Origin of the sequence: Pseudomonas sp. LAM2023 (assembly GCF_016620375.1) — a bacterium.
GTDB classification, from domain to species: Bacteria; Pseudomonadota; Gammaproteobacteria; order Pseudomonadales; family Pseudomonadaceae; genus Aquipseudomonas; species Aquipseudomonas anuradhapurensis.
This window is the reverse complement of sequence record NZ_JAENHV010000036.1, coordinates 805,002-858,160: the sequence shown is the minus strand read 5'-3', so window position 1 is coordinate 858,160 and position 53,159 is coordinate 805,002. Positions and strand designations below refer to the sequence as shown.

Genomic DNA, 53,159 nt, shown 5'->3' with positions numbered 1-53,159 from the left:
AACTGCGAGGCCGCCATCATTTCGTGATGCTCGAAGGTGCAACCGTTGCCGGACTCGCACAGGTACCAGGCCTTGTCGACCTCGCCCAGTTCGTTCATGGACCACTTGAGCCCGTACGGCTCATCACGACCGCCCCACTTCAACGTCTGCTCGGTGTTGCAGTGCGGGCAGCGGATGTGGAAACGCAGCAGGTAAGACGACTCGCCGGCGGCCCGGGTTATCTGGCAGCTACCGGCAAGCTTGGGCGTTGAGCCTCGAATAGACTTCGGGAAGGTCGCGCCTTCTAGACGCTTGTCGCCCAGGAACGTGGGCGATCCCTCCCCCTGGATATCGGCATCGAAGCTCGACAGCTCGTCATAGCCGACTTCATCCGGGCTCTTTTCCCGGTAGTTGCCGGCCGCCTTACCACCCAGCCACCACAGAACCTTGCGGTTCTCGAAGGTCTTTTGATCCTCGGTGTTGTCCTTGTGCTTCTTTCCGAACCAGGGCGCCAGGGCTTTGATCACCGGCACATCGCGAATCATGGGGTCGACGTGCTTTTTCATGATGCCCTTGGCATCGTCGTCCGTCGGGCTCCACATGCAGATACTGCGTTTCTTGTGCTTGATCTTGTAGGCGATGTTCGCCATCAGCATCTTGGTGTAACCAATCCGCGCCGACTTCGGCAGGTTCAACTCATGGATTAGGTCGTTGCCCATCGCGTTCAGCAACGCGACTTGAAACCACTCGGTCTTCCATTTGCCCTCGCCATAGGAGGACTCAGAGGACATATAGAAATATTCGTCTGCCCATTCAACAGCTGTCATGGGCGGGTCAACTTCAAGGTTTTTCAGTCCGCGCCGGACAGCCTCAACTAGATCCGTTATCCAGGGAGGCGATGTATTCATTCAAAAGCTCCGGTATGCGATCAGCCAAACCAGCAGCCGCGTTACGCGTAACGGCAATCTCGGTTTCAACCGCTTCCAGGTGGCGCACGTTGATATCGGGGTGCTTGCGCTTGACGTTCTTGTGCACGGTGTTGAGGGTCGAAGCCAGTTGCGCTGACAGGCTTGCCAGCGCAAAGACCATGAACCCGACCGGCACAAGCTCCTTTTCGGCAACCTTGTTTTTGGTTTCCTGGGCGTCGGCTTGCCCCTTAGTCAGACGCAGTCGCTCCAGATCGATCTTGTAGCCAATGAGCGGGTCCACCCCGTCCATTCCAAGTTGTTGTTTCCCGCTCTGGTTTTTCAGCCGGTTATCAAGCACAGAACGGATGTCGTAGAACGCCTGATTGCCGATCCTGGCTACCGGCTCAACCCCCCATCTATCAAAGGCTTGGACGGAAATTTCTAGGGCGGCGGCCATTGACTTTTTGTTCAGCCAGTGAGGCTTGCGAGCAATCGTTGGAATGGTCATAAGAAGAACAACAACCAACCTCTGAAAAAGGGTCATACGTAGCGAAAGAGCGGGGCCCGAATTACCCCCATTCCCGGTGGGGCCAGGAGGACCCGTTACCGGGGGGGGGGTGGGTGGGGTGGCCTGGGGCCGCCCGGAGGGGGTGACGGGGGCCGGCCGCGCCTCGCGCGACCTCACTTCGCGGTCAGGATCGCCTCGCGTAAGGCGTTGGCCAGCTCGGCCTGGCCGTGCGCCTTGGCGATGTTCTCGCCGATCTTGAAGAACGGGAAAATGACGCGGTACTGCGGTGCGCCGTCGGTGTAGAGGAACACCGGCGCAACCTGCTTACGCGCCTTGCGCTCCCATACACCGGTGTCATCGCCCACTGTGCCGACGAAATAGCGCTCAGCGTTGCCCTTGCGCTTACTGCGCTTGCTGCCGGTAGCGTTGGCCTTATGGCCGCGCCTACTCTCGGCAGCGCCAAGGCCCGACAGGATACGAGTCATCACACCGCGCGAGACGTTGCCGTACTGGTTCAACAGGTCGGCATTGGGCACCGCGAACTGCCCAGCCTTCATCAAGCCATGGGCAATCAGTGACTTCTCGAAGCGCTTGTGCGGCCGCGCCCCGCCTTGCACCGCCTGCTGCAGGTAGGTGTCGGCAGGTATGCCCGTGGTCCACTGGTCCTTGAACCAGACTTTCGCGCCGCGACTCTTGGTCGCCGCCTGGGCAAACAGACTGCGCATGGTGGTCGGCGTTGGCCGATCCAGGCGCTTGCCCATCACCTCGGCAATGCCCGGCTTGATGCGCTTGGTGGCCAATCGCGTTTGCGCAAGCATCAGGGCAAAGGGGATTTGCTTTCGCTGAATGCCCGAGATCTCGCGGGCCAAGGGCACGCTGTCGATATCCAGTTTCAGGTCCAGCATGCGACCCCCTCGCTAGCGGAAGAACGCCACATAAGCCGACAGATACAGAATGCCGGCAGCTACCGCCAATCCCACCACCTGGAAGCAGCGGCGCAGCCACTCCAAACGCACACGGCGAGTGCGGCGCAACTCCAGCTCCACCAGTTCGTCAATTTCATCATCCGTGCAGATCATCGGCGGCATGAATTGCGGCAACGCCGGAAAAACAGGTAAGCAATCAGCCGTCGCGACCAGATCGACCGCTGGGACGATAGCCACCTGGCTCTCGCCCTTGAAGGGCGTAACGCCGTCCCCCTCAAAACCGCCGTACTTATACGAATCCGCCTCGATGCACAGCGGCTGCGCGCGGCCAGGAACCGAAACGATAAATTGCTGGGTCATTTCGCGCCCTCGTTACGCGTAACAGCGTCTTCCAGTTGTGCGGTTGCTCGACGCAGAGCGATCATTCCCCGCTCGACTGCGTGTTGATCGATATCAGCCACTCGGCCCATTGCTTTGCCCAGACGCTCGGCATCAGCCTTCAAGCGGCAAATGTTGTGCATCACCTCCCCGCTCAGATGGCTAAGCATCCGAGGCCCGTTCGATACTGTCATTGCCCTGCCTTATTGATCGCTCGAAGGAAGCCCTGCCCGCTTGGCAAGGAACTGGGTATACAGGCCGCCTGCGACATCCGCGCCGATAACGGCAATGACGATGCCGAGCCCTGCAGCCAGATAAAGGTTGCTCCACAGGGCCAAAGCCAGCAGTAGAGTTGCCATGCCAAGCAAGCCAGATGCGAGGAAGCGCAAGGCCACGCGCTGCAGAATCTGACGCAAGCTTAGGTCTGCCCCCGAGGCTCTAAGCATCTCTCCCGAGAGGCCGGCCATGCTCAACAGAACCAAAAGCCAAAGGGGCACATCAGCGAGCGCCTGATGCTCGTTGTTCATCTGCATTCCTCAGTTGGAGACGGCCCTAAGTCGCTGGCATCCGCTGGGAGCTAGGAGCAGGCATGGGCCGAAAACGAAAAAGCCCAGCACGATGGCTGGGCTCAAGAAAGCAAAAAGCCCGCCTAGAGAGACGGGCTTTGCACGCGGAAAAACCGCAAAGTAACGTGAAATCTATATATCAGGACCGGTCTTGTCAACACTCGATTGATTAAGGCTAGCCTAGCCCTTGCTCGCTGCAAGTTGAGCCGCCTGGATGCACTCGGTTGCGGCGGCGATGTACTTCTGGTGGTACTCAACAAACTGAGCACTATTGCTTGCGGTCAGACCTTGCCACGAAAGTGCAGCGTCTGACGAAGCGTCACCACAGCTCTTGAATGGCGCGAATATCACACGGAAGCGTGCCCCCTCGTCCTGAAGCTTGTTCAGTGCGATTGCCTGATTACGAATCGCCGTACCATCCATTGCCCCAGTTTTCGCCTGCGCATGTCCCTGGTCTACTGTGGCACTCAGGCGCTGCATGAACTGCATTGCCTCATCAGGGGTAATCTTAGCGGCGGCTTCTTGGGCCTCTATGTACTTGCGGCCCCGCTCTGCTGCTTCAGCACTTACAGGTGCGTCCGACCCCAAATCTATAACTTGTAGCTTTTCCCCGGCATTCGCAACCAGAGCCAAGCCAAGGCAGAAGGCTACTCCAAACATCCGTTTCATCAGTTCATCCTATGCGAGTGATGCCTCTATGATATCACTCGCATTTAGGCATTGCAGATCAAGCAGCTTCACGACGGCTCTCAAGGGCACCATCAATCCAGGCTACCCCTGCTTTCCATAGCTGCCTGGTTTTCTCAACCTTGAAGCCAAGCTTCTTTCCCACATCGGACAGCGATGTGTCGCGGGAGGTGTAGTACTTCATGATCACGTTTCCGCACTCCGGATACCGCTTAAGAAGTCGCCCTACAAGCCGATCAATCATCAGTGCATCATCGTCAGTAATCATTGGCTCCAAGAGGGTATTTTCTCTCGACGCGCAACAAGAGACGCCTGACCCCAGCACAACCCAGCGGCCCCAGTGTTCAAGCAGGTCCTCTGCAGTTCTCTCCAAATGGCTCATGCGATCCCCTCAATCCCCAGTGAAATTTGACCCACCCGCACCTCGTCGGTTGGGTTCGTTGTAGTACCGCTCTGGCCCAACCGTCCCGCTATGGCTTTTCAGCTGTCGTATCTCTCTTTCCGCCGCCTGCAATTTGAAACTCAGCTGCGTCACCAGCTCCTCAGCTGGAAGCACCAACCTAGAACCCTCAACAACCCAACCTGAACCGTTGCAATCCACACAAACCAGCTCATAGAACACGCCCGATACAACCGCCCTGCCCTTGCAAATCTGACATTGGACCAGGTCGAGACGTGGCCTCTTAAAGCCATCCTGAAGGCCCTTTTTCACGTTCTGCATTCTCCCCTGTAACTAATTCGTTGATTGGGCTGCGCCCCTTGCGTGGCTTAGCTTGCGGCCCTTGGTGAGGAATTGCGGATTGCACGCCCGTCAACCCGTGAATCGCCGCAAACCCGATCCCGTCTAACCACTCATGCCACTGCTCCAGTGCTTCGCGGCGCAAGCTGTTGCCCTTGGATTTGATGTAGGTATCAGCAACTTTCCCGAGCGAGTGGTTGAGCAGCATTTCGCCAATAAACCCGTCCACTCCCATGTCGAGCCAAGCGGTGCGCGCCACCTTCCGCAGGTCGTGGCTTGACCATTCGCGACTGGCCAAGCGACGGAATACCGACGAGGCCTTGCTGGCACTCATAGGCTGCCCTTTGCGGCCTGGGAACAGGTACTTACCGGCATACCCGCTTTCGAGTTGGATGGCACGGTACCGGCGCAATAGGGCACACACTTGCGGAGTCAGCGGCAATCGGTGCTCGGTGCGCGTCTTGGTGCGTTTGGCTGGAATGAACCACTCAGCGTGCCCTAGGGCGAAGTCAGCCCATTCTGCTTGTCGGCTCTCGCCCACCCGGGTGCCGTGACAGATCATCAGCAGTGCCAGCATGGCGTCGACGGGCGAGGAGCCGAATAGCGCCCCCAGCGCAGGCATAACCTCTCGTAGGTGGTCGGCACGGAGTCGGCCGTCCTTTGGTGAAATCTTGGTCTTGATGAAGTTCGTGAATTTCATCTCAGCCATGGGATTGCTGGGGATCAGCCCAAGCGCCCGCGCTGTGCTCACAGCCAGGCTCAACACCCTGAAAATCTGCCGAACGTAGGACGTGGAGCATTCAGCCTGGAGCGGCCACATCAGCGACTTATCCAGCACTGCTGGGGTCAGGGCGAGTATCGGCAACTCGCCAAGGCGGGGCTGCAAGTGCTTATCGACCACCGTGCGAACAGTGCTCTTCCACGAATTGGACAGCGAGGCGTCACTTGCAACTCGGTCCTTGAACCAGGCCAGCAGGTCGCTGAACGTCACCAGGCCAGCCAATGCAACCATCTCATCCGGGCGGCCAAGCAAGCGCTGCCGCAGGCCAGGCAACTCGGCGAGGATGGCCGCAGGACCATACTCAGGGAAGCGTGCGAGTCGATTCCACTTGCGGCGAACAACCAGGAACCACGTTCCAGCCTGTCGGCTCTGGTCAAATCGAAACCTCAAGCCCGGGTGGCGCGGGTCTCGTAGGTCGCGCACTCCGAGCACAGAGGACTGCCGTCGGATTTCGGCATCGGACAGCTTCACCGCCACAGTTGCACTCATGCCGAAACCAGCCCCTCACGCAGCAGCAGGGCCTGGGTGCGCATGACCCCCTCGGCGTGGTACTGGCGGGCGGTATCCCGGTCCGCGGCCTTGCTGCGTCCGTCACAGGCGTCATGGCAAGCGCTGCAGCACCACGCGCCCTGCAGGTCGTGTGGTTTCTTGCCGACGCCGCAGGTGCCGGCCAGCCGGTAGTGTGCCAGAACGGTGGTCTCGGGGTTACCGTTGCACACGCCCGGGATGCGCACCTGGCACTCCCTGCCGCGCGCGGCCTTGGTCAGCTTGGTTTGCCGCATGGTCAGAACTCCTCCTTGCCACGGTGCGATTCCCACTCGAAGGGCACCACCACCCCACCGCCCTCACGCAGGCGGTCATAACACCGCTCGCCCATGGCGTGGCGCAGCTGGGCTGGCTCCAAGTTGGAAATCACTACCGTGGGGCGCATCTGCTCGTAGCGCCCGTTGATGATCGAAAACAGGGTGGTCAGCTCGAATTCGCTCGGCTGCTCCTTGCTGACCCCGACCTCGTCCAGCACCAGCAGCGAAGGTTCGATCAGGCTGGACAGGATGTCGGCTTCGGACTGTTCGCTGTGGCGGTCGTACGTGGCTCGTATGGATTGCAGGACGGCGCCCACCGTCCGGTACACGGCCGTTGCCGAGGTGTTGCGCATCAGCTCGTTGGCCATCCCGGCGCCCAGGTGCGTCTTGCCGGTACCGACCTTGCCAAGCAGCATCAGGCAGCGGCCGGTGCGCTCTATTTCCTCGAACGCCGCCACGTAGCGAGTGCAGTAGGCCAAGGCCTTGCGCTGCCCTTCGTGCTCAACGCGGTAGTTCGCCAGCGTGCGGTCGGCAAAGCGTTTGGGGATCAGCGCCGAACCCAGCTTGCGGGTCATGGCCTCACGCTTCAGGCGGGTGTCCTCCGCCAGCTGCTTGGCTTCGCGCTCGGCAACGGCCGCTTTCTCGCACACAGGGCAGCGCCCAACGATTTCGCGGCCCATCAGCATGGTCACACGCTGCTCGAAGTCGCCGTGATGCTCGCAGTGCGCGGGCTGGACGCGGAAACCCGCGGCGTTTCGCACCTCGGACATGGTGATCACCGATTCAGATCGCATAGGTGCCGTCCTCTCGAGCGGCCAGGCCGGCGGTGTAGTCGCGGTCGTCGAAGCCGTGGTGACGGCTGTGCGGTTTGGCCTGGGCAGGCAACTGCGTGCTGATGCGCTTGGTTACCCAATCCACCTCGAAGCCGCGCCATCCGTTCTCGACGGCGACTTCCAGGGCTTGGGCTGGCTGGATGCCGAAGGCCTTGCACTGCTCCAGTTTGACGTTCAGCCCCGCCCAAATCCGGGCGGTCACTGGGGCCTTGGCAGCCTTGCGGACAGTCAGGTAGTCAGCGATCAGCGATTCATCCAGGCCGTGAGGGTTGTCAGCCAGCATGGCGGCCTTCCCGAACGGTGCTTTGCGATCAGCTTTGGCCGGAGCCGGCTGCTCATCGCTGGGGGGGCATGTATTTTCTTCCGAAGGAAGAAATACATAGGGGGTTAGATTCTTAGAATAAAGAAGGGAGTCGGTGGTTTTGGTCTGTTTCGACTCATCGCCGATTCGGACCACTTCAGCCGAATCGGCTGTTTTGGTCTGTTTCGGCTCAATGACGTAGACCCAGTCTTTCGGGTCATTCACGCCGATGTCACCCCGTGCGCCGCCCTCGCGGAACAGAACCCGACGACGCAGCAGGCTCGAAACCGCCTTGGATACAGTATCAGGGTGGGCGTGAATGGCTTTCGCGATGTCGGTCGCCGGGATGCGTTGAGCGCCCGCACCGTAGTTGATGGTGGCCTTGGCCACGTACAGCACAATCTTCATCTCCCGGGCCGGGAGATCGATAGCCAGCAGGCCATCCATGAGCTGGTTGTCCATCCGGGTAAACCCCCTGGACTTGTCAAGTGGGACGATGTTTGTCATGCTTCAACTCGTGTCAAGTTGTAGAGAAAGCCGCCCTGCCAGGCGGTTTTTTTTCGTCTGCGATTCCAATACTGGATGGATTCGCAGGTGTTTCAGCCATCTACTGGCGCAATGCCAGATCTCACATAATCACCACCATCAGATGGCGAACTTCTTCGTCAGGCAGCAGATCGCTGGGATGGAAAAGGCCTCCGCTCGACAGCTGAATAACCACCATCTGGAAGTTCGAAGACGCTGATATCTCGCTTTGCGAGAAGCGCTTTGTGAATGGCAGGAGCCGTGACGCGCAGAAGCCTGGCCGCTTCGGACTGCCCTTTTTCAGCAACGAATTTGTCGAGGGGGGTCTCGCTCATGATCAGGCCTCGGTTGTTCATACCCCGGATATTAACCATCGGTTGATTATCTGTCCATACCGATGGTTTCTCCCCTTTCTTTAACCATTGGTATATGTTCGCGCCATGACCAAGAAACGAATCCTCCCTCCCGACCGCCTGGCTGAATGCGAAGCGGCACACGCGCTTTTCCTCGCTCGCAAGAACGAGCTGAAGCTCAGTCAGAAGAAAATCGCGGACGAGGCCGGCATCACACCAGCTGCGGTAAATCTCTATTTCAAGGGTCTCAACCCACTGAATGCGAAGTTCGCGGCGGTGCTGGCCAGACTTTTGGAGGTTCCTGTCGAACAGTTCAGCCCGCGGCTGGCGGACGAGATTCGATCTCTGCGCTCGCTTCCGACCGGTGATCAGGAGCACAAGAAAGGCGCAGCAGAAAAGGTAATGGCGATGCTGAAAAAGCACGCGGGCAGGACGCTGGACGAGGACGCCCAGCAGAAGATCGCGGCCGCAGTTGCAGACTCCCTGGTCGAAGAACGCCCAAGCAATGTCGTATCTGCGGATTTCTCAGGTTTGAAAGTGAAGAAGGACGAGATCTTCATCCCACAGTACGACATTCGGGCCTCAATGGGCCACGGCCAGGTCCCGCCCGACTACACCGAGGTCATGCGGAATGTGATCGTCAAAGAGTCGGTGCTGCACGAGAAAGGCGTCACCTACACCTCCCAATCCGCGCTGGCCATGATTTTCGGCTGGGGCCAGAGCATGGAAGGTACGATCAACGACAAAGACCCACTGATCGTTGACCGCGGGGTCAATGAGTTCGTGGGCGATGGCATCTACGTGCTGACCTGGCACGGCCACCTCTACATCAAGCGCCTGCAGTTCTTCGACGAGGACCACTTCTGGCTGATCTCGGACAACCCGAAGCACAAGGACCAGCAGGCCAGGATCGAGGACGTCACAATCCACGCGAAGGTCCTGTTGATCTGGAATGCCAAGAAAGCCTGAATGAGCCCGCCAAGAGCGGGCTCTTTCTTTTCAGAATGGTGCTTCTACCTCTAGGGCCTCGAGCTCCTCAATAGGAGCCTCGCGGTCCTCATCGCTCTGCATTTCCCACTCGATTTTCACCCCACCCTCTTCCAGTTCGGTGACTTCCAGACCATCCGTCTCGCCCAGGATGCGCATAATCTCGTCCCACTCCGCGTCACCATCCGTGTCCAAGCGATGAATGGCCACCCAGCGCTGCTCCTTCGCTTTCGGGTGGTTAATCATGTTCGATACCCTCAGGCCCAGCCGCTCTAGAGCGGTCATTCCCTGGCGCTGCTGCGTTGGCGCCGTTTTGTTCTGCTTGGCCATGACACCTCCTTTTTAACTGTATATACATCCAGTAATGCGAATCATAGCGTACGGCCATACAAAATAAATTAACCATCGGTATTGACGAAAAATCTATACCGATGGTTAACTACATCCATCGCAGTCACTCACGGGGGACTGCAGAGGCCCTCACCGGCCGCCGCTCTTTACACAACTCGACACCCGTCACCCTCAGCGGCACATGAGGGCAGCAGCTGCCTCATGCAGTGAGCTGGGTTCAGGTAACCAAGTGGCGCGCATGCCAATGCGGGGAAGCGCGTAGCCCAGAGAGCGATGGGCGCCTGGATCATTTCGGTTTCACTGGCTGGCCTTGGTGACAGGGCCAGACGGGAAATCAACCGCCCTGGAGGGCAACACGATGAGCTGCACCTGCATCAGCGATGCCGTGAAGCTGGTTACGGACCAGCTTGCTGAGGAGGCGCCAGGGTCCGGGCCTTTCTACATGCGCGCAGAAGGTCACAACCTTTCACTGAACATCGAGACAGGAAAGGCCGAGCGACGATTCTGCGTCGAAGTGACCGGCCATTACATGGCGCCGAAGAAAACCAGCGGCATGAAGCGCGTGAACAAAACGGTGTCGGTGGTCGCGAACTACTGCCCGCTCTGTGGCAAGAAGTGCGCGACAGACGAAGAAGAGACAACCAGCGCTACGTCAGCCTGACGTTAACTGCCCGATCACCTGGTTCCCCATCACCAGGCTGCATCGGTCGTGGCGTTCGCCCTCCCCTGGTCCGGGAGGTAGCGGCAGCGAGCGTCACGACCAATGCAGCCCACCGAGGACTCTTCATGGAAACGATCACTTGCGGCTCATGGATTGGCCAGCTCGGCAAGGCGCTGGCTCCCCGTGAGCTCGAAGCACTGTTGTGGGTGGCCCAAGGCCTCACCACCAAAGAAATCGCCCGCCAGATGGCGGTAAGCCCTGGCACTGTGGCCAACCGCATTGAGGCCGCGCTGTTCAAGCTGGAGGCAGGCCGGCGCATTGAGGCGGTCACCAAGGCCATGCGGCAGCAAATCATCAGCCCGCTGTGCATTGCCCTCGCCGGCCTCATCGCCATGCACGCAGTCATCGACGACAGCGACCCCATGCGCCGCGATCGTCGCGCGCCGGAGCGCCGCACCGCCCAAGTTCGAATCGTTCGCAAGGCCGAAGCCTTCGAATACCACGCCTGACCCTACCGAGGATCATCCCATGCAGACAGCAATGCACCCTGCTTTCGAGCAGAAGCTTGCCGTGCTCGCGGCCCTGCTCGAGCGCAGCAAGTCAGCCAGGACAGAAGCACACGCAAAGGTTGGCCAGTCAGCTCCGCGTTACCAGGCGTCTGGCAAGGGAAAGACCTGGGATGTGGTGGAGATCGCCACCGGCGCCAAGCAGGGCTTCGCCTACAGCTACAAGGCGGCGATGCGCTTTGTCGATGCCTGCGAGGCGGGGGCGGCGAGCAAGACAGGCGCGCGGCAATGAGCAAGCGCAAGCCCCACAACATGCGGGCACGCCTGGAGCGCACCTGCAGGGCGCTGGTATCAGCCAACCACGCGGCCGTGGTGAACATCGACCCGAGCGGCCAGCAGGTGTTGATCAACTGGAAGAACCTCAGGCAAATCTGCGTGCGCCAGGTGGTTGACGCCGTGTGCGACATCCCGCACCGCTGGACGATCTACCTGAGCGTGCTGTGCCGGACGGAGCTGGGCGAGCGATACCACAAGTCGATCGAGGTCGCGCCGCAGGGCAACTACCGGGCCGACCACCTTACCGACGTGATCGAGGCTACCTACACCGAACTGCGGGCCACGGCCAACCCTAATCACCTGGTGGCGGCCGGCTGGATCGCCATCCCCACCGACACAACGCTCGACGAAGCAGAGGCCGCCAAGATCTTTGCCGCTGTCGGCGCCTGGAATCAGAAAGCAGCATGAAACGCATCACCGCGCGCGTCCGGCATGGCCGGCGCCAGCAGCACATCACTTTGCCGCCAAGCGGCATCCATCCCAAGGAGTCGAAGCAATGTCCACCCCAACCAATACTGCCGAGTTCCTCGAAGAGCTGAACGGCGGCGCTTTCGCCAGCCAGGTCGGACACGCCCTGTCTGAAGTCGCCGCCGGCGTGGTGGATCACGGCAAAGCCGGCAAGGTAACCATCACCCTGGACTTCAGCCGTGTCGGTGAATCCAGCCAGGTGAAGATCAAGCACAAGCTTGAGTACAAGGCCCCAACCAAACGCGGCACCCGCAGCGAGAACACCAGCCTGGATACCCCGATGCACGTTGGTTCCGGCGGAAAGCTCTCCCTGTTCCCCGAAAAACACGACCAGCTCTTCAGCCGTGACGAAGCACCTGTACACCCACGCTCGTAACTCACTGCACCTACAAGGAAAAGCGCATGTCCCTCAGCAAAGAAGCTCTCGAACTGATCCAAGAAAACGCCGTCGCTGCAGCTCGCATCACGCTGCCGGCCCTCGGCGAGGTTGCCGTTGTCCCGCAGAACTTCAACGTGGTTGACCTGGAACGCTACCAGGCCGGCCGCAACCGCTTCCGTGGCACCTACGCCACCCACTCGTTGGCTGACTACAGCGCCTACGTTGTCGAGCGGTCGGCGCCAGCAGCGCGCGGCTTCATCGATCAGGACAACATGAGCTGCATCGTGCTGTTCAACATCGGTACCGCCGAAGAGCCAGGCCATGCCGATGACCGTGCCGTGCTGCGCCTCAAGGCTTCCGCTGCATTCGCCGCCGTTCAGGCGGTGTGCGGCCAAAGCCTTGCGCAGAAGGCCATGAGCGACTGGATCGAAGACTGGAACCAGCACCTGTCGGCCACCGATGAGAATGGCCAGACCATGAGCATCGCTAAAGCGATCGCCGCTGTTCGCACCATCACTGTGAAGGCATTTTCCGAGAGCGACCATGCTGTCGGTGAGACCCGCGCCAGCCGCAGCACCATGGACCAGATCGAGGCCAGCAGCAAAGAGACCCTGCCAGCCTGGCTGGACTTCAAAGTCATACCGTTCGAGGGATTGGGCGAGCAGGTGATCCGCCTGCGCGTTTCTGTCATCACCGGCGGTGCGCAACCGGTGCTGAAACTGCGCTGGATCGGCGAGGAAGCCCAGCGCGAGGCCATCGCGCAGGAATTCAAGGCCGTTCTCGACACCAAGGTCGGCAGCGCCGCAAAGCTGTCCTTGGGCACCTTTGACGCCAAGTAACTTGTCGGGCGGCCCCGACACCGGGGCCGTTACCCTGGCATGGAGAAAGCCATGATCGAAGCCACCGAGAAGCAGCTCGGCCTGCTCTGGCACACCTTGGGTCTGTGCGCTGAGCGCTCTGACCGCCGCAGCATCACTCGCAACCACTTCCTCACCAGTCCCGGCTACGACGACTCGAACAACCTTGACGTGCTGGTGGCCGCCGGCCTGATGACCTGCGGCAGGCCACCGGCCTTCTGCTCTCAGGACGAGGTGGTGTATCGCGCCACTGATGAGGGCAAGCAGTTCGCCCTGGACAAGCTGCCACCGCCCCCACCGCCAGCAAAGCGCACCAAGTTCGATGCCTACCTTGACGAGTGCGAGTGTTACGACGGGTTCGCCCACTTCCTCGGAATCAACATGCCGCAGTACCAGCAGCGCGGCGAGTGGGGTGCGCGGGAGTACCGCATGGTTCGTTACCCACGCGGCAGCGTTTACCGGCAGTACCGCCGGCACTACGACTTCGCCCGGTGGTCACCCTACGAAACGCTCGAAGTAGTCGGCGAGTGGGCTCCGACCATGAAGGAAGCCAAGGCAACCTACAAGGCCGCACTCAAGCAGTTCCGCTTTGAAAAGAAGTGCCTCACCAACAGCGTCAGGCACGACTATGCAGGAAATTACCAACAGCGCCTGTCTTGAGATCTTATCTAAACCTGATCCCAATTCGACTATTCGAAACATTTACGCCAGTAAAGTTGCTCCAGTTAATGCCATCGCTGGAAGTCTTGAGTTCGGTGTCGCTAGCCTTGACATGAAAGCCCGCCAGACTCATATCCATTTTCTCTATCACTAAAGATGTAGGTGGCACCAATCGAATACGAAGTGCGATATCGCCTAGACTACGGCGGAAGGTGATTCTGGTCCCTGACACCTCAACATCCCAATTTTCCTCGTATACGCTGAATTCATTATCTTCGATCTTTAGGGTTATCTTCCCATTTTCGCTCGAGAATTGCCCAGACAGGCGAAACGGCTCGCCCTGATTGATAGGCGGGCGGATTGCTAACAGTTCCTTTCCTGATACTTCTACTAGGGTCTCACACCCGATAAAGTTAAGACCCCCAAGAATTACTGTTAACGGCTCAAGCCCGAAGTCAAAAGTTTCAGATGCATATCCCTGCTGCTTACACTTAGGAGAAGAATTAGCTCTTGCTACTGTGTCGGCGGAAAGAGTTCCTCGGGCTCGCTTTTGGTTGCACTGCATGCAAAGCAGAGTCATACCAGCCGGATTATGCTCTTTCGCGTCCGCGAAATTTGGATCGAAATGCTCGTAGTCATAATAAGCCAGACCGCAAATTACACATCCAAACCCACAGCGGGACCGTATTTCCCGACGTATATCCTGTGGTACATAGCGGTCTAGCCCAAACCGATTTTTGTCACCCATTTTCAAACCCATCCAGTCCATGCGGAGTCTTAATGTAGCCCGCGAGGTATCCCCATGCCCACAGAAAACCGATCCAGCAACACAGAGATGGTCAGCGAACTGCTTCCTTGCCCGTTCTGCGGTGAGCAGCCGCAGATCACGAAGCACCATCGCGAAGACATCTACAGCTTCATCCACCGCTGCCAGGTGCTCGGCCCGATCAGCTGGGGCTTCCGTGAAGACCAGCAAGCGCACGTTGAAAAGTGGAATGCCCGAGTCCATCCAACTCCGCAGCCCCGCCCAGAGCCTATAGCCTGGATGGTTGGTACTGCCTTCTGGTGGACCAGAGAAGAGGCAGAGCGGGATTCGGCAGAGGCTGGGCTACCGATTACCGGACTGGGCCCAATGACCGATACCGGCGAGGTTCAGAGGCTGCGAGAGGCCCTGAAGTTCTACGCCGACCGGGACCATTTCGCACAGGACATTGGCAGCGACTGGGGCAACGTAAGCGGCGAGCCAGCAAACGTGCTGTGGCATGACTCCGAGGCTTGGTTCGTTGAAGACGGCTCCATTGCCCGCGCAGCCTTGAGCGCAACACCTGACAGCCTTCAGCTGGCCTGAACAGGCTCCGGATCCACCAGAAACAACGCGCCCTCAATCTCAGCAATTGCGCCAGGTACATGCTCGGGGGCAACCCAGCGCCACGACGCATTGCCTATAAGGCCACCTATGGCCTGACGGCGAAGCTGAATTGGATCAAGCCCCTGTTGCTCTGCCGCAGCAAACACGGCCGCCAGCGCTTGCTCCAAATGCATAACCCTTTCTCTGGTCATGGCTGCTCTCCGGTTGGGACGCTAAGTCTAGTCCCTACCTGAGCAGTCGGAAGCGCAAAACACGAAAGAGTACATTTGTACTCCACCCGATTTTAACCCCTCTCCCCTCTATTCACTGCCGCGATATCGCGGCGAGGAGAAGTGTCGATAGCCATCGGCCAGTCAGTCGTCGTTAGGGCTTTCTGAAGCTGAATCTTTTCCTTCAGCGGCCCTTATATCGGCGAATTTGATCCACTCATCGAAGGCGATTCGGTGGGCTTTGCAGGTCTTTTCCCATTCGACCCCATTCATTCGCCCATAGGCGATCTGGTTCATCGTGGCAGCAATTTGAGCATCGAGCTCTCTGAGAAGCAGATAAGCCTGGTAATGGCTTTCCTTTTCGTTGGGCATATAGCTCACCTCACGGATGGATGACAGAGCTATCAGCTTCAACGGCTCTCCCGGTTGACCTCACCGCCTCCAAGAAATCCCATTTTTCTACCCCAGCGCCGAGAAGTCGGCAGGACAACTTCATGCCTGAAGAAATCAAGCCTCGCCTCGCCCTCTGCCTCCTGCTGCTGGCCACCTTGACCGGTTGCGAACCGGTGACGCCAGAGCAGGCTGCACAGCAGAAGATCAACCGGCCGTTCTACGGAGTAACCGTAGAGCACGACGACGCGCGCGGGGTTACCTGCTGGGTTCCTTCCGACGCGCGAGCCGGCCTCTCCTGCTTGCCTGATTGGATGCTGCGTAGCCCAGACCAGGCCGGCAACGAGCGCCAGCTCTCCCCGCACGAAACCCAACCCGAACCTACACCCGCTCTGGCGCCTAGGCGCTGGATTGTTGAGAGGTATGAGCTGTGAGAAAGATCGACTGGAGCAAGGCGCCAGAATGGGCAGACGGCCACGGCCTGGTCGCCCATCACGGCATTACCGAGGTTTGGATCAACATGGACCAGTACGCCGTGGTTGGCGCCGAGGATCGCGCTTATCCCTATGGCGGCGGCACCGGCGATCACCGACACAACTTCACACGCGGCCAGGTCCAGTACATCACGCCCCGCCCCGGGCAATGGGACGGCACAGGTCTTCCGCCAGTTGGCCAGAAGATCGAAATGAAGCACAAGCACTCCACAGAAGACTGGGCCCGGCCTGGATTCGAGGAAGTGACCATCACCGCAATGGGCGCGCAACTCTTCCTGGTCACCTACCGCGAGGACGGTGAAGAAAACTGCGGCCACCTCAGCGAGTACGAATTTCGGCCGCTCAGCTCTCCAGAGCAGAAAGCCGCTGAAGAGCGTCAGCGGGCTGCGCGACAAATGTGCCTGGATGCTGGGCATGAAGCCCCAACCCCCGGACAGATCAATATGGGCCTGAAGCTCTACGACGCGGGCTACCGCAAGCAGGTGGCGCCATGATCGCCCTCGCCTACATGGCCTACCTGATCTACAAAGGACCGCGACCATGAAGGCACGCATGACCTACTGGAACGGCTTCTGGTGGTGCCGGCGAATGGGCTGTACGGGCCAGGGCGCCACCATGAAAGAAGCGTGGGATGACATGTGGACGCTGTACTTCGAAGCCGTCCGCCCGGCGCGCCCGCAGACCTTCCATTCGCCGCGTGTCCGCTGCGGCTGATCCAAGCCTAATCCCTCCCCCAACTACTCAAGCCCGCCGACATGCGCGGGCGAGGATTTCCTATGTCCGCAATCAACCGATTCCACGAAGTTGCCAACGACGCGCTGGTGATGATCAGCGACCGTCTGCCGCCCGAAGCCAAGCTGACTCTGGTGATCTACACGCCCGGCGAGCCGGAGCAAGACATCGTCTTAAAGGGGCCTGGCGTCGAGGCTGATGAAGTCGTGAACACGATGCGTCGCCGCGGTGGCCTGAGCCTGGATGGCGATACCGGCTACAAGCGCGGCATCTGCGATGTCGCGATCGGAGCAATGGCGCTCGGGAAGCAGAACAGCGGCCCGCCGCCTGCCGATCACTGGGGCCTCGAGTTCTGGGATATCGGTCGCGCCGAAGGTGCATTGCAGGAAGAACTGGTTCAGGCGCTGCGCCTGGTGCGCAAAGAGCTAGATGCCTGCCAGCGAGTGATCCACTACGCCGGAGGCTTCACGCCTGCCTACGTCGACGATGCCCAAGCCGCTATCAAGGTGGCTGACACGGTGCTCGCGAAAGTCCCTGCCTGACCACCAACCTGCCGCCATCGGCGGCGTGGAGACCATCCCATGGAAACCGAGATCCTTTCGGACGAAGAGCTGGTGGCGATCACTGGCTACAAACCCCGGGCGTGGCAGCGCCGCTGGCTCACTGAAAAAGGTTGGCATTTTGTCGAGAGCCGAGGCGGACGGCCACTGGTGGGCCGCCAATACGCCCGCCAGAAGCTCAGCGGCGTGGTGATCGACACCGTGCCAGTCGCCACAGCCCCGCCCCCGGCGCCAACCTGGACCCCTGATTTCTCCCGAGTAAAGTGACATGCGACCCAGAAGTACCGAGAACCGCGACCTGCCGCCGGGCATGTACCGGCGAAAGCGCGCCAGGAAGAATGGCAACACATGGGTCGGCTACTACTATCGCGACCAAACCGGCAAGGAAATCCCACTCGGTACCGACCTGGTGCAGGCCAAGCTGAAGTGGGCCGACTTTGAAGCCAAGGCCACGCCCGCCGAGCTGAAGACGATGAAGGGAATCTTCGACGAGTACGAGCGCAAGATAATCCCGGGCAAGGCCGCCAGGACCCAGAAGGACAACATCTACGAGCTCAAGCAGTTGCGCGCCGTGTTCGACTCAGCGCCTATCGATGCGATCACGCCGGCCATGATTGCCCAGTACCGCGATTCGCGGTCGGCAAAGACCAGGGCAAACAGGGAAATCGCCCTGCTCTCCCATGTTTTCAACACGGCAAGGGAATGGGGGCTCACCACCAGGGACAATCCGTGCCTGGGCGTGAGGAAGAACAAGGAGAAACCGCGCGACTTCTACGCCAACGAAACGGTGTGGCAAGCGGTGTATGAGGCAGCCCCACCGGAGCTGAAGGATGCGATGGACCTGGCGTACCTGACTGGCCAGCGGCCGTCGGACGTGCTGTCCATGCGAAAGGACGATATGGAGGGGATCTACCTGCTGGTCAACCAAGGCAAGACCGGCAAGCGACTGAGGATCGTCTTGGAGGTGGACGGGGTGAAGAACAGCCTGGGCCAATTGCTCGAGCGGATAATGCGCAGGACCAGCGAACACCTGTCGCCATTCTTCATCGTCAATGAGCACGGCAAGCGCATGAGCTGGCCGATGTTGCGCAACCGATGGGCAGATGCCCGAGAGGATGCCAGGGTAAAGGCCGAGGTCGAGAAGAAGCCGGACCTGGCCAATCGAATAGCCCAGTTCCAGTTCCGGGACATCCGGCCGAAGGCGGCGTCGGAGATCAACGACCTGAGCGAAGCCAGCGTCCTGTTGGGACACTCGAAAGAGGGAATCACCGAACGCGTTTACCGCCGCGTCGGCGCCATCGCCAAGCCCTCCAAAGGCTGAAGTTTCGGAACTCCATGCCTTTAGTTTCGGAACTCTTGGCTTTTTGGACTCGCAAAGAAAAACCCCGCAGACATTAATCTGCGGGGCTTTCGAATGGTGGAGGCCGAGGTCGGAATCGAACCGGCGTAGACGGATTTGCAATCCGGAGCATAACCACTTTGCTACTCGGCCTCAAAGTTCGGATCTAGCGGCTTGCGCTGCGCTATCTCCTTGAAACGCTGAACCTTTTTCAAAGTTTGGTGCGTTTCGATGGGCGCCATTATGTCTGCATTCGTTTAACCTTGCAACCCCCTGAACGAAAAAAAATTTCAACGGGTTCAAGGTGTTAGCGTAGGCGGCCGAGTTTACTCCATAACCCCACCACGGTGTTCTCCACCGTGCCGCTGGCAGCCATGCCGATGCGCTCCTGCAGGCTCTTGCGTTCGGCATAGTGCAAGTGGAACAGGTTGGCAGTGCGTGCACGCTCGCTGAGGTATTCGTCGCTGGTCTGCAATTCGTCCACCAGCTTGCGGTTGAGTGCCGCGACGCCCAGCCACACTTCGCCGGTGGCCACTTCGTCGATGTGCAGCTGCGGGCGATACCGGGCGACGAAATCCTTGAACAGCTGATGGGTGATGTCCAGGTCTTCCTGGAACTTCTCCCGCCCCTTCTCGGTGTTCTCGCCAAACACGGTCAGGGTGCGCTTGTACTCACCGGCCGTGAGCACTTCGAAATCGATGTCGTGTTTTTTCAGCAGGCGGTTGACGTTGGGCAATTGCGCCACCACGCCGATGGAGCCCAGCACGGCGAACGGTGCGCTGACAATCTTTTCGCCGATGCAGGCCATCATGTAGCCGCCGCTGGCGGCCACCTTGTCGATGCACACGGTCAACGGGATGCCAGCCTGGCGGATGCGCGCCAGTTGCGAGGCGGCCAGGCCGTAGCTGTGTACCAGGCCTCCCCCGCTTTCCAGGCGCAATACCACTTCGTCATGCGGGGTGGCCAGGGTCAGCAGCGCAGTGATTTCGTTGCGCAGGCTTTCGGTGGCGGAGGCCTTGATGTCACCGTCGAAGTCCAGGACGAAGACCCGGCCCTTTTCCTCGGCCTTGCCTTTCTTCTTCTGCTGCTGTTTTTCCGCCTTGGCCTGCTGCTTGCGCAACGCCTTGAGTTCGGCCTTGTCGAGCAGGCCGGACTCCAGGCGCTCACGCAGGTCCTTGTAGAATTCGTTCAGACGGGTGACCTGCAATTGCCCGCCCGGTTTACGCCGCCCTTTGCCACGCAGCCCGGCGATGGCCGACAGCACCACCAGGATGGCGATGACCAGGGTGGCGGTTTTGGCGAGAAAGCTTGCGTATTCGGCAAGAAACTCCACATTGACTCCTTAAATACCTGCGCCACAACGGCGCGTAACTGTAGCAAGCATACCGTTGCGCCTGAGGTGCTGCCAGCAGGTGCAAACGCTGGCAACATCTTTCAAACAACCTTTTCAAACGCTTGTATGTTTTTTCGTTGACAGCCCGTGTGCCGCATCCTAACCTCGCAGCAACCTCCAACAGGCCGGAACCTTCCGTGGGCAACCTCTACCTGATCCGACATGGCCAAGCCTCCTTCGGCGCCGAAGACTACGACGTCCTCTCGCCGGTGGGCGTGCGCCAAAGCCAGGCCCTCGGCGAACACCTGGCCCAGCTCGGCGTGCGCCTGGACCGCTGCGTGGCAGGCAACCTGCGCCGCCAGCAGGATACCGCGCGCCTGGCACTGGAGGCTCTGCACGCCAGTGGCTGCCCGGTGCCGGCTGTTGAAACCGATGCCGCGTTCAATGAGTTCGATGCCGACGGCGTGATCCGCGCCTTGCTACCCGGGCTGCTGCCGGACGAGCCTGATGCCCTGCACATCCTGCGTAGTGGTGCACAGCATCGCAGCGAGTTCCAGCGCCTGTTCGCACTGATGGTACAGCGCTGGTACGAGGGCGAGCATGCCGACGATGGCCTGGAAACCTGGCAAGCCTTCACTACTCGGGTGCGCGATGGCCTGCACCGCGTACTTGATGGCGCCGCCGGCAGCGAGAATATCGCCATCTTCACCTCGGGCGGCACCATTGCCGCCCTGCTCCACCTGGTTACCCGTATTACCCCCGGCCAGGCGTTCGCGCTGAACTGGCAGATCATCAACACGTCGCTCAGCCAGCTGAAGTTCCGCGGCCGCGACGTGGCACTGGCTTCCTTCAACAGCCAGGCCCATGTGCAGCTGTTGAAGGCGCCGGAGCTTGTCACCTATCGATGAGCCCGGCTTGTTGTGTCCCTGCGGGGACGTGTAAATCACTCTATAAGGAATGCGCCATGACCTCCGTAGCTGATGCCGTCAAAAAGATGCAAGAGAAGTTCAACCCATCCGCTGCCGCCGGCCTGGACCTGGTGTTCGGCTTCAACGTCACCGACGAAGACAAGCACTACGCGCTGATCGTCAAGGACGGCACTTGCGACCTGCAGGAAGGCGAAAACCCGGATGCCAACTGCACGCTGGTGATGGACAGCGAAACCCTCAAGGGTATCGTCAGCGGCGAAACCGACGGCATGCAGGCGTTCATGAGCGGCAAGCTGCGCGTTGAAGGCGACATGATGCTGTCGATGAAGCTCAGCGAGCTGTTCCCGTCCTGAGGGCTGGCGATACCGCCTGATCAGAAACCGAAGCCTGGATGGCTTCGGTTTTTTTTTTGCCCTCGGCAGGCTGCGCTGGCTTTTTTGTAGGAGCGGCCTTGTGTCGCGATGGGGCGCGAAGCGGCCCAGGATTGCGGCGCTGATACAAGATCGCCGGGGCCGCGGTGCGGCCCATCGCGACACAAGGCCGCTCCTACACGGTTGCGCGCCAGGCGAACAGTGCAGCTTCATCAAGGCAGTTGATCAAGCTGCAACACCCTTACCTATTTAGTATCTGGCACGCTTGTTCCAACCTCACCAGCGCATTAGATTAGCCAATAGTCCTTGCGATCGAGAATAAGGAAAACGCATGACGCTCACCGACCAGTCCACCCAGGTACGCCCCGGCGAAGAACTCGATGCAGCCGTCATCGACCCTTACCTCAAGGCCAATATTCCCGGCTTGGACGGCCTGCCGCGCATCACCCAGTTCCCCGGCGGCGCTTCCAACCTCACCTACCTGGTCAGCTACCCGGACCGCGACTTCGTGCTGCGCCGCCCGCCGTTCGGCCAGAAGGCCAAGTCGGCCCACGACATGGGCCGCGAATTTCGTATCCTCAACCAACTGAACAGCGGCTTCCCGTACTGCCCCAAGGCCTATGTGCACTGCACCGACATCAGCCTGATTGGCGGCGAGTTCTACGTCATGGAGCGGGTCAACGGCATCATCCTGCGCTCGGACATCCCGGCCGAACTGGACCTCGATGCCCCGCGCACCGAGGCCCTGTGCAAAAGCTTCATCGACCGCCTGGTGGAGCTGCACCAGGTGGACTACAACGCCTGCGGCCTGGCCGACCTCGGCAAGCCACAAGGCTATGTACAGCGCCAGATCGAAGGCTGGACCAGCCGCTACGAAAAAGCCCTGACCCCGGATGCCCCGCGCTGGGAACAGGTAACCGCCTGGCTGCGCGAAAAGATGCCTGCCGACCACCCGCGCGCGGCCATCGTGCACAACGACTACCGTTTCGACAACGTGATCCTCGATGCCGCCAACCCCATGCGCATCATCGGTGTGCTGGACTGGGAAATGGCCACCCTCGGCGACCCGTTGATGGACCTGGGTAACAGCCTGGCCTACTGGATCGAGGCCGAGGACCCGGCGCCGGTGCAGCTGATGCGCCGCCAACCCAGTAACGCACCGGGCATGCTCAGCCGTCGCCAGTTCGTCGACTACTATGCCGAGCGCGCCGGCATCCGCCTGGACAACTTCGATTTCTACTATTGCTATGGCCTGTTCCGCCTGGCTGGCATCGTCCAGCAGATCTATTACCGCTATTACCACGGCCAGACCCAGGACAAGCGTTTCGCCCAGTTCATCCACATGAACCGCCTGCTGGAGCACATGACCCTGCAGGTCATTGCCAAGTCCAGCCTCTGAGCCAGACCTCGACAACGGATAACAAGGAAAACAGCATGTCCAAGACCCACCTGTTCGACCTCGACGGCAAGATCGCCTTCGTTTCCGGTGCCAGCCGCGGCATTGGCGAGGCGATTGCCCACTTGCTGGCGCAGCAAGGTGCCCATGTGATCGTGTCCAGCCGCAAGCTCGACGGCTGCCAGCAGGTTGCCGAGGCCATCATCGCCGCGGGAGGCAAGGCCACGGCGGTGGCTTGCCACATCGGCGAACTGGAGCAGATCCAGCAGGTGTTCGCCGGTATCCGCGAACAATTCGGTCGGCTGGACATCCTGGTCAACAACGCCGCCACCAACCCGCAATTCTGCAATGTACTGGACACCGACCCGGGCGCATTCCAGAAGACCGTGGACGTCAACATCCGTGGCTACTTCTTCATGTCGGTGGAGGCCGGCAAGCTGATGCGCGAGCAGGGTGGCGGCAGCATCATCAACGTCGCGTCGATCAACGGGGTTTCACCTGGCCTGTTCCAGGGCATCTATTCGGTGACCAAGGCGGCGGTCATCAACATGACCAAGGTCTTCGCCAAGGAATGCGCGCCGTTCGGCATCCGCTGCAACGCGCTGCTGCCGGGCCTGACCGACACCAAGTTCGCCTCGGCACTGGTGAAGAACGACGCTATCCGCAATGCTGCACTGCAGCAGATCCCGCTCAAGCGCGTAGCCGACCCCAAGGAAATGGCCGGCGCCGTGTTGTACCTGGCCAGCGATGCCTCCAGCTATACCACCGGCACGGCGCTCAATGTCGATGGCGGGTATCTGTCCTGATCAGGCTTTGATTGCCATCAGCGTATAGCTCAGTGGCAGGCGCGCAGGCCGGTCACGCAAGCGCCACTCGCCATCGTTACCCTTGGCCATCTGCCCCGGCAACGCCTCCCACGGAATGCTCTGGTGCTCGACCAGAGCAGTCAGTTGCATGCCCTGGCCGAGCAAGGCGCTGATGACTTCGCCCAGGCCGTGGTTCCATTCGTGGGTTTCGCAGTGGGTAAGGCGCTGCTCGGTGTCGACGTAGGTCTGCTCGCTATGCCAGACCGTCGGCGCTTGCTGCTCGAAGTAGGGGTATTCCAGCTGCAGGCGGTCCTGATGGTCTTCATTGACCGCCATCAGCACCGGGTGACCGTCACGCAGGAACAGGCGCCCGCCCGGTTTCAGCAACGCAGCGACGGTACGCGCCCATGGCTCGATGCGCGGCAGCCAGCAGAGCGCACCTATGCCGGTGTAGACCAGATCGAAGGTGCCGGCCGGCAACACCTCGCTGGCAGCGTAGACGTCAGCCTCGACATACCTGATTGGTGCAGCACAGCGCTCGGCCAAAGCCCGCGCCTCGGCCAGCGATGCCGCCGAATAGTCCAGGCCACAGACCTTGGCGCCGAGGCGCGCCAGCGACAGGGTATCGGTGCCAATGTGGCACTGCAGGTGGACGGTATCAAGCCCGTTGATGTCGCCGAGCAATGGCAGGTCAAAGCGCACGGTATCGGACAGGTGGTCGTGATGCTGGACAAACCGTTCGACTTGGTAGTCCTTCGAGGCGGCGTGCAGCGGCGCGCGTTCGTCCCAGCTGGCGCGGTTGAGTTGCAGTGAGCGGTCCATGCTGTTTTCCCTGAGTGGCAGGCGCTCATGCTAGCCTCCACCAGGCTCACGGCGACAGGACCGCCTTGCGAAAAATTGTAAAGCCAACGCGGCCCTGTGGCAGCTTGCGCAGCCGCGAAGGCGGCAACGCCGGTACTGGCGCAGGCACGGGTATACCCGCTCCCACAGAGGCTGCGATTGTGCTGTCCGCTGGTTACAGGCAAGTCGCCGCCGCGGCCCGGCGCTGTAGCGCCACGCCATCGTTTTTCTGCGCGTAGAAATCCACCCGAGCCCCACCGGCTTGCGGGTATACATCCACGAACGCTTCGGCTTCACGGGTATAAACCGTGAACCCGCCCTGTTTGCGCGGTTCCAGATAGCCGCTGGCGTCGTCGCCGAACACCTTCTCCTCCTGCCAGCTGAACTGGATGCATTGGGCCACCAGCTCCGGCGCCTTGTGCGAGTCGAGCTGCGCGGTCGGCTTGCCGCCGCGGGCCGTTTCCATGGTTGCAGAAGCACAACCCACCAGCATCAGCGCCGCGGCCATCGGCAGAATCGCACGCATGTTCCATCCTCAGGGTAAAAAAAGAAGGCGACTCTAGCACTGGCAGGCATCGCGAGTGAATTGCCTGGCGCAAACCGCTGTCGCAGCTAAGACATGCCGCCACGAGGAATCGTCATGAAACTGCACTACCTGCTACTTGCTGCACTGCCCTGCCTGCCCCTGGCCGTCGGTGCCGCGCCATCCAGCGAAGAAAGCATCACCGCCCCGGAAACCCACAACCGCGAACTCAAGGTCGGCGACAAGGCGCCTGACCAGTACAAGCGCGATGACCAGGCCCTGAAGGACTGGAAAGGCAAAGGCCTGCCGGCACCGGAGAAGGAAAGCCACTGGGTGCGCATGGGCGATCACTACGTGCTGGTGCAGATCACCAACGGTGTCGTGCTGGCGATCCAGCCAGCGCGCTGAACCTGCCCGCATCAGGCCTTCCGCTCAGCGCTGGCATGGCAAATATTTTTGCCTGCCAGCGAAACCAAATGGAGCATTTCCAGTCTCAGGAGGTGTGCCGCAAACCGTTGCGGATCAAGGACCTATATCGTGATACCCCGTCTTGCAAGCCTTTCGCTGATCGCCGTTGTCCTGCTCACCGCAGGCTGCCATAGCCATCGCTACCATGACGACGACGATGGCTGGCGGGACCGCGACCATGAGCACCGTCACCACCATCGGCATGATCGCCATGACGACGATGATGATGATGACGATCGTGATTACCGCGGTGACCGCTACTACCGCTGAAGCGTCTTCTCCCCCAGATTCGCCGCCCGTGCGCGGCACCTTTACCTTATGATTCCTTCGAGGTTCGTATCATGCGTGTGACTCTGCCTTCCCTTGCCCTTGGCCTGCTGCTGTGCCAGGGCGCTTTCGCCGGTGACGGTACTGCCGCCATTGGCGGTGGCCTGGGTGGTGTTCTGGGTAACGTTGTTGGCCAACAGATCGGCGGCCGCACTGGGGCGGCCATTGGCGCCGGCCTCGGCGGCGCAGCCGGCAGTGCGGTAGGCGCAAGCAAAGGCAACCGTACCGAAGCTGCCATCGGCGGTGGCCTGGGCTCGGCTGGCGGTTCGCTGCTGGGCGGCGCGGTGGGCGGCAAGACCGGCTCCACCGTGGGCGCCGGCCTGGGCGGCGCGGCCGGTGGCGCCATCGGCAACCACCTGGGCGACAATGGCGGCAGGCACCACCGCCGTCACCGCCACTGATCCCGGTGACCAAGGGGCCGCAATGCGGCCCCTTCTGTTTTGCAAACCCTGCAGTACATCAATACCCCCTTCAGCACAATCCGGCACACTGCCTGCTACTGTCTAACGTGCCCCTGTGTGAAGGAACACCCCCTCCCCATGAACCAAGAGCTGCTCTGGGTCCTCGGCCTGCTGGCCATCGTCATCGTCCTGTTCGTCATCAACCGCCCGCGCATGGACGTGGTCGCGCTATTGGTGATCCTCGCCCTGCCGCTGTCGGGCATCCTCAGCGTGGAGCAGGCGCTGGCCGGTTTCAGCGACCCCAACGTGGTGCTGATCGCCGCCCTGTTCGTGATCGGTGAAGGCCTGGTGCGCACCGGCATCGCCTACCGCATCGGCGAGTGGATGAGCGAGCGCGCCGGCAACAGCGAAGCCCGCCTGCTGGTGCTGCTGATGGTGGCCGTGGCGGGGCTGGGGTCGATCATGAGCTCCACTGGCGTGGTGGCGATCTTCATTCCGGTGGTGCTGAGCATCGCCGCGCGCCTGCAGCTTTCGCCCAGCCGGCTGATGATGCCACTGGCCTTCGCCGGCCTGATCAGCGGCATGCTCAGCCTGGTGGCCACGCCGCCCAACGTGGTGGTGCACAGCGAGCTGGTGCGCCATGGCGAAGCAGGCTTCAGCTTTTTCAGCTTTACCCCGTTCGGCCTGGTGGTGCTGGTGCTGGGCATCGGCTACATGCTGCTGACCCGGCATTGGCTGAATGGCGAGGTGCGCAAGGATGGCCGGGTGGAAAGCCGGCGCACCTTGCTCGACCTGGTGCTGGACTACAAGCTCAATGGCCGCGAACGGCGCCTGCGCATCCGCCCGCATTCGCCGCTGATCGGCCATACCCTGGGCGAACTGGAACTGCGTACCCGGCATGGCGCCAACGTGATCGGCATCGAGCGCCAGCACAAGTTCACCACGCGGGTGATCGCTGCCGACTCGGCTAGCGTGCTGCAGCAGGGTGACGTGTTGCTGCTGGACCTGTTTGCCAACCATGACGACCTGCGCAGCCTGTGCCAGTCCATGCAGCTGGAGCCATTGCACTTCAAGGCAGCGTACTTCATCGACCAGTCCCAGGAGCTGGGCATGGCCGAGGTGTCGCTACCACCCGGCTCGCAACTGATTGGCAAGAGCATCCTCGAACTGGCCTTTCGCACCCGTTTCGACCTCAACGTGGTTGGCCTGCGCCGCGAACAGGCGGCGATCGACGCGCAACTGGTGGAAGAGAAGCTGCGCCTGGGTGACACCCTGCTGGTGGTCGGCCCATGGAAGGCGGTGCGCCAGCTGCAAAGCCGGCCCAAGGACTTCCTGGTCCTGAGCCTGCCTGCGGAAATCGACCTGGTCGCGCCCGCGCGCAGGCGCGCACCGCAGGCGCTGCTGAGCCTGGCGGTGATGGTCGGCCTGATGGTCAGCGGCGCGGTACCCAACGTCATCGCCGCGCTGATCGGCTGCCTGCTGATGGGCGCAGGCCGCTGCATCGACATGAACAGCGCCTACCGGGCCATCCACTGGCAAAGCCTGGTACTGATTGTCGGCATGCTGCCCTTTGCCCAGGCGCTGCAGAAAACCGGCGGCATCGACCTGGCCGTAAGCGGGCTGGTCAGCCTACTCGGCGGTGCCGGCCCAGGCGCCATCCTGGCCTGCCTGTTCGCGGTCACCGCGCTGATCGGCCTGTTCATCTCCAACACCGCCACTGCGGTACTGATGGCCCCGGTAGCCGTCAGCACCGCCGCACAGCTGGGCATGTCACCCTACCCGTTCGCCATGACCGTGGCGCTGGCCGCCTCGGCCGCGTTCATGACCCCGGTTTCTTCGCCGGTCAACACACTGGTGCTGGGCCCCGGGCAATACCGCTTTGCCGACTTCGTCAAGGTCGGCGTGCCATTCACGCTACTGGTGATGCTGGTGACCGTATTGATGGTGCCGTGGTTCTTCGGGCTGTGAGGCAACTGGCACGCAATGAAGGCAGTTTGACATTATCCCGGCCGATCGCGGCAGATTGACATCAAGTACCCTGACGAAACACACTGATACGTCATTGCCCCAGGTGCTTCAAGCCGTTGTCCTGGATTTCGTTTCCGCTCTGCCGGTCGAGCCCATGGTTTTTCCAGCCCAATCGCGCCTGTTGCACGTCGTCATCTTGCTTGCCCTGACCTTCGCCCTCACCCTGGGCGGTATCCTGGCCCGCCCGATCGAATCGCTGTCGCTGTTCTGGCCGGTCAATGCGGTACTGGCCGGGGTGCTGCTGCGCTTCCCCCGGCAGGCCACGCTGGCGGGCTTCGCCCTGGTCTGGCTGGCCATGGTTGGCGCCGACCTGCTGTGCGGCAGCGCCTGGGTACCGGCCCTGTGGTTCAACCTGTGCAACCTGGGCATGGTCGTCACGCTGTGGCTGTTGCTCTCGCGTTTGCCACGCCTGCACCAGCGCATGCGTACCCCCCACGGCGTGGTCAGCGTGTTCGCCGCTTGTGCCGCCGGTGCCATGGTAGCGGCCAGCATGGCAACGGTGATGGCTGCCCCCTGGTTCGAACAGTCCTTGCGTGCTACCTGGCTGGCCTGGTTCAGCGAACAGTTCTCTACCAGCGTGCTGGTGCTGCCGGTGCTGCTCACGGCCCCCTCGGCGCGTGCCCTGGTGCGTGGCGGCGCCCAGGCGATCCGCCTGGCGCCGTTGCTGGTACTGCTCGCCTCGCTGGCGCTCGGCATTGCTTTCGGCGGCCCCGGGGCCATTGCGTTCCCGATTGCCGCGCTGTTGTGGTGCGCCTGGACGTATTCACCGTTTCTGGTTGCCCTGCTGACGCTTACCGTGGGCAGCACGCTGATTGTCGCGGTGGCGCAAAACCTCATGCATTTCATCGTGCCGCAGAGCGAGCCGGGCGTGACCACCCTGATGTCTGCGCGCCTGGGCATCGCCATGCTGGTGCTCGGGCCGCTGGTGGTCGCCTGCGTCAGCCAGGCCAACCGCAGCCTCATGGCGCGCCTGGCGCATCAGGCCAGCATCGACCACCTCACCGGCGTGCTCACCCGCAGTGCCTTCACCCGCCGCGCCAATGCCCTGCTGGACAGCCGTCAGCAACACGCCCAGGCGCTACCACTGACGCTGATGATGCTGGATATCGACCACTTCAAGGCGATCAACGATGCCCATGGCCATGCGGTGGGTGACCAGGTGCTGCGCCAGTTCGCCGCTGCCTTGCAAGACCAGCTGCACGATAGCGAACTGTTCGCCCGCCTGGGCGGCGAGGAGTTCGTGGTGATCATTCCGGGCCTGGCGCCCGACCGCGCCAAGTTCACTGCCGAACGCCTGCGCCGCGCGGTGCAGGACCTGCATGTGCTGCAGGCCGACCAGCGCCTGCAGATTACCGTGAGTATTGGCCTGGCCGGTTGTGCCGCCGACACGCCAGCCCCCACCCTGGACGAACTGCTGGCGCGCGCCGACCAGGCGCTGTACCGGGCCAAGGCGCATGGCCGCAACCGCGTGGAGCAAGCCGAGGCCCAGCGCCAGGTGATCTGAGCTAGCTGACCAGCAAGTCCCATGACAGCTTGGCGATCAGCACGCACAACAGCACCAGGAACAGCCCGCGTACAAAACCCGCCCCCTTGCGCACCGCCAGCCAGGTACCGGTCAGCGCGCCAAGGACGTTGCACGCGGCCATGGGCAGGGCGATGGCGTACAGCACATTCCCCGAGGGCACGAAGAACACCAGCGCCGCCAGGTTGGTGGCGATGTTGACCACCTTGGCCGACGCCGAGGCGTGCAGGAAGTCCAAGGCGAAGAAGCGAATGAACAGGAAGATCAGGAAGCTGCCGGTGCCCGGCCCGAACAGGCCATCGTAGAAGCCGATCGCGCCGCCGATCAGTATTGCCAGGCACTGCTCCTTGCGGCCGATCTTCGCCGGTGTGTGCAAGGTGCCGAAATCCTTCTTGCAGAAGGTGTAGATGGCCATCAGCACGATCAGCACCAGCACCGCCGGGCGCATCACGCTGGGTGGCACCAGCGACACCGTGGCAGCGCCGGCAAACGACATGACAAAGGCACTGAGCGCCGCCGGCACGATCAGGCCCCAGTCCAGGGTCACCTTGCGAATGAACGAACGGGCCGCGAAGGCCGTGCCACAGACCGACGCCAGCTTGTTGCTGCCGAGCAGTGCCGCCGGTTGCGCCGTGGGCAACACGTTGAACAAGGCCGGAATCTGGATCAGCCCGCCGCCGCCGACGGCGGCGTCGATCAGCCCGGCGGCAAAGGCGAACACGGAGAGCACAGCGATATCCATCATGATGCGATTCCAGGCAGTGAAGACGCCCGCAAGGCTAATCAAAGTGCTGCGCTTGTGTTGAAATGCCGCATTGCGAAAACTGCAACAAGGAACAGCCAATGGCATTGGACATGCTGCGGGAAATCCAGGCGTTCGTCAGCGTGGCGCACAAGCGCAGCTTCGTTGCTGCCGCCCGCGCGCTGGGCCGCTCGCCAAGCTCGGTAACACGCGCAGTACAGGCCCTCGAAGACAACGCCGGTAGCAAGCTGCTGAACCGCAACGCCAGCGCCGTTACCCTGACCGAAGCCGGCGAGCGCCTGTTGCCCCACGCCGAGCGCTTGCTGGATGTGCAACGTGACGCCGCCGATGAGCTGGCCGCGCTCAGCGGCAGTGCACAGGGCTGGATCCGCTTCGCCGTGCCCCAGCTGCTGGGTGAACATGTGCTGCCCCAGGTACTGGCCGAGTTTTCCCGCCGCCACCCCCAGGTGACACTGGACGTGCAGTACAGCGACGGGGCCCTCGACCCACTGCAAGGCAAATTCGACTTCGTGGTGCGCGGCGCCTTTCCGCAATCGAGCGAATTGATCGGTTACCCGCTGTGGGATTACCAGCGCCACCTGTATGCAAGCCCGGCATACCTGGCAGCGGCAGGTGCGCCACAGCACCCCGAGGACCTGCAAGGGCATGCATTGATCCTGCACACCGCCCCACGCATCCTCAAAGCCTGGCACTTTTGCCGTGACGGCCAGATCACCAGCCTGCGGCCCAGGCCGAGGTTGCGCCTGGATTCAGGCGACGCGGTGTATCACTGCACGCTGGCCGGTGCCGGTATCGCCCGCCTGGCTGCCTGGGTCGGCGAAGCGCAGGTCAGGGCTGGGCGCCTGGTGCGGGTATGCCCGCATTACCGCCTGACCTCCAGCAGCGGCCAGGACCCACAGATGCATGCCGTCTACCCTGCCGGAGAACTACCGGCGCGGGTACGAGACTTGCTCGCGGCGCTGCGCCGCGCCGGCATGGCCTATTGAAACACCTGGAAACGGCTGTTCAAATTCTGCTCAATTTAACAGAGCCCGCCGTACGCTTGGCTTGCAGCACTTTATCCACAGACCTACCCACGTTTTTTGTGGACAGATTTCCCAGCGTAAAGAACGACTTATCGTACAAATCGGTAGGGTGAATCGGCCAAACGACAACAGCGACAGGCCCGCCCGAAAGCCGGGCAGGCCGCGCAGATGTGGGGTGTGCAGGAATCGAGTTCAGCTTGGCGGGATAGTGCCAAGAATACCTATCAGCAGGGTCAGCAGCAGAAAACCACCCAGGAACAGCGCGAGCTTGCCCATCGGAACCTCAACAGTGTGGATGCGGGAATGGGCCTATTGTCCGGCTTGGGCTGATACGGTTACAGATGCAGGTTTGTGGAAAAAAAGCGGATCAGATGCCCAGCCCTGCTTTGTGTCGCTGGTTGCGCAGCAGCGCCCGGATCCCGAGGTTCGGAAGGCTGCCCAGGCATTCACGCTGTGCTAGGGTCAACCGCTCGAACCCGCCAAGGAGTGCCACCCCGCCATGATCGCTTTCGCCGACAACACAGCCCTGCTGCTGATCGACCTTCAGGCGGGCATTCACCACCCACGCCTGGGCCGGCGCAACAACCCGGAAGCCGAACTGCGCATGGGCGAGCTGCTGGCTGCTTGGCGTCACTTGGCGCGCCCGGTGGTTCATGTGCGCCACCTGTCACGCGCGGTGGATTCGGTGTTCTGGCCAGGCCAGTCCGGTTGCGAATTCCAGCCTGCGTTCACGCCACTGGCGAGCGAAACGGTGTTCGACAAGCATGTGCCCGACGCCTTCGCCAACTCCGGGCTGGAGCGCTGGCTGCACACCCGCGGCATCAACCAGCTGGTGATCGCCGGGGTGATAACCAACAACTCCGTGGAGTCCACCGCCCGCTCGGCGGGCAACCTCGGTTTCGACGTGGCGGTGGTCGAAGATGCCTGCTTCACCTTCGACCAGCGCGACCTGCAAGGCCGGCTGTGGCCTGCGGAGGACGTACATGCGCTTTCGCTGGCGAACCTGGCCCTGGATTATGCGCGCATCTTGCGCACCGAACAGGTACTGGCTGGCAGCAGGCTTGCGGGCGGCCGCTGACCCTCCAGTGTTTGTATCTTCATGTGTACAGACTGAACGCTGATACACAACCATGCGCCTGCAGGCCGTGCGGAAATATCCCTGATACAGCCTTCATCTTTACTGGTAACCATCAACCCGCACCGATGGCTTCGCCAAGGAGATGCCCAATGCCTGCCCGCCACTCGAGCACTGCCCTGCCACGCCGTTTCAGCCGTACGCTGCTTGCCTGTGCCCTGCTGCCGCTTGGCCTGATGGCGGCGAATACCGCCACGGCTGCGCCACAGAAGGCCCAGCCAGCCACCAGCGTGGCGGATGACTTCGGCCCGCTGAAACACATCAACGCCGGCGTGCTCGACATAGCCTATGTCGAGCAAGGCCCGGCCGACGGCCCGGTGGTGATCCTGTTGCATGGCTGGCCCTACGACATCCACAGCTTCGAACATGTCGCACCTGCCCTCGCCGCCAAAGGCTACCGGGTGTTGGTGCCCTACGTTCGCGGCTATGGCCAGACCCGTTTCCTGTCTGCCGCCACCCCACGCAACGCCCAGCCCGCGGCGCTGGCCAGCGACGTCATCGCGTTGATGGACGCGCTGCACATCCAGCGTGCCGTGCTCGCCGGCTTCGACTGGGGCGCACGCACGGCCGACATCGTCTCGGCACTGTGGCCCGAGCGGGTCAAGGCGCTGGTGTCGGTCAGCGGTTACCTGATCAGCAGCCAGGAAGCCGCCAAGGCCCCCCTGCCCCCCAGCGCCGAACTGCAATGGTGGTACCAGTATTACTTCGCCACTGCACGCGGCCAGGCCGGCTATGAGCAGAACCGCCATGCCTTCGCCAAACTGATCTGGCAAACCGCCTCACCCAAGTGGGCCTTCGACGATGCCACCTTCGAGCGCAGTGCCAAGGCCCTGGACAACCCCGACCAGGTGGCGATCACCGTGCACAACTACCGCTGGCGGTTGGGCCTGGCCCAAGGCGAAACACGCTACGACCCGCTTGAAGCCAGGCTGGCCCGCTTCCCCAGCATTGGCGTGCCGACCATTACCCTGGAGGGCGACGCCAACGGCGCCCCGCATCCACCAGCCGAAGCGTATGCACAGCGCTTTACCGGCAAGTACCAGTACCGACTGATCAGCGGCGGCATTGGCCACAACCTGCCCCAGGAAGCACCGCAGGCGTTCACCCAGGCGGTAGTGGATGCGGATCACCTTTAACGTCACGGCCGGCAATTGCTACAGAACGTTTCAGAAAGCACGGCAGGCCGAGGATTGAGCCGAGTGGATGGCCTGCCCTGCTCGCAACCGATGGCGGCCAGCTAGTACGGGGGGTGGAGACAGGTTGGTTAGACACGGGTTGAAACGAGGGTTGTAGGATACTTTCCCAGCCGATGTAGGACGTTTCCCATCAATAAGCAACGCCTGTACGAAACATCAGTTTCTCCAGCAAATTCGAGCTGCTACGGTCCAGTTTTCCTACAACGGCAAGGAGGCCTACAGCATGAGAACAGCATGGACCCATTCAATGCCTCGGCCCTGAAACTGCAGAAAAATCTACTCAACCTGCGCCTGGAGCGTGATCGCCTGAGGAGGGAGGGCAAGGACAAGGAAGCGGACGAACTCGCGGAAACGATTGCCCATATAGAAGAGACGATCCGCAAACTACCCGACGGCATGAAGCCGATGACCTTGCAATAGACGCTGCGAAAGGGGTCACAGGTCGCCAGACTGGGGCGCTTAGACAGGTGCGCCACCGCCTTTATCCCTACCGTTAGTCGGATATATCCAGGGGTTCCAACGCGACGGCTAGCCTTCAGCCTAGCGTCAGGGATAACGCTAAACATAGGGTCCAGGAAGGGCCACTCCGCCTCGTCGTCCCGACGCTCTATCTGCTGAGGAGACGACAATGAAAATAACCCTGAAACGGTTGGCGTGCCTGGGTGCAAGCTTTACCAGCGCGCTAGCCATGGCCGATGCGGCCAGCCCCCCGGTGCTGTCACCTGCAATTCCCTTCGACGTCACCGCCACGCCCCCCTTCACCCTGGACAACCTGCAACACGATTTCGACGTGCTGTCGTGGCAGACCTTCGTCGCCCTGAACTGGCCTGCCAATGCCGACGGCAGCGCCAACACCTCGGTGAAGATCGGTGCGCCGGGGCAGACGGTGTGGGAGTCGTGGAAGGAAAGCTACGAGATTTTCCTGCCCAAAGGCCAGAAGCCGGTCGCCTGGAACCAGAAGGCGCCGCTACCCGCCGCCTGCCAAGGCAAGGGGGACCTGCCGGTGCTGCAGCAGATGGGCAAGGTCGCCGGCGTGCTCGACGAGTTCATCCAGCCGTTCAAGACCGGCCCACTGGTCGACCAGAGCGGCACCTACACGCGCAATGCGATCATGGTCAACCAGCCAATGTTCGATGACATCGTCAACAATGGCCTGTACAGCAAGGAAGGCCAGCAAGCGTTCCTCGGCAAGGCCGACAACCGCATCGCCTTCGCCTGCGGCTCGCAAAAGGCCCAGCAGGTCGGCGCGATCATGGTCAAGTCGGCCTGGAAAGTGCTCGACGGCAGCGACAACCCGGCGGATTTTCACGCCGTCGACGCGCTGGTCTACACCCCCGGCAACGCCGACCCGAACAAGGGCGCGTTGATTCCCGAGTCGTGCAGCGCGCAGAAGGTCGGGCTGGTCGGCCTGCACATCGTGCACAAGACCAGCAGTGCCCCGCAGTGGGTATGGTCGAGCTTCGAACACGTGCGCAACGTGCCGGAAAAGACCACGCCGGTCAACGAGCGCAAAGGCCCCTACCTGTTCTACAACGCCCAGGCCAGCGACCGCCCGGTGAACGAGCCGCCGACACCACCGTGGGACCCGTCGAAGAAGGCCACGCCTTCGCAGATCGTGCGGGAAATTCCGCTCACCGCAGCTACCCACCAGCTCAACGCACAATGGCAAAGTGCGCTCAAGGGCACGGTGTGGGCCAACTACCAGTTGATCAGCACCCAGTGGCCGACCGACCCCGCCGATGACTGCCAGGTACCGTCGGCAACCAACCCGCTGGGCACGCCTGCGCCGAACTTCCTGGCGAACGCCACGCTGGAAACCTACAACCAAGGCACCACGCCGCAGGCGTCATCCAGCTGCATGGAGTGCCACAACAACGCGACCACTCGCGTGACCCAGTCACCGCGCACCAGCTTCGCCGATTTCACCTTCCTGCTTGAACGTGCCCAATCCACAGGCGCCAAGGAGTGATGCCATGAGCGACCCGAACCTGCAGAATTTCATCGAATTGTCCGCTGCACTCACCGGCCTGTCAGCCGACCGGCTGGCGCCTTCCGTCGACCCGATCAACCTGCCACCGCTGTTCTTCGCCACCACCCAGCAAGGCATGGGCACCGCAGCGTTCAGTAACCTGCTGGAGCTGTACGTCAGCCTCAAGGGCCAACCCCCTGCGCAGATCGCCAGCGCCGTACTCGGCAACTCGGACCCGCAGATTGCCCAAGGCGCGCGCTCGATCATGAAGCTGTGGCTGCTTGGCAGTTGGTACCAGCCGTATGACCAAGGCAGCGCGCACAAGGGCGACATCAGCGTGGTGTCCGACCAGGCTTACAAGCAAAGCTGGGCGTGGAAGATCGCCCAGTCCCACCCCATGGGCTACAGCCAGTTCCACTTCGGCTACTGGGCCGAGCAGCCCCCCACCCTCAAGCAGTTCACCGGTGTCGACGCCAAGGAAGGGCAGCAGCCATGAGCAACGTACAGACCCAAAGTATCGAAACCGCCGATGTGATCGTGGTGGGCGCCGGTATGGCCGGCAGCGTCATGGCCTACCAGTTGGGCCTGGCCGGCTTGAAAGTGTTGGTGCTCGAGTCTGGCCCGGCCATTCCGCCGAACCGTAGCGAATACCTGGAGCGCTTCTACACCGCCGTGCTCAAGGCGCCCGAGTCACCCTACCCACCCGAGCAGAGCGAGCAGACACCGGCCACGCAGTTCGCGCCACGGGCAACCATCCAGGACCTGATAACTGCTGGCAGCAGTGACCCGAACAAGGCGCAGAAGAGCTACCTGGTACAGCAGGGACCGCTGCTGTTCGCCAGCACCTATGAACGGGTGGGCGGCGGCACCATGTGGCACTGGATGGGCACGGCCCTGCGCCTGTTGCCCAACGACTTTCGTATGCGCAGTGTGTACCAGGTCGGGGTCGACTGGCCGATCAGCTACGACGACCTGCAAACCGCCTATTGCCGCGCCGAGGAAGAGATAGGCGTGTCCGCCGATGTCGCGTCGCAGAGCTACCTCGGCGTGACCTTCCCGCCAGGCTACAAATACAGCATGCACGGCATTCCGCCGTCATTGGTCGACCAAGGCCTGGGCAAGGCCGTCGATGGCACCCAGTACCAGGGGTTCACCCTCAAGGTACGGCAAACACCGGCCGGGCGTAATTCGCAGAACGACAACGGCCGCCGGGTGTGCGCCGGCAACACCAGTTGCACGCCGATCTGCCCGATCCAGGCCAAGTACGACGCCACCGTGACCATGGCCAAGGCGCTGGATACCGGCAATGTGCGCATCCTTTACCAGAGTGTGGCGAGCAAGGTGCAGGTCGATGCCAGCGGCGTCACCGGCATCGAGTACATCCAGTACCAGAACGACGGCACGCGGCAGAACGGCCTGGCCCAGGGGAAACGCTACGTGATCGCCGCCCACGCGATCGAAACGCCGAAACTGCTGCTCAACTCGGTCGGCCCGCACAGCCCCAACGGCGTGGCCAACAGCAGCGGCCAGGTCGGCCTGGGGCTGTCCGACCACCCGGTATACCTGGCCTGGGGCCTGATGCCCGAAGGCAAGCCGCTGTTCCCGTTCCGCGGGCCGCTGTCCACCTCGGGGATCGAGGACATGCGCGACGGCGCGTTCCGCAGTCAGCGTGCCGCCTGGCGTATTGAGATCGGCAACGAGGGCTGGAACTGGTCGGCGAATGATCCGTATACCACGGTCTGCGATTACATCGACGGCACCAACATCGGCGGTGCCAACCCCAGCCAGCAGGCGTTGTCCGGCACGGCACTGGTGCAGCAGCTCAACAGCGTGCTGACCCGCCAGTTCCGCCTGGGCTTCCTGGTCGAGCAACTGGAGCAAGACCCGGACAAGGCGATTTGCCGGGTAGAGGTGTCGAAGACGTTCACCGATGGCCTGGGCCTGCCTCGGCCACAGATCACCTACGACTTCTCCAACTACACCAAGGAGGGATTCAAGCAGGCGCGCCTGGCCGCCACGCACATCATCACCGAACTGATGGGCGCCACCGAGCTGACCGACTTCGCGCCCAAGGTGGGCCCGGGGCCGCAGACGGTGTTCGAGTATGACGGCCAGCACTATCCATTCTTCGGCGCCGGCCACCTGATGGGCACTTACCGGATGGGCTCGGACAGCAGGAAATCGGTGGTGAACAAGGACCAGCGCAGTTGGGACCACCCCAACCTGTTCCTGGTCGGTGACGGCGTATTCCCCACCACCGGCACCGCCAACCCGACCTTGACCATCACCGCGCTGACCTTCCAGGCCGCCGACGTGGTTGCCAGCGACCTCCTCAAGCGTACCGTGCAGGTGCAGGCCAACCAGGCCTGGCAGGGCACCGGCGTGCAGGTCAACGGGCAGAGCTGGCAACTGGCAGTGTGCACCGGTGGGCAGTGGACGGCCAACCCGGTCACCGGGATGGTCGGCGCGGCGGGCAACCCTGGGTTCATCGCCAAACCCGGCTACACCTTGCCCGGCCAACCGGAAGGAGCGCTGATCGGGCGTATCGGCAACAGCGGCGTGCCGTTCCTGGTCGGCAACCAGGCACAGTTGCCGCGTGGCCAGCAGGGCGAGTTGCAGCTGTGCATCAATGACGACCTGGCCGGGCGTTACGGGGCTGGCCTGAGCGATAACCTGGGCAGCCTGGCGGTGGAGGTGCGTTTCGGGTCGGTGTAGGGGCGGTCATAACAACCCCACAGGTACACGTCGATGGCAAGGACCTTCGCGCATTAAGCGAAGTGGGCCAGCGAGCAAGGGCCGGACGTGGTGGGGTTGTTGAACCGGGCGCAAAGGCTGAGCTGAAGAAACGACAAAGGGGCCACGGAGGGCCCCTTTCTCTTGCTGTGATTCCCAAGTGTTCCCGAGACGCCCCCATTTGAAGGGGAAACAGCCGTGAACATCAACTGAATCAGGCAGTTATATGGCGGAAGCGTAGAGATTCGAACTCTAGGATAGTTGCCCATCGACGGTTTTCAAGACCGTTGCCTTAAACCACTCGGCCACGCTTCCAGCTCGTTTTGCGGCCGCCATCATACCGTAATGAAACAAGCTGTCAAACTCTCTGTGTCGCGGGTTGCGGCGGCTCTGATAGACTCCACACATCTGAACGTTCGAAACCACAGGTTCATCAAGGAGTGTCGCCATGCGCGAACAGGATTACGCCGTACACCACGGCCAGCAGGTCGAGCAGCAGGAGATCAGCAAGGTCCTGCGCAACACGTACAGCCTGCTGGCGCTTACCCTCGCCTTCAGCGGTGTCATGGCCTTCGTGGCCCAGCAGATGCGCGTCGGCTACCCGAACGTGTTCGTGGTGCTGATCGGCTTCTACGGGTTGTTCTTCCTCACCAACAAATTGCGTGATTCGGCCTGGGGCCTGGTGTCCACCTTCGCCCTCACCGGCTTCATGGGCTTCATCCTCGGCCCGATCCTCAACCGTTACCTGGGCATGGCCGGTGGCGCCGAGGTGGTGAGCTCGGCATTTGCCATGACCGCGCTGGTGTTCGGTGGCCTGTCGGCCTATGTGCTGATTACCCGCAAGGACATGAGCTTCCTCAGCGGTTTCATCACCGCGGGCTTCTTCGTTCTGCTGGGGGCTGTCGTAGCCAGCTTCTTCTTCCAGATCAGCGGCCTGCAACTGGCGATCAGCGCCGGCTTCGTGCTGTTCTCGTCTGTGTGCATCCTGTTCCAGACCAGCGCGATCATTCACGGCGGCGAGCGCAACTACATCATGGCAACCATCAGCCTGTATGTATCGATCTACAACCTGTTCGTCAGCCTGCTGCAACTGTTTGGCATCATGGGTCGCGATGACTGATTGGGTGCTGCCTGAAAAAGCCCGCTTCGGCGGGCTTTTTTGTGGGAGCGGGTTGCGGGATGCGCTTCGATCATGCCGCCTTCGTGCATGCCACTACCCCAAATCCATCATCACCCGTAGAATGCGCTCCTTTTTTCTCCAGGGCAGCTTTCAGCCATGAGCTCACACGAACACAGCCTAGGCGCAGCGGCGCCTGCCGATGAACTGGTGCTTGGCCTGGAAGACAGGCCACGGCCATTGATCGGCCTGCTGGCCGCGCTGCAGCACCTGCTGGCGATCATCGTGCCGATCGTCACCCCTGGCCTGCTGATTTGCCAGGCGCTGGGCGTTTCCGCGCGGGATACCAACCTGATCGTATCGATGTCGCTGGTGATCTCCGGCATCGCCACCTTCGTCCAGTGCAAGCGGTTCGGGCCGTTCGGTGCCGGGCTGCTGATCGTCCAGGGCACCAGCTTCAACTTCGTCGGGCCGCTGATTGCCGGTGGCGCGCTGATGGTCAAGCAAGGCACGCCAGTGGAAAGTGTGATGGCGGCAATCTTCGGCGTGGTCATCGCCGGCTCGTTCGTCGAGATGGGCGTGTCGCGCATCCTGCCCTTCGTCAAACGCCTGATCACGCCGCTGGTGACCGGCATCGTCGTGCTGATGATCGGCCTGACCCTGATCAAGGTCGGCCTGATCAGCATGGGCGGTGGTTTCGGCGCCATGGCCAACGGTACGTTCGCCAATGGTGAGAACCTGCTGCTGTCGGGCGTGGTGCTGGCGATCATCGTCGTCCTCAACCGCATCCCGGTGGTATGGATGCGCAGCTGCGCCATCGTCATCGCCCTGGCGGTCGGCTATGCGCTGGCGGGCTACCTGGGCCGCCTCGACTTCACCGGCATGCATCAGGCCGCGCTGTTCCAGGTTCCGACACCGCTGCATTTCGGCCTGGGCTTCTCCTGGGCACTGTTCATTCCGATGCTGGTGATCTACCTGGTGACTTCGCTGGAAGCCATCGGCGACGTCACTGCCACCAGCAAGGTGTCGCGCCAGCCGGTCGAAGGGCCGCTGTGGATGCAGCGGATCAAGGGCGGCGTGCTGGTCAACGGGGCCAACTCGCTGCTGGCTGGTTTCTTCAACACCTTCCCGAGCTCGATCTTCGCGCAGAACAATGGCGTGATCCAGTTGACCGGTATCGCCAGCCGCCATATCGGCATCTGGATCGCTGCAATGCTGGTGCTGCTGGGCCTGTTTCCGAGCGTTGCCGGGGTGATCCAGGCGGTACCGGAGCCAGTACTGGGTGGCGCGGCCATGGTCATGTTCGGCGCGGTTGCCGCTTCGGGTATCAATATCCTGGCCAGTACCCGGCTGGATCGTCGCGCCCTGCTGATCATCGCGGTGTCGCTGGCACTGGGCCTGGGCGTGGCACAGGTGCCGGAGTTCCTGGCGCACATGCCGGCAGCGATTCGCAATGTGCTGGAGTCGGGTGTGGCGACTGGGGGGATTTGCGCGCTAGTGCTGAACTGGTTCCTGCCGGAGGGCAAGGAGCAGGCTTGAGTTCACTCAGCCCTTGCGCGGTTTCTGTAGGAGCGGCCTTGCAGCCCATCGCGACGCAAGGCCGCTCCTACAAGGGCCCGCATGGGCCTGGCGATTGATGCGCAACAGAAAACCCGGCCCGCATGCACAAGCGGGCGCGGGCTTTTTTGCTTTATCATGGCACCATTCCTTTTGCATGAGTTACCCATGAAATTCGCTATCGCGGTGTTCTCCCCGGCCCATGCGCCCTCCTCGCGACGCGCCCTGCGCTTCGCCGAGGCGGTGCTGGCCGGCGGGCATGAGATTGCCCGGCTATTTTTCTATCAGGACGGGGTGCACAGCGCCTCGGCCAACGTGGTCGCGCCCCAGGACGAAGTGGATGTGGCTGGCCAGTGGCGTGCCTTTATCGAGGCCAAGCAGCTGGACGCCGTGGTGTGCATCGCCGCCGCCCTGCGCCGCGGAGTGCTTGATGAAGCGGAGGCCAGTCGCTACCAGCGCCCGGCCGTGAACCTGCCCAAGCCCTGGGAGCTGTCGGGGCTCGGCCAACTGCACGAGGCAGCTCAGGTTGCCGACCGCCTTGTCTGCTTCGGAGGCGACTGAAATGGCCAAATCCTTGTTGATCATCAGCCGCCAGCCCCCCTGGAATGGCCCATCGGCCCGAGAGGCGCTGGACATCGCCCTGGCCGGCGGTGCGTTCGACCTGCCGCTGGGCATGCTGTTTCTCGATGACGGCGTCTTCCAGCTTGCGCCAGACCAGCAGCCCGCTGCCGTGCAGCAGAAGAACCTGGCTGCCAACCTGCAAGCGCTGCCAATGTTCGGCGTGGAGGAGCTGTTCGCCTGCAACCATAGCCTCGCCCGTCGTGGCTTGGCCGCCGACAGCCTCGCACTACCGGTGCAAGTGCTCGACAACGCCGCCCTAGCCGCGCTGATTGCCCGTTTTGACCAAGTGGTAACGCTGTGATGACAACCCTGCATGTGATTGCCCACTCCCCGTTTGGCGACGAGCGCCTGGCCAGCTGCCTGCGCCTGCTCGGTGCCGACGATGCCCTGCTGCTGTGCGGTGACGCGGTATACGCCCTGCGCAGCGACAGCGAGCCGTACCGCCGGTTGCAAGCCGCCGGCCTGGCCGAGCGCCTGTTCGCGCTCGAGGAAGATATGCAGGCCCGCGCAGTCGCCAACGAACTGGCCAAGGCCGTGGACTACACCGGCTTCGTCGAACTGTCGCTGCATTACCACAAGGTCAACAGCTGGCTATGAATACGCTCACCGTTGGCGATCAGGCGATCGCCCTGGACAAGGACGGCTTCCTGGTCGACCTGCAGGACTGGTCACCTGCCGCGGCCGAGGCGTTGGCCGCGCGCGAGGGCATCCCGCTGACTGCGGATCATTGGGAGATCCTCGAACTGCTGCGCCAGTTCTACCAGGAATACCAGCTGTCTCCAGCTACCCGCCCGCTGATCAAGTACACCGCGCTCAAGCTGGGCCCGGACAAGGGCAACAGCCCGCACCTGAACCGCCTGTTCAATGGCACTCCCGCCAAACTCGCCGCCAAGCTGGCGGGCCTGCCCAAACCGACCAACTGCATATGACCCAGCCACGCCCACTCACCCTGGAAACCCCGGCTGAACACCCGTTCGCCGAATTCGTGCGCATTCTTGGCAAAGGCAAGCGCGGCGCGCGTGGCCTGACCCGCGAAGAGGCTCGCGCGGCCATGACCCTGTTGCTGGAAGACAAGGTCGAAGACGCCCAGCTCGGTGCCTTCCTCATGCTGCTGCGGCACAAGGAGGAAAGCGCAGAGGAACTGGCCGGCTTCACCGAGGCGCTGCGCGCGCACCTGCAGGCCCCGCGCATCGCCGTGGACCTGGACTGGCCCACGTATGCCGGCAAGAAGCGCCATCTGCCCTGGTACCTGCTGGCCGCCAAGTGCCTGGCCAGCAATGGTGTGCGCATCTTGATGCATGGCGGCGGCGCACATACCGCCGGGCGCATGTATACCGAGCAACTGCTCGACCTGCTGCAGATCCCCCTGTGCCGCAATTGGGCAGCCGTTGCCGAGGCACTCGACCAGCATCAGCTGGCGTTCTTCCCGCTGCAGGATTGGGCACCGCAGTTGCAGCGCATGATCGACCTGCGCAATACCCTGGGCCTGCGCTCACCGATCCACTCGCTGGCCCGGGTCCTCAACCCGCTGGGCGCACGCTGTGGCCTGCAAAGCATCTTCCACCCCGGTTACCAGGCGGTCCACCGCGAGGCCAGCCGCCTGCTGGGTGACCATGCACTGGTGATCAAGGGCGATGGTGGCGAGATAGAGGTCAACCCTGATGTCATCAGCCACCTTTACGGCACCACGGCAGGCGAGGCTTGGGATGAAGAATGGCCAGCGCTGAGCGAACGCCGCCACGTCAAGCCGCCCAGCCTGCAAGCCGAGCATCTGCTGGCCTTCTGGCGTGGCGAGGTTGAAGACAGCTACGGCGAAAAGGCCGTCATCGCCACCATGGCCCTGGCCCTTCGCGGCTTGGGCCAGGGCCGCGAAGAGGCGTTCGCAACAGCCCACGGCTATTGGCAAGCGCGAAACCAATCGATCTAATCGATTATAACCCCCGGATCTTTGCGCTATTTTTTCGAACGATTTGGCCTAGACTGGGCTCCAACGACAAATCACTTTGTTCCAGGAGCTCACCATGGGCCTTTTGATCGATGGCCGCTGGCATGACCAGTGGTATGAAAACGGCAAGGACGGTACGTTCAAGCGTGAAAATGCCCAGCGCCGCAACCCGCTGCCCGCCCCCGAAGCCGGCCGTTACCACCTGTATGTCTCGCTGGCTTGCCCCTGGGCACACCGCACCCTGATCGTCCGCGCCCTCAAGGGCCTGGAACCACTGGTCGATGTGTCGGTGGTCAGCTGGCTGATGCAGGACCATGGCTGGACCTTCGATCAGCAGCAAGGCTCCTCCGGTGACCAGCTCGACGCCTTGCAGTACCTGCACCAACGCTATACCCAGGATGACCCGCACTACACCGGCCGCGTCACAGTACCGGTGCTGTGGGACAAGCAAGCCAAGCGCATCGTCAACAACGAATCGTCGGAGATCATCCGCATCTTCAACAACGCGTTCAACGAGCTGACCGGCAATACGCTGGACCTCTACCCCACGCCGCTGCGCCCGACCATCGAGGCACTGAACGAGCGTATCTACCCGGCGGTGAACAACGGCGTATACCGCGCAGGCTTCGCCACCACGCAAGAGGCCTACGAAACGGCGTTCGACGAGGTATTCAACGAACTGGACTACCTGGAAGACCTGCTCAGCCGCAACCGCTACCTGGCAGGCGAGTACCTGACCGAAGCCGATGTGCGCCTGTTTACCACCCTGGTGCGCTTCGATGCGGTGTACCACGGCCACTTCAAATGCAACCTGCGGCGCCTGAGCGATTACCACAACCTGTCAAACTGGCTGCGCGAGCTGTACCAGTGGCCGGGGGTGGCGGGCACGGTGAACATGGAGCATATCCAGAAGCACTATTACATGAGCCACAAGACCATCAACCCGAACGGGATCGTGCCCAAGGGGCCGCTGCAGGACTTCAGCCTGCAGCATGATCGCGAGCGGTTGCCGGGCGAAGGGATCTGGCAGGATTAAGGCATTCGGGGCTGCTTTGCAGCCCATCGCGACACAAGGCCGCTCCTACAGGGGCACCGCACAGCTCGGGAGCGGCGCGGTATCCGTGTAGGAGCGGCCTTGTGTCGCGATGGGCCGCAAGGCGGCCCCAGCGATTTCAGCTGTTCTGCGAACCTTCGAACCAGGCCAGCTTGTCACGCAACTGCACCACTTCCCCGACAATCACCAGGGTCGGCGCATGCACTTCATGCCGCGCCACCAAGTCCGGTAGGTCTGCCAAGGTACCGGTGAACACCCGCTGATTACGCGTGGTCCCCTGCTGCACCAGCGCTGCCGGGGTACTGGCCGCGCGGCCATGGCGAATCAGCTCGGCACAGATGGTCGGCAAACCGACCAGGCCCATGTAGAACACCAGGGTCTGCGCCGGTGCCACCAGGTCGTCCCAAGGCAGGTTGCTGGTACCATCCTTGAGGTGCCCGGTCACGAAGCGCACCGACTGCGCATAATCACGGTGAGTCAGCGGAATCCCGCCATAGGCGGAACAGCCACTGGCCGCGGTAATGCCCGGCACCACCTGGAACGGGATGCCCTGCTCGGCCAGCTCTTCGATCTCTTCGCCACCGCGCCCGAAAATGAACGGGTCGCCGCCCTTCAGGCGCAATACTCGCTTGCCCTGCCGGGCCAGGTCGACCAGCAGGCGGTTGATCTGGTCCTGTGGCACGGCATGCTCGGCACGGCGCTTGCCCACATAGATACGCTCGGCATCACGCCGGCACATGTCGATGATCGCCGGTGCCACCAGGCGGTCGTACAGCACCACGTCGGCCTGTTGCATCAGGCGCAAGGCCCGGAAGGTCAGCAGGTCCGGATCGCCCGGGCCGGCACCCACCAGATACACCTCACCGCCCTGCTGCACCGGCGCGCCGTCCACCATCGCCTGCAGCAGGCGCTCGGCCTCGGCACCCTGCCCGGCCAGCTGGCGTTCGGCAATCGGGCCCTGGAACACGGTTTCCCAGAAGCCGCGGCGCTGGTTGACGTCCGGGTACAAGGATTTGACCTTGTGCCGGAATCGCGCTGCCAGCCCGGCCAGCTCGCCATAGGCCGAGGGAATCCAAGCCTCGAGCTTGGCCCGAATCAAGCGCGCCAGCACCGGCGCGTCACCGCCGCTGGAAACTGCAATCACCAAGGGTGAGCGGTCAACGATCGCCGGGAAAATAACCGTGCACAGGGCCGGCGCATCCACCACATTGACTGGCAGGCTGAGGGCCTGCGCGTCGGCCGACACCTGAGCGTTGAGCCCAGTGTCATCAGTGGCTGCGATCACCAGCCGGCAACCGACCAGGTCGGCTGCCTGATAGCCACGCACCAGCACCTCACCGCCACCTTCCCGGGCCAGCGCGGCCAGTTGGCCGTCGACCTCCGGCGCCACCACGCGCAGCGCGGCACCGGCATCGGCCAGCAGGCGCGCCTTGCGCAGGGCGATCTCACCGCCGCCGACGACCAGCACGCGGCCGCCCTGCAGCTTGTGGAACAGCGGCAGGTAATCCATTTAGCGGATGACCTCGACGCCGCCCATGTATGGCTTCAGCACTTCCGGCACACGGATCGAACCGTCGGCCTGCTGGTAGTTTTCCAGCACGGCCACCAGGGTACGGCCTACGGCCAGGCCGGAGCCGTTGAGGGTGTGCACCAGCTCTGGCTTGCCGGTTTCCGGGTTGCGCCAGCGGGCCTGCATGCGGCGCGCCTGGAAATCGCCGCAGTTGGAGCACGAGCTGATTTCACGGTACTTGTCCTGGCTCGGCACCCACACTTCCAGGTCGTAGGTCTTCACCGCGCCAAAGCCCATGTCGCCGGTGCACAGGGCCAGCACGCGGTACGGCAGCTCCAGCAGCTGCAGCACGCGCTCGGCGTTGGCGGTCAGGCCTTCCAGGGCTTCCATCGACTTGGACGGTTCGACCACCTGCACCATCTCGACCTTGTCGAACTGGTGCTGGCGGATCATGCCGCGGGTGTCACGGCCAGAAGCACCGGCTTCGCTGCGGAAGCATGGGGTGTGGGCCACCAGCTTCAGCGGCAGCTGCTTGGCATCGAGGATCTCACCCGCCACCAGGTTGGTCAGCGACACTTCGGCGGTCGGGATCAGGTAGAAGTCAGCCTCGCCTTCGCGGCTGATCTTGAACAGGTCTTCCTCGAACTTCGGCAACTGGCCAGTGCCCTGCAGGGCCGGGGCCTGCACCAGGTACGGGGTGTAGTGCTCCTCGTAGCCGTGCTCAGCGGTGTGCAGGTTGATCATGAACTGCGCCAGCGCGCGGTGCAGACGGGCGATCGGCCCACGCAGCACGGCAAAGCGGGCGCCAGACAGTTTGGCGGCAGCTTCGAAGTCCAGGCCACCGCTGATTTCGCCGAGAGCGACGTGGTCCTTGATGGCGAAGTCGAAGCTTCTTGGCGTGCCCCAGCGGCGCACTTCGACGTTGTCGTCTTCGCTGGCACCGACCGGTACGCTGGCGTCCGGCAGGTTGGGGATGGTCAGCAGGATGCCGTCCAGTTCGGCCTGGATGCCATCCAGCTCGGCCTTGCCGGCCGCCAGTTCGTTGGCCATGCGCTCGACGTCGGCCATCAGCGGCGCAATGTCTTCGCCCTTGGCCTTGGCCTGGCCGATGGACTTGGAACGGGCATTACGCTCGGCCTGCAGCTGCTCGGTGCGGGTCTGCACCGCCTTGCGGCGCTCTTCCAGTGATTCGATGCGCGCGACATCCAGGCTGAAGCCACGGGAGGCCAGGCGATCCGCCACTTCCTGAAGTTGGCCGCGTAACAGTTTGGAATCGAGCATATCGTTCTCTCGTTATGTGTAGGTGTTGGTTCAGAATCGGGTCAGGGACAGGCCGGCCCAGGTCGCGAGCAGCCCGCCCACCACGCTGATAGCGGTATAGCCCAGCGCCAGCGGTACTTGCCCGCTTTCCAGCAGGCGTACGGTATCCAGCGACAAGGAGGAAAACGTCGTCAGGCCGCCCAGAAAGCCGACGATCAGCCCGGCGCGCAGCTCGATCGGCACCATCGGCTTGTGCAGGAACAGGCCATACAGCAGGCCGATCAGCAGGCAGCCAACCAGGTTGACCGCCAGCGTACCGAGATAGAAGTGCCGTGGCCAGTGGGCAACCACCCAGTTGGAGGTGGCGAAGCGCAACAAGGTACCGGCAATACCGCCCGCGCTGACGGCGGCAATCAATGCAATCACGGCTTTCTCCGCTGTCTGGGGCTGCTGCGGTCAAGGTCGGCCAGGTGGCGCAGCTTCTCGCCAATCTTCAGTTCCAGGCCACGCGGCACCGGCTGGTAGTACTGGCGCGGTTCGAGCGCTTCGGGGAAGTAATCCTCGCCGGCGGCGTAGGCGTCGGGCTCGTCATGGGCATAGCGGTACTCGTCGCCGTAGCCCAGTTGCTTCATCAGTTTGGTCGGCGCGTTGCGCAGGTGCAGCGGCACTTCCAGCGAACCATGCTCGGCGGCCTCGCGCAGGGCGGCCTTGAAGCCCATGTACACCGCGTTGCTCTTCGGCGCGCAGGCGATATAGGTGATGGCCTGGGCCACCGCCAGCTCGCCCTCGGGGCTGCCCAGGCGCTCCTGCACGTCCCACGCCGCCAGGCACAGGCTGAGCGCGCGCGGGTCGGCGTTGCCGATGTCTTCGCTGGCCATGCGCACCACCCGGCGGGCGATGTACAGCGGGTCGCAGCCACCGTCGAGCATGCGCGCGAACCAGTACAGCGCGGCGTCCGGGTTGGAGCCGCGCACCGATTTGTGCAAAGCGGAAATCTGGTCGTAGAACGCTTCGCCGCCCTTGTCGAAGCGCCGGCGGCTGTCGCCGAGCAGGCTTTGCAGCAGCTCGACGCCGATTTCGCCGCCATCCTCGGCCAGGTCCGAGGCGTTCTCCAGGAAGTTGAGCATGCGCCGGCCATCGCCATCGGCAGCGGCCATCAACATCTTGAAGGCGTCCTCGCCAACCCGCAGGTTGCGCTTGCCCAGGCCGCGCTCTTCGCTCAGGGCGCGGTTGACCAGCTTGCGCAGCGCCGCCTCGTCCAGGCTCTTGAGCACGTACACTCGCGCCCGTGACAACAGCGCGTTGTTCAGCTCGAACGACGGGTTTTCGGTAGTGGCGCCAATGAACAGCAGGGTGCCGTCTTCCACGTACGGCAGGAAGGCGTCCTGCTGCGACTTGTTGAAGCGGTGCACTTCGTCGACGAACAGGATGGTCCGCCGGCCATACTGGCCTGCCTGCTGCTTGGCCACCTCGACCGCCTGGCGAATCTCCTTGACCCCGGCCAGCACCGCCGACACCGTTTCGAAGTGCGCATCGCAGAACTGCGCCAGCAACCGCGCCAGGGTGGTCTTGCCCACCCCTGGCGGCCCCCAGAAGATCATCGAATGCAGCGCACCCTGCTCCAGCGCTTCGCGCAGCGGTTTGCCGCGCGCCAGCAGGTGCTCCTGGCCGACGTACTCGTCCAGGTTGGACGGGCGCAGGCGGGCGGCCAGGGGCTGGGCGACGGGTTCGCTTCGAAACAGGTCCATGGCGGGCTCTGGTTACTCCTTGATGACATCCGCGCCTTGCGGGATATCGAACTTGAACTTGCTGTCCGGCACCGCCTGGTTGGCCTTGACGCCATTGAACAGGATATTGGTACGCTGGCCGACGCTGTCGATCAGCTGCATGTCGTTGATCAGGCCTTTGCGGAACGACACGCGCAGCGAGTCGAACAGGGTGTCCTTGGTCTTCGGCTTGAGGGTGAAGTCCATCACTTCACCCTGCTCCTTCGAGGTGATATCGAAGCTCTGGCTGATTTTCGACACGTCCCCGGACAGCAGCAGCGCCGGGGTCTGGTTCAGGCGCACGTCGAGCTTCTTGATGGTGGCCTGCTCCAGGTCCGGGTCCCACAGGGTGACGTTCTTGCCGTCGGAGACTACCACCTGCTCCTGCGGGGCATCGGTGTGCCAGTAGAACAGGCCCGGGCGCTTGACCGTCATCTTGCCGGAAGTTTCCTGCAAACTGGTGCCGCCGGCGTCCAGGGTCAGCTGGGAAAAGTTGGCCTCGATGGTCTGCGACTTTTCCAGCAGTTGGGTCAGGCGTTGTACATCTTGCTCACCGGCATAGGCGGTAACCGTGCCCAGGGTCAGGGCAGAAACCAACAGCATGCGAATCGCGCGCATGGGAATCCTCATCGAGCATTGAAATAGGCCGGGCACCACCGTTGGCGCCCGGCAAGGTGTTCATCAGTCGCGCGGGCCGCCCGGGGCTATCACTTCCCGCGAGCCGTTGCTGTTCATGGGGGTGACCACGCCGGCCATTTCCATGGCTTCGATCATGCGCGCCGCGCGGTTGTAGCCAATCTTCAGTTTGCGTTGCACGGCCGAAATGGAGGCTCGGCGGCTTTCCAGCACGAACTGCACGGCCTCATCATACAGGGCGTCGCTTTCCGAATCATCGCCGTCGCCACCACCGCCGCTGCCGCCATCGAAGCCACTGCCGGCCTCCTCGACGCCGTTGAGGATGTCGTCGTTGTAGTCCGGGGCGCCGCGCAGCTTCCACGCCTCCACCACACGGTGTACCTCGTCGTCGGAGACGAACGCGCCGTGCACCCGGATCGGCAGGCTGGTGCCTGGCGGCATGTACAGCATGTCACCATGGCCCAGCAGCTGTTCGGCACCGCCCTGGTCGATGATGGTCCGCGAGTCGATCTTGCTCGACACCTGGAACGCCATGCGGGTCGGGATGTTGGCCTTGATCAGGCCGGTGATCACGTCCACCGAGGGGCGCTGGGTGGCGAGGATCAGGTGGATACCGGCCGCACGCGCCTTCTGCGCGATACGGGCGATCAGCTCTTCGACCTTCTTGCCGACGATCATCATCATGTCGGCGAACTCGTCGACGATGACCACGATGGTCGGCAAGGTCTTCAGTGCCGGCGGCTCGTCGTCCATGCTCTCGCGACGGTACAGCGGGTCATGGATGATTTCGCCGGCTTCCTGGGCGTCCTTGATCTTGCGGTTGAAGCCGGCCAGGTTACGCACGCCCATGGCCGCCATCAGCTTGTAGCGCCGCTCCATCTCGGCCACGCTCCAGCGCAGGGCGTTGGCGGCGTCCTTCATGTCGGTGACCACCGGGCAGAGCAGGTGCGGGATGCCTTCGTAAATCGACAGTTCGAGCATCTTCGGGTCGATCATGATCAGCCGCGCGTCTTCCGGGCTGGACTTGAACAGGATCGACAGGATCATCGCGTTCACCCCCACCGACTTACCGGAACCGGTAGTACCGGCCACCAGCAGGTGCGGCATCTTGGCCAGGTCGGTGATCACCGGCTTGCCACCGATGTCGTGGCCCAGGGCCAGGGTGACCGGCGACTTCTGCTCGTCGTACTGCGGCGTGGCCAGCACTTCGGAGAAGCGCACCATCTGCCGGTTTTCGTTGGGGATCTCGATACCCACGGTGGTCTTGCCGGGGATGACCTCGACCACCCGCACGCTGGTCACGGCCAGCGAACGCGCCAGGTCCTTGGCCAGGTTGGCGATGCGGCTGACCTTCACGCCCGCGGCCGGCTGGATCTCGTAGCGGGTGATCACCGGGCCCGGGTGGATCGAGTCCACCGTCACCTCCACGCCGAATTCCTTGAGCTTGATTTCCAGCAGCTGGCCGACACCGGCGAGCGATTCTGGCGAATACTCGATCTTCTTCTGCTCGGCCGGGTCGAGGATGGAGATGGACGGCAAGGTGCCTTCCACGGCGCTGTCGATGAACAACGGCGCCTGCTTCTCCTTCATCACCCGCTTGCTCGGTTCCGCTGCCCTGGCGGCAGACGGCGGTACGATCGGCGGGGCCGCGGGTTGTTCACGCTGCACCACTGGCTCGCGTGGCACTACCGGCTCGCGCGCTGCAATGGCCTCGCGCGCCACCACCGGCTCGCGCGACAGGGTAGGCTCGCGTGGCTCAACCGGTTGCGCGGGGGCTTCCTCACGCTTGAACAGGCGCTCGCGCAGCGCTGGCCGTGCCGGCTGCTCGTGCTTGTCGGCAGCCGGTACCGGTGCGGCCTTGAATACCGGTTCGTCCTCGCGCAGTTGCGCCTCCAGGCGCTTGCGCTCGTTGCGGGCTTCCCACCAACGGGTGGCGGCGCCTTGCATCAGCTCGAACAGGTCGAGGGTGATCTTGCCGGTCAGGTCCATCACCTTGAACCAGGACAGGTCGGTGAACACGGTCAGGCCGAACAGGAACAGGGCAATGAACATCAACGTGCTGCCTTGCACGTTCAGCAGGTTGCGCGCCAGGTCCCCCAGGCTCTCGCCCAGCGCACCACCGGCCGAGAACGGCATGCTCGCCGGCGGGTGGAAATGGATATGCGCCAGCGCCGCACCGGACAGCACCAGGAACACCAGGCCGATCAGCCGCCAGGAGAACAACCAGCCGCTCCAGTCCCAGGGCTGGTGGCGTTCGCGGAAGATCTGCCAGGTCTTGATCGCCAGCAGCAACGGGAAGATATAGGCGAAGTAGCCCAGCACCATGAACAGGATGTCGGCGAAGTAGGCACCGGCACGCCCGGCGGCGTTCTGCACCTGGTCGACGTTGCTGGTGTGGCTGAAGCCCGGGTCCGACGTGTCGTAGGTGAGCAGCGCCATCCACAGGTACAGGCACAGGGCGCCGACAGCGATCAGCGCACCTTCCTTGAGGCGATAATGCAGCTGCTGCCGCCACAGGGGCACGGGCAAGGGAGCTGGGGTTGCGGTGGATTTCTTCAAAACGCGTCTATTCCTGCGCGTGCTGCGCGTCCAATAGTGATCGGCCGGCGGTACGGCCAATGAACCACTACTTTTAACATTACTGCCCGCCGGCCGCCATGGCAGGGCGCCGCATGGGGGCTTGGCCGGGGACGACTTTCACATAGCTGCAATTTGACCACGCATTGTCTTCTGTGACAAAGGCTTATGCTGTGTTTTTGCACAGGTGTGACAGCAAATGTAGCGGATGGTGCCTGCGCTTGGATGAATGTGTAGGAAATTGCCTTTTTCATCGCCTGTGCCGGCCATTTCGTGGCCATGCCCCTTACCACGAGCCGGGTGCAAACCGTGATGGCTGCTGGGTTCCTGTGGGAGCGGGCGTGCCCGCGAAGAAGCCAAAGAGATTGACCCTGCTTGCCACCCAAGCCATGCTGCCTGCTCCCCTCCCCCACCGCACGATAGACCATGCTCACCTGGCTGACCCGCGACTCGCTGACCTTCCCACCCCTGGAAAAAGCCCTGCACGAGCCCAACGGCCTGCTGGCCGCCGGCGGCGATCTGAGCCCCGAGCGCCTGGCGCAGGCTTATCGCCATGGCTGCTTCCCCTGGTACCAGGACGGCCAGCCAATCCTCTGGTGGTCACCCGACCCGCGCACGGTACTGTTTCCGCACCAGCTACACGTATCGCGGTCGCTGGCCAAGCTGCTGCGCCAGGGCCGCTTCCAGGTCAGCTTCGACACCGACTTCGCCGCCGTGATCGCCGCCTGCGCCGCCCCTCGCGACTACGCCGATGGCACCTGGATCA

At 62.4% G+C, this 53,159-nt stretch carries 67 protein-coding genes and 2 tRNA genes (2 of these 69 cut by a window edge); 40 read left to right on the top strand and 29 right to left on the bottom strand.

Annotation, left to right across the window (positions count from 1 at the left end):
- The 13 genes from JKP78_RS23530 to JKP78_RS23475 all read right to left on the bottom strand — a co-directional run.
- A protein-coding gene (locus JKP78_RS23530) for a phage terminase large subunit family protein (protein WP_234454694.1) crosses the window boundary here: on the bottom strand, positions 1 to 887 show its 5' end (the start). The gene continues 1,195 nt to the left of window position 1, outside the view; 887 of the gene's 2,082 nt are visible here — the first part of the coding sequence; it begins with the start codon at positions 885 to 887; its stop codon lies beyond the left edge, outside the window.
- Positions 850 to 1,395, bottom strand: a complete 546-nt coding sequence (locus JKP78_RS23525) for a terminase small subunit (protein ID WP_200627802.1) — start codon at positions 1,393 to 1,395, stop codon at positions 850 to 852. The genes JKP78_RS23530 and JKP78_RS23525 overlap by 38 nt, the downstream gene beginning before the upstream one ends.
- 173 nt (positions 1,396 to 1,568) lie before the next feature.
- A complete protein-coding gene (locus JKP78_RS23520) occupies positions 1,569 to 2,300 on the bottom strand; it encodes a hypothetical protein (protein WP_200627800.1) in 732 nt (243 codons plus the stop codon).
- Between the two features lie 12 nt (positions 2,301 to 2,312).
- A complete protein-coding gene (locus JKP78_RS23515) occupies positions 2,313 to 2,681 on the bottom strand; it encodes a hypothetical protein (RefSeq protein WP_200627799.1) in 369 nt (122 codons plus the stop codon).
- A 221-nt stretch (positions 2,682 to 2,902) separates the two neighbouring features.
- Entirely contained in the window at positions 2,903 to 3,226 is a 324-nt protein-coding gene (locus JKP78_RS23510) for a phage holin family protein (protein ID WP_200627798.1), read from the bottom strand.
- A gap of 219 nt (positions 3,227 to 3,445) precedes the next feature.
- Entirely contained in the window at positions 3,446 to 3,934 is a 489-nt protein-coding gene (locus JKP78_RS23505) for a hypothetical protein (RefSeq protein WP_200627797.1), read from the bottom strand.
- Between the two features lie 58 nt (positions 3,935 to 3,992).
- Complete coding sequence (locus JKP78_RS23500) at positions 3,993 to 4,334, bottom strand: antiterminator Q family protein (RefSeq protein ID WP_054889787.1); 342 nt, start codon at positions 4,332 to 4,334, stop codon at positions 3,993 to 3,995.
- A gap of 9 nt (positions 4,335 to 4,343) precedes the next feature.
- Entirely contained in the window at positions 4,344 to 4,664 is a 321-nt protein-coding gene (locus tag JKP78_RS25190) for a hypothetical protein (RefSeq protein ID WP_442794041.1), read from the bottom strand.
- A complete protein-coding gene (locus tag JKP78_RS23495; protein WP_200627796.1) occupies positions 4,636 to 5,961 on the bottom strand; it encodes a tyrosine-type recombinase/integrase in 1,326 nt (441 codons plus the stop codon). Before JKP78_RS23495 ends, JKP78_RS25190 begins: the two co-directional genes overlap by 29 nt.
- Positions 5,958 to 6,254 carry a DUF1364 domain-containing protein gene (locus JKP78_RS23490; RefSeq protein ID WP_200627795.1) on the bottom strand — a complete coding sequence of 99 codons (297 nt, stop codon included), beginning with the start codon at positions 6,252 to 6,254 and terminating at the stop codon, positions 5,958 to 5,960. The genes JKP78_RS23495 and JKP78_RS23490 overlap by 4 nt, the downstream gene beginning before the upstream one ends.
- A 2-nt stretch (positions 6,255 to 6,256) precedes the next feature.
- Positions 6,257 to 7,069 carry an ATP-binding protein gene (locus JKP78_RS23485; protein ID WP_108479933.1) on the bottom strand — a complete coding sequence of 271 codons (813 nt, stop codon included), beginning with the start codon at positions 7,067 to 7,069 and terminating at the stop codon, positions 6,257 to 6,259.
- Positions 7,059 to 7,916 (bottom strand): replication protein, encoded by an 858-nt coding sequence (locus JKP78_RS23480; RefSeq protein WP_200627794.1) that lies wholly within the window; start codon positions 7,914 to 7,916, stop codon positions 7,059 to 7,061. Before JKP78_RS23480 ends, JKP78_RS23485 begins: the two co-directional genes overlap by 11 nt.
- A gap of 158 nt (positions 7,917 to 8,074) precedes the next feature.
- A complete protein-coding gene (locus JKP78_RS23475; RefSeq protein WP_200627793.1) occupies positions 8,075 to 8,269 on the bottom strand; it encodes a Cro/CI family transcriptional regulator in 195 nt (64 codons plus the stop codon).
- A gap of 105 nt (positions 8,270 to 8,374) precedes the next feature.
- Between JKP78_RS23475 and JKP78_RS23470 the strand changes: the two genes are divergently transcribed.
- A complete protein-coding gene (locus JKP78_RS23470; RefSeq protein ID WP_200627792.1) occupies positions 8,375 to 9,256 on the top strand; it encodes a LexA family transcriptional regulator in 882 nt (293 codons plus the stop codon).
- A gap of 30 nt (positions 9,257 to 9,286) precedes the next feature.
- Here the strand turns inward: JKP78_RS23470 and JKP78_RS23465 are convergent, their stop codons facing one another.
- Complete coding sequence (locus JKP78_RS23465) at positions 9,287 to 9,604, bottom strand: DUF1654 domain-containing protein (protein ID WP_200627790.1); 318 nt, start codon at positions 9,602 to 9,604, stop codon at positions 9,287 to 9,289.
- Between the two features lie 379 nt (positions 9,605 to 9,983).
- Between JKP78_RS23465 and JKP78_RS23460 the strand changes: the two genes are divergently transcribed.
- The 7 genes from JKP78_RS23460 to JKP78_RS23430 all read left to right on the top strand — a co-directional run bounded on the left by JKP78_RS23460 (position 9,984) and on the right by JKP78_RS23430 (position 13,492).
- Positions 9,984 to 10,286 carry a hypothetical protein gene (locus JKP78_RS23460; protein WP_135002537.1) on the top strand — a complete coding sequence of 101 codons (303 nt, stop codon included), beginning with the start codon at positions 9,984 to 9,986 and terminating at the stop codon, positions 10,284 to 10,286.
- Between the two features lie 125 nt (positions 10,287 to 10,411).
- Entirely contained in the window at positions 10,412 to 10,795 is a 384-nt protein-coding gene (locus JKP78_RS23455) for a response regulator transcription factor (RefSeq protein WP_186617585.1), read from the top strand.
- 19 nt (positions 10,796 to 10,814) lie between these two features.
- Complete coding sequence (locus JKP78_RS23450) at positions 10,815 to 11,084, top strand: hypothetical protein (RefSeq protein WP_200627789.1); 270 nt, start codon at positions 10,815 to 10,817, stop codon at positions 11,082 to 11,084.
- Positions 11,081 to 11,536, top strand: coding sequence for a hypothetical protein (locus tag JKP78_RS23445; protein ID WP_200627788.1), 456 nt, complete (start codon positions 11,081 to 11,083; stop codon positions 11,534 to 11,536). Before JKP78_RS23450 ends, JKP78_RS23445 begins: the two co-directional genes overlap by 4 nt.
- A gap of 88 nt (positions 11,537 to 11,624) precedes the next feature.
- Positions 11,625 to 11,972, top strand: a complete 348-nt coding sequence (locus JKP78_RS23440) for a hypothetical protein (protein ID WP_200627787.1) — start codon at positions 11,625 to 11,627, stop codon at positions 11,970 to 11,972.
- 26 nt (positions 11,973 to 11,998) lie between these two features.
- The gene (locus tag JKP78_RS23435) at positions 11,999 to 12,814 is read left to right on the top strand and encodes a DUF2303 family protein (protein WP_200627786.1); all 816 of its coding nucleotides are present in this window, start codon (positions 11,999 to 12,001) and stop codon (positions 12,812 to 12,814) included.
- Between the two features lie 51 nt (positions 12,815 to 12,865).
- Positions 12,866 to 13,492, top strand: coding sequence for a hypothetical protein (locus JKP78_RS23430; protein ID WP_234454692.1), 627 nt, complete (start codon positions 12,866 to 12,868; stop codon positions 13,490 to 13,492).
- 4 nt (positions 13,493 to 13,496) lie between these two features.
- Here the strand turns inward: JKP78_RS23430 and JKP78_RS23425 are convergent, their stop codons facing one another.
- Entirely contained in the window at positions 13,497 to 14,261 is a 765-nt protein-coding gene (locus tag JKP78_RS23425; protein ID WP_234454691.1) for a hypothetical protein, read from the bottom strand.
- 33 nt (positions 14,262 to 14,294) lie between these two features.
- Between JKP78_RS23425 and JKP78_RS23420 the strand changes: the two genes are divergently transcribed.
- A complete protein-coding gene (locus tag JKP78_RS23420) occupies positions 14,295 to 14,840 on the top strand; it encodes a Lar family restriction alleviation protein (RefSeq protein ID WP_200627784.1) in 546 nt (181 codons plus the stop codon).
- Here JKP78_RS23420 and JKP78_RS23415 read toward each other — a convergent pair.
- Together JKP78_RS23415 and JKP78_RS23410 are read right to left on the bottom strand one after the other, a co-directional pair.
- Positions 14,828 to 15,052, bottom strand: a complete 225-nt coding sequence (locus JKP78_RS23415; protein WP_200627783.1) for a hypothetical protein — start codon at positions 15,050 to 15,052, stop codon at positions 14,828 to 14,830. The genes JKP78_RS23420 and JKP78_RS23415 overlap by 13 nt on opposite strands.
- Before the next feature lie 162 nt (positions 15,053 to 15,214).
- A complete protein-coding gene (locus tag JKP78_RS23410; protein WP_200627780.1) occupies positions 15,215 to 15,442 on the bottom strand; it encodes a hypothetical protein in 228 nt (75 codons plus the stop codon).
- A 122-nt stretch (positions 15,443 to 15,564) separates the two neighbouring features.
- Between JKP78_RS23410 and JKP78_RS23405 the strand changes: the two genes are divergently transcribed.
- The 6 genes from JKP78_RS23405 (at position 15,565) to JKP78_RS23380 (ending at position 18,567) form a co-directional block, all read left to right on the top strand.
- Positions 15,565 to 15,894: a hypothetical protein gene (locus JKP78_RS23405; RefSeq protein WP_200627779.1), complete on the top strand. Its 330-nt coding sequence runs from the start codon at positions 15,565 to 15,567 to the stop codon at positions 15,892 to 15,894.
- On the top strand, positions 15,891 to 16,448 hold the full coding sequence (locus tag JKP78_RS23400) for a hypothetical protein (protein WP_200627777.1): 558 nt from the start codon (positions 15,891 to 15,893) through the stop codon (positions 16,446 to 16,448). Before JKP78_RS23405 ends, JKP78_RS23400 begins: the two co-directional genes overlap by 4 nt.
- A gap of 46 nt (positions 16,449 to 16,494) precedes the next feature.
- Complete coding sequence (locus JKP78_RS23395; RefSeq protein ID WP_200627775.1) at positions 16,495 to 16,668, top strand: hypothetical protein; 174 nt, start codon at positions 16,495 to 16,497, stop codon at positions 16,666 to 16,668.
- 62 nt (positions 16,669 to 16,730) lie between these two features.
- The gene (locus JKP78_RS23390) at positions 16,731 to 17,228 is read left to right on the top strand and encodes a hypothetical protein (protein WP_200627773.1); all 498 of its coding nucleotides are present in this window, start codon (positions 16,731 to 16,733) and stop codon (positions 17,226 to 17,228) included.
- Positions 17,229 to 17,267: 39 nt separating this feature from the next.
- A complete protein-coding gene (locus tag JKP78_RS23385) occupies positions 17,268 to 17,513 on the top strand; it encodes a DUF4224 domain-containing protein (RefSeq protein ID WP_200627771.1) in 246 nt (81 codons plus the stop codon).
- Between the two features lies 1 nt (position 17,514).
- Entirely contained in the window at positions 17,515 to 18,567 is a 1,053-nt protein-coding gene (locus JKP78_RS23380; RefSeq protein WP_200627770.1) for a site-specific integrase, read from the top strand.
- Positions 18,568 to 18,664: 97 nt separating this feature from the next.
- On the opposite strand, the gene JKP78_RS23375 is transcribed toward JKP78_RS23380, so the two are convergent.
- Together JKP78_RS23375 and sohB are read right to left on the bottom strand one after the other, a co-directional pair.
- A tRNA-Cys gene (locus tag JKP78_RS23375) sits at positions 18,665 to 18,738 on the bottom strand.
- 154 nt (positions 18,739 to 18,892) lie between these two features.
- Entirely contained in the window at positions 18,893 to 19,918 is a 1,026-nt protein-coding gene (gene sohB / locus JKP78_RS23370; RefSeq protein WP_170030454.1) for a protease SohB, read from the bottom strand.
- A 197-nt stretch (positions 19,919 to 20,115) separates the two neighbouring features.
- Between sohB and JKP78_RS23365 the strand changes: the two genes are divergently transcribed.
- The 4 genes from JKP78_RS23365 to JKP78_RS23350 all read left to right on the top strand — a co-directional run bounded on the left by JKP78_RS23365 (position 20,116) and on the right by JKP78_RS23350 (position 23,420).
- Positions 20,116 to 20,826 (top strand): histidine phosphatase family protein, encoded by a 711-nt coding sequence (locus JKP78_RS23365; protein ID WP_200627769.1) that lies wholly within the window; start codon positions 20,116 to 20,118, stop codon positions 20,824 to 20,826.
- Positions 20,827 to 20,882: 56 nt separating this feature from the next.
- Positions 20,883 to 21,200, top strand: coding sequence for an SCP2 sterol-binding domain-containing protein (locus JKP78_RS23360; protein ID WP_200627768.1), 318 nt, complete (start codon positions 20,883 to 20,885; stop codon positions 21,198 to 21,200).
- 349 nt (positions 21,201 to 21,549) lie between these two features.
- The gene (locus JKP78_RS23355; RefSeq protein WP_186687055.1) at positions 21,550 to 22,617 is read left to right on the top strand and encodes a phosphotransferase family protein; all 1,068 of its coding nucleotides are present in this window, start codon (positions 21,550 to 21,552) and stop codon (positions 22,615 to 22,617) included.
- A gap of 35 nt (positions 22,618 to 22,652) precedes the next feature.
- The gene (locus JKP78_RS23350; protein ID WP_186687053.1) at positions 22,653 to 23,420 is read left to right on the top strand and encodes an SDR family oxidoreductase; all 768 of its coding nucleotides are present in this window, start codon (positions 22,653 to 22,655) and stop codon (positions 23,418 to 23,420) included.
- On the opposite strand, the gene JKP78_RS23345 is transcribed toward JKP78_RS23350, so the two are convergent.
- A complete protein-coding gene (locus JKP78_RS23345; protein ID WP_186687051.1) occupies positions 23,421 to 24,242 on the bottom strand; it encodes a class I SAM-dependent methyltransferase in 822 nt (273 codons plus the stop codon).
- 193 nt (positions 24,243 to 24,435) lie between these two features.
- On the bottom strand, positions 24,436 to 24,786 hold the full coding sequence (locus tag JKP78_RS23340) for a hypothetical protein (RefSeq protein ID WP_186687049.1): 351 nt from the start codon (positions 24,784 to 24,786) through the stop codon (positions 24,436 to 24,438).
- A 114-nt stretch (positions 24,787 to 24,900) separates the two neighbouring features.
- Here JKP78_RS23340 and JKP78_RS23335 point away from each other — a divergent pair, with 114 nt between their 5' ends.
- From JKP78_RS23335 to JKP78_RS23315, 5 genes are all read left to right on the top strand, one after another.
- A complete protein-coding gene (locus tag JKP78_RS23335; protein WP_186687047.1) occupies positions 24,901 to 25,191 on the top strand; it encodes an RcnB family protein in 291 nt (96 codons plus the stop codon).
- A 132-nt stretch (positions 25,192 to 25,323) separates the two neighbouring features.
- On the top strand, positions 25,324 to 25,521 hold the full coding sequence (locus JKP78_RS23330) for a hypothetical protein (protein WP_186674852.1): 198 nt from the start codon (positions 25,324 to 25,326) through the stop codon (positions 25,519 to 25,521).
- A 71-nt stretch (positions 25,522 to 25,592) separates the two neighbouring features.
- Positions 25,593 to 25,979: a glycine zipper domain-containing protein gene (locus JKP78_RS23325; protein ID WP_170030461.1), complete on the top strand. Its 387-nt coding sequence runs from the start codon at positions 25,593 to 25,595 to the stop codon at positions 25,977 to 25,979.
- A 138-nt stretch (positions 25,980 to 26,117) separates the two neighbouring features.
- Positions 26,118 to 27,947, top strand: a complete 1,830-nt coding sequence (locus tag JKP78_RS23320) for an SLC13 family permease (protein WP_200627767.1) — start codon at positions 26,118 to 26,120, stop codon at positions 27,945 to 27,947.
- A gap of 139 nt (positions 27,948 to 28,086) precedes the next feature.
- A complete protein-coding gene (locus JKP78_RS23315) occupies positions 28,087 to 29,511 on the top strand; it encodes a GGDEF domain-containing protein (RefSeq protein WP_170034208.1) in 1,425 nt (474 codons plus the stop codon).
- A 1-nt stretch (position 29,512) separates the two neighbouring features.
- Here the strand turns inward: JKP78_RS23315 and JKP78_RS23310 are convergent, their stop codons facing one another.
- Complete coding sequence (locus tag JKP78_RS23310; protein ID WP_200627766.1) at positions 29,513 to 30,274, bottom strand: sulfite exporter TauE/SafE family protein; 762 nt, start codon at positions 30,272 to 30,274, stop codon at positions 29,513 to 29,515.
- Between the two features lie 98 nt (positions 30,275 to 30,372).
- Between JKP78_RS23310 and JKP78_RS23305 the strand changes: the two genes are divergently transcribed.
- From JKP78_RS23305 to JKP78_RS23275, 7 genes are all read left to right on the top strand, one after another.
- Positions 30,373 to 31,278, top strand: a complete 906-nt coding sequence (locus tag JKP78_RS23305) for a LysR family transcriptional regulator (RefSeq protein ID WP_186687040.1) — start codon at positions 30,373 to 30,375, stop codon at positions 31,276 to 31,278.
- Positions 31,279 to 31,816: 538 nt separating this feature from the next.
- Complete coding sequence (locus tag JKP78_RS23300; protein WP_186687037.1) at positions 31,817 to 32,395, top strand: cysteine hydrolase family protein; 579 nt, start codon at positions 31,817 to 31,819, stop codon at positions 32,393 to 32,395.
- Between the two features lie 149 nt (positions 32,396 to 32,544).
- Positions 32,545 to 33,588 (top strand): alpha/beta fold hydrolase, encoded by a 1,044-nt coding sequence (locus JKP78_RS23295; RefSeq protein WP_186687034.1) that lies wholly within the window; start codon positions 32,545 to 32,547, stop codon positions 33,586 to 33,588.
- A 294-nt stretch (positions 33,589 to 33,882) separates the two neighbouring features.
- Positions 33,883 to 34,068 (top strand): hypothetical protein, encoded by a 186-nt coding sequence (locus JKP78_RS23290; RefSeq protein WP_186687031.1) that lies wholly within the window; start codon positions 33,883 to 33,885, stop codon positions 34,066 to 34,068.
- Between the two features lie 208 nt (positions 34,069 to 34,276).
- The gene (locus JKP78_RS23285) at positions 34,277 to 35,617 is read left to right on the top strand and encodes a cytochrome C (RefSeq protein ID WP_186687028.1); all 1,341 of its coding nucleotides are present in this window, start codon (positions 34,277 to 34,279) and stop codon (positions 35,615 to 35,617) included.
- A 4-nt stretch (positions 35,618 to 35,621) separates the two neighbouring features.
- The gene (locus tag JKP78_RS23280) at positions 35,622 to 36,113 is read left to right on the top strand and encodes a sorbitol dehydrogenase (protein ID WP_200627765.1); all 492 of its coding nucleotides are present in this window, start codon (positions 35,622 to 35,624) and stop codon (positions 36,111 to 36,113) included.
- Positions 36,110 to 38,332, top strand: a complete 2,223-nt coding sequence (locus tag JKP78_RS23275; RefSeq protein WP_200627763.1) for a GMC family oxidoreductase — start codon at positions 36,110 to 36,112, stop codon at positions 38,330 to 38,332. Before JKP78_RS23280 ends, JKP78_RS23275 begins: the two co-directional genes overlap by 4 nt.
- Before the next feature lie 245 nt (positions 38,333 to 38,577).
- On the opposite strand, the gene JKP78_RS23270 is transcribed toward JKP78_RS23275, so the two are convergent.
- A tRNA-Ser gene (locus tag JKP78_RS23270) sits at positions 38,578 to 38,665 on the bottom strand.
- A 133-nt stretch (positions 38,666 to 38,798) separates the two neighbouring features.
- Here JKP78_RS23270 and JKP78_RS23265 point away from each other — a divergent pair.
- The 8 genes from JKP78_RS23265 (at position 38,799) to JKP78_RS23230 (ending at position 44,626) form a co-directional block, all read left to right on the top strand.
- Positions 38,799 to 39,470 carry a Bax inhibitor-1/YccA family protein gene (locus JKP78_RS23265; protein ID WP_003251184.1) on the top strand — a complete coding sequence of 224 codons (672 nt, stop codon included), beginning with the start codon at positions 38,799 to 38,801 and terminating at the stop codon, positions 39,468 to 39,470.
- A 156-nt stretch (positions 39,471 to 39,626) separates the two neighbouring features.
- Positions 39,627 to 41,006: a nucleobase:cation symporter-2 family protein gene (locus tag JKP78_RS23260; RefSeq protein ID WP_200627761.1), complete on the top strand. Its 1,380-nt coding sequence runs from the start codon at positions 39,627 to 39,629 to the stop codon at positions 41,004 to 41,006.
- A 186-nt stretch (positions 41,007 to 41,192) separates the two neighbouring features.
- A complete protein-coding gene (tusD, locus tag JKP78_RS23255) occupies positions 41,193 to 41,585 on the top strand; it encodes a sulfurtransferase complex subunit TusD (protein WP_200627759.1) in 393 nt (130 codons plus the stop codon).
- Between the two features lies 1 nt (position 41,586).
- A complete protein-coding gene (gene tusC / locus JKP78_RS23250) occupies positions 41,587 to 41,946 on the top strand; it encodes a sulfurtransferase complex subunit TusC (RefSeq protein ID WP_200627757.1) in 360 nt (119 codons plus the stop codon).
- A complete protein-coding gene (gene tusB / locus JKP78_RS23245) occupies positions 41,946 to 42,242 on the top strand; it encodes a sulfurtransferase complex subunit TusB (RefSeq protein WP_200627755.1) in 297 nt (98 codons plus the stop codon). Before tusC ends, tusB begins: the two co-directional genes overlap by 1 nt.
- Positions 42,239 to 42,574 (top strand): TusE/DsrC/DsvC family sulfur relay protein, encoded by a 336-nt coding sequence (locus tag JKP78_RS23240; RefSeq protein WP_186687011.1) that lies wholly within the window; start codon positions 42,239 to 42,241, stop codon positions 42,572 to 42,574. The genes tusB and JKP78_RS23240 overlap by 4 nt, the downstream gene beginning before the upstream one ends.
- Positions 42,571 to 43,572, top strand: a complete 1,002-nt coding sequence (locus tag JKP78_RS23235; RefSeq protein WP_186687009.1) for a glycosyl transferase family protein — start codon at positions 42,571 to 42,573, stop codon at positions 43,570 to 43,572. The genes JKP78_RS23240 and JKP78_RS23235 overlap by 4 nt, the downstream gene beginning before the upstream one ends.
- 94 nt (positions 43,573 to 43,666) lie before the next feature.
- Entirely contained in the window at positions 43,667 to 44,626 is a 960-nt protein-coding gene (locus tag JKP78_RS23230) for a glutathione S-transferase family protein (RefSeq protein WP_186687006.1), read from the top strand.
- 136 nt (positions 44,627 to 44,762) lie between these two features.
- On the opposite strand, the gene cysG is transcribed toward JKP78_RS23230, so the two are convergent.
- The 6 genes from cysG to JKP78_RS23200 all read right to left on the bottom strand — a co-directional run bounded on the left by cysG (position 44,763) and on the right by JKP78_RS23200 (position 52,375).
- A complete protein-coding gene (gene cysG, locus JKP78_RS23225; RefSeq protein ID WP_170030547.1) occupies positions 44,763 to 46,154 on the bottom strand; it encodes a siroheme synthase CysG in 1,392 nt (463 codons plus the stop codon).
- Positions 46,155 to 47,435 carry a serine--tRNA ligase gene (gene serS / locus JKP78_RS23220; protein ID WP_170030549.1) on the bottom strand — a complete coding sequence of 427 codons (1,281 nt, stop codon included), beginning with the start codon at positions 47,433 to 47,435 and terminating at the stop codon, positions 46,155 to 46,157.
- Positions 47,436 to 47,465: 30 nt separating this feature from the next.
- Positions 47,466 to 47,840, bottom strand: a complete 375-nt coding sequence (crcB, locus tag JKP78_RS23215; protein ID WP_186674646.1) for a fluoride efflux transporter CrcB — start codon at positions 47,838 to 47,840, stop codon at positions 47,466 to 47,468.
- Positions 47,837 to 49,162, bottom strand: coding sequence for a replication-associated recombination protein A (locus JKP78_RS23210; RefSeq protein WP_170030553.1), 1,326 nt, complete (start codon positions 49,160 to 49,162; stop codon positions 47,837 to 47,839). The genes crcB and JKP78_RS23210 overlap by 4 nt, the downstream gene beginning before the upstream one ends.
- Positions 49,163 to 49,174: 12 nt before the next feature.
- On the bottom strand, positions 49,175 to 49,798 hold the full coding sequence (lolA, locus tag JKP78_RS23205; protein WP_170030555.1) for an outer membrane lipoprotein chaperone LolA: 624 nt from the start codon (positions 49,796 to 49,798) through the stop codon (positions 49,175 to 49,177).
- A gap of 63 nt (positions 49,799 to 49,861) precedes the next feature.
- The gene (locus JKP78_RS23200; protein ID WP_186687003.1) at positions 49,862 to 52,375 is read right to left on the bottom strand and encodes a DNA translocase FtsK; all 2,514 of its coding nucleotides are present in this window, start codon (positions 52,373 to 52,375) and stop codon (positions 49,862 to 49,864) included.
- Between the two features lie 444 nt (positions 52,376 to 52,819).
- Between JKP78_RS23200 and aat the strand changes: the two genes are divergently transcribed.
- Positions 52,820 to 53,159 carry the 5' end (the start) of a leucyl/phenylalanyl-tRNA--protein transferase gene (aat, locus tag JKP78_RS23195; RefSeq protein WP_200627753.1) on the top strand. The gene runs 341 nt beyond the window's last position, so only the first 340 of its 681 coding nucleotides appear in the window; it begins with the start codon at positions 52,820 to 52,822; its stop codon lies beyond the right edge, outside the window.

Excerpts from the sequence above, each read along its gene's own strand:
- lolA (WP_170030555.1), bottom strand. The coding sequence starts at position 49,798 with ATGCGCGCGATTCGCATGCTGTTGGTTTCTGCCCTGACCCTGGGCACG.
- JKP78_RS23525 (WP_200627802.1), bottom strand. The coding sequence starts at position 1,395 with ATGACCATTCCAACGATTGCTCGCAAGCCTCACTGGCTGAACAAAAAG.
- JKP78_RS23475 (WP_200627793.1), bottom strand. The coding sequence starts at position 8,269 with ATGAGCGAGACCCCCCTCGACAAATTCGTTGCTGAAAAAGGGCAGTCC.
- JKP78_RS23290 (WP_186687031.1), top strand. The coding sequence starts at position 33,883 with ATGGACCCATTCAATGCCTCGGCCCTGAAACTGCAGAAAAATCTACTC.
- JKP78_RS23275 (WP_200627763.1), top strand. The coding sequence starts at position 36,110 with ATGAGCAACGTACAGACCCAAAGTATCGAAACCGCCGATGTGATCGTG.
- JKP78_RS23280 (WP_200627765.1), top strand. The coding sequence starts at position 35,622 with ATGAGCGACCCGAACCTGCAGAATTTCATCGAATTGTCCGCTGCACTC.
- JKP78_RS23420 (WP_200627784.1), top strand. The coding sequence starts at position 14,295 with ATGCCCACAGAAAACCGATCCAGCAACACAGAGATGGTCAGCGAACTG.
- JKP78_RS23395 (WP_200627775.1), top strand. The coding sequence starts at position 16,495 with ATGAAGGCACGCATGACCTACTGGAACGGCTTCTGGTGGTGCCGGCGA.
- JKP78_RS23410 (WP_200627780.1), bottom strand. The coding sequence starts at position 15,442 with ATGCCCAACGAAAAGGAAAGCCATTACCAGGCTTATCTGCTTCTCAGA.
- JKP78_RS23510 (WP_200627798.1), bottom strand. The coding sequence starts at position 3,226 with ATGAACAACGAGCATCAGGCGCTCGCTGATGTGCCCCTTTGGCTTTTG.
- JKP78_RS23465 (WP_200627790.1), bottom strand. The coding sequence starts at position 9,604 with ATGGCCAAGCAGAACAAAACGGCGCCAACGCAGCAGCGCCAGGGAATG.
- JKP78_RS23390 (WP_200627773.1), top strand. The coding sequence starts at position 16,731 with ATGTCCGCAATCAACCGATTCCACGAAGTTGCCAACGACGCGCTGGTG.
- JKP78_RS23260 (WP_200627761.1), top strand. The coding sequence starts at position 39,627 with ATGAGCTCACACGAACACAGCCTAGGCGCAGCGGCGCCTGCCGATGAA.
- cysG (WP_170030547.1), bottom strand. The coding sequence starts at position 46,154 with ATGGATTACCTGCCGCTGTTCCACAAGCTGCAGGGCGGCCGCGTGCTG.
- JKP78_RS23485 (WP_108479933.1), bottom strand. The coding sequence starts at position 7,069 with ATGCGATCTGAATCGGTGATCACCATGTCCGAGGTGCGAAACGCCGCG.
- JKP78_RS23490 (WP_200627795.1), bottom strand. The coding sequence starts at position 6,254 with ATGCGGCAAACCAAGCTGACCAAGGCCGCGCGCGGCAGGGAGTGCCAG.
- JKP78_RS23310 (WP_200627766.1), bottom strand. The coding sequence starts at position 30,274 with ATGATGGATATCGCTGTGCTCTCCGTGTTCGCCTTTGCCGCCGGGCTG.
- JKP78_RS23350 (WP_186687053.1), top strand. The coding sequence starts at position 22,653 with ATGTCCAAGACCCACCTGTTCGACCTCGACGGCAAGATCGCCTTCGTT.
- JKP78_RS23440 (WP_200627787.1), top strand. The coding sequence starts at position 11,625 with ATGTCCACCCCAACCAATACTGCCGAGTTCCTCGAAGAGCTGAACGGC.
- JKP78_RS23495 (WP_200627796.1), bottom strand. The coding sequence starts at position 5,961 with ATGAGTGCAACTGTGGCGGTGAAGCTGTCCGATGCCGAAATCCGACGG.
- JKP78_RS23355 (WP_186687055.1), top strand. The coding sequence starts at position 21,550 with ATGACGCTCACCGACCAGTCCACCCAGGTACGCCCCGGCGAAGAACTC.
- JKP78_RS23240 (WP_186687011.1), top strand. The coding sequence starts at position 42,239 with ATGAATACGCTCACCGTTGGCGATCAGGCGATCGCCCTGGACAAGGAC.
- JKP78_RS23425 (WP_234454691.1), bottom strand. The coding sequence starts at position 14,261 with ATGGACTGGATGGGTTTGAAAATGGGTGACAAAAATCGGTTTGGGCTA.
- JKP78_RS23430 (WP_234454692.1), top strand. The coding sequence starts at position 12,866 with ATGATCGAAGCCACCGAGAAGCAGCTCGGCCTGCTCTGGCACACCTTG.
- JKP78_RS23305 (WP_186687040.1), top strand. The coding sequence starts at position 30,373 with ATGGCATTGGACATGCTGCGGGAAATCCAGGCGTTCGTCAGCGTGGCG.
- JKP78_RS23460 (WP_135002537.1), top strand. The coding sequence starts at position 9,984 with ATGAGCTGCACCTGCATCAGCGATGCCGTGAAGCTGGTTACGGACCAG.
- JKP78_RS23360 (WP_200627768.1), top strand. The coding sequence starts at position 20,883 with ATGACCTCCGTAGCTGATGCCGTCAAAAAGATGCAAGAGAAGTTCAAC.
- JKP78_RS23335 (WP_186687047.1), top strand. The coding sequence starts at position 24,901 with ATGAAACTGCACTACCTGCTACTTGCTGCACTGCCCTGCCTGCCCCTG.
- JKP78_RS23515 (WP_200627799.1), bottom strand. The coding sequence starts at position 2,681 with ATGACCCAGCAATTTATCGTTTCGGTTCCTGGCCGCGCGCAGCCGCTG.
- JKP78_RS23380 (WP_200627770.1), top strand. The coding sequence starts at position 17,515 with ATGCGACCCAGAAGTACCGAGAACCGCGACCTGCCGCCGGGCATGTAC.
- JKP78_RS23435 (WP_200627786.1), top strand. The coding sequence starts at position 11,999 with ATGTCCCTCAGCAAAGAAGCTCTCGAACTGATCCAAGAAAACGCCGTC.
- JKP78_RS23405 (WP_200627779.1), top strand. The coding sequence starts at position 15,565 with ATGCCTGAAGAAATCAAGCCTCGCCTCGCCCTCTGCCTCCTGCTGCTG.
- JKP78_RS23300 (WP_186687037.1), top strand. The coding sequence starts at position 31,817 with ATGATCGCTTTCGCCGACAACACAGCCCTGCTGCTGATCGACCTTCAG.
- JKP78_RS23230 (WP_186687006.1), top strand. The coding sequence starts at position 43,667 with ATGGGCCTTTTGATCGATGGCCGCTGGCATGACCAGTGGTATGAAAAC.
- JKP78_RS23345 (WP_186687051.1), bottom strand. The coding sequence starts at position 24,242 with ATGGACCGCTCACTGCAACTCAACCGCGCCAGCTGGGACGAACGCGCG.
- JKP78_RS23415 (WP_200627783.1), bottom strand. The coding sequence starts at position 15,052 with ATGACCAGAGAAAGGGTTATGCATTTGGAGCAAGCGCTGGCGGCCGTG.
- JKP78_RS23450 (WP_200627789.1), top strand. The coding sequence starts at position 10,815 with ATGCAGACAGCAATGCACCCTGCTTTCGAGCAGAAGCTTGCCGTGCTC.
- JKP78_RS23295 (WP_186687034.1), top strand. The coding sequence starts at position 32,545 with ATGCCTGCCCGCCACTCGAGCACTGCCCTGCCACGCCGTTTCAGCCGT.
- JKP78_RS23470 (WP_200627792.1), top strand. The coding sequence starts at position 8,375 with ATGACCAAGAAACGAATCCTCCCTCCCGACCGCCTGGCTGAATGCGAA.
- tusC (WP_200627757.1), top strand. The coding sequence starts at position 41,587 with ATGGCCAAATCCTTGTTGATCATCAGCCGCCAGCCCCCCTGGAATGGC.
- JKP78_RS23285 (WP_186687028.1), top strand. The coding sequence starts at position 34,277 with ATGAAAATAACCCTGAAACGGTTGGCGTGCCTGGGTGCAAGCTTTACC.
- tusD (WP_200627759.1), top strand. The coding sequence starts at position 41,193 with ATGAAATTCGCTATCGCGGTGTTCTCCCCGGCCCATGCGCCCTCCTCG.
- JKP78_RS23235 (WP_186687009.1), top strand. The coding sequence starts at position 42,571 with ATGACCCAGCCACGCCCACTCACCCTGGAAACCCCGGCTGAACACCCG.
- tusB (WP_200627755.1), top strand. The coding sequence starts at position 41,946 with ATGACAACCCTGCATGTGATTGCCCACTCCCCGTTTGGCGACGAGCGC.
- JKP78_RS23445 (WP_200627788.1), top strand. The coding sequence starts at position 11,081 with ATGAGCAAGCGCAAGCCCCACAACATGCGGGCACGCCTGGAGCGCACC.
- JKP78_RS23320 (WP_200627767.1), top strand. The coding sequence starts at position 26,118 with ATGAACCAAGAGCTGCTCTGGGTCCTCGGCCTGCTGGCCATCGTCATC.
- JKP78_RS23455 (WP_186617585.1), top strand. The coding sequence starts at position 10,412 with ATGGAAACGATCACTTGCGGCTCATGGATTGGCCAGCTCGGCAAGGCG.
- serS (WP_170030549.1), bottom strand. The coding sequence starts at position 47,435 with ATGCTCGATTCCAAACTGTTACGCGGCCAACTTCAGGAAGTGGCGGAT.
- JKP78_RS23210 (WP_170030553.1), bottom strand. The coding sequence starts at position 49,162 with ATGGACCTGTTTCGAAGCGAACCCGTCGCCCAGCCCCTGGCCGCCCGC.
- JKP78_RS23520 (WP_200627800.1), bottom strand. The coding sequence starts at position 2,300 with ATGCTGGACCTGAAACTGGATATCGACAGCGTGCCCTTGGCCCGCGAG.
- JKP78_RS23340 (WP_186687049.1), bottom strand. The coding sequence starts at position 24,786 with ATGCGTGCGATTCTGCCGATGGCCGCGGCGCTGATGCTGGTGGGTTGT.
- JKP78_RS23480 (WP_200627794.1), bottom strand. The coding sequence starts at position 7,916 with ATGACAAACATCGTCCCACTTGACAAGTCCAGGGGGTTTACCCGGATG.
- JKP78_RS23265 (WP_003251184.1), top strand. The coding sequence starts at position 38,799 with ATGCGCGAACAGGATTACGCCGTACACCACGGCCAGCAGGTCGAGCAG.
- JKP78_RS23505 (WP_200627797.1), bottom strand. The coding sequence starts at position 3,934 with ATGAAACGGATGTTTGGAGTAGCCTTCTGCCTTGGCTTGGCTCTGGTT.
- JKP78_RS23325 (WP_170030461.1), top strand. The coding sequence starts at position 25,593 with ATGCGTGTGACTCTGCCTTCCCTTGCCCTTGGCCTGCTGCTGTGCCAG.
- JKP78_RS23500 (WP_054889787.1), bottom strand. The coding sequence starts at position 4,334 with ATGAGCCATTTGGAGAGAACTGCAGAGGACCTGCTTGAACACTGGGGC.
- JKP78_RS23385 (WP_200627771.1), top strand. The coding sequence starts at position 17,268 with ATGGAAACCGAGATCCTTTCGGACGAAGAGCTGGTGGCGATCACTGGC.